The 57,671-nt window shown below is 36.8% G+C and carries 63 protein-coding genes and 1 pseudogene (1 of these 64 running past the window's edge); 53 read left to right on the top strand and 11 right to left on the bottom strand.

The annotated features are described in order from the left end of the window. Positions 1-113, top strand: the 3' end of a protein-coding gene (locus tag AN957_RS17275; protein ID WP_053476683.1) for a DUF2535 family protein. The gene continues 139 nt to the left of window position 1, outside the view; only the last 113 of its 252 coding nucleotides appear in the window; its start codon lies off the left edge, out of view; its stop codon occupies positions 111-113. A gap of 80 nt (positions 114-193) precedes the next feature. Here AN957_RS17275 and AN957_RS17270 read toward each other — a convergent pair whose 3' ends face one another. Beyond that, positions 194-697 carry a PCYCGC motif-containing (lipo)protein gene (locus AN957_RS17270; RefSeq protein ID WP_056685323.1) on the bottom strand — a complete coding sequence of 168 codons (504 nt, stop codon included), beginning with the start codon at positions 695-697 and terminating at the stop codon, positions 194-196. A 206-nt stretch (positions 698-903) separates the two neighbouring features. Here AN957_RS17270 and AN957_RS17265 point away from each other — a divergent pair, with 206 nt between their 5' ends. The 5 genes from AN957_RS17265 (at position 904) to AN957_RS17245 (ending at position 5,828) form a co-directional block, all read left to right on the top strand. Next, positions 904-2,520, top strand: coding sequence for a sensor histidine kinase (locus tag AN957_RS17265; RefSeq protein ID WP_053476681.1), 1,617 nt, complete (start codon positions 904-906; stop codon positions 2,518-2,520). 66 nt (positions 2,521-2,586) lie between these two features. Then, complete coding sequence (locus AN957_RS17260; RefSeq protein WP_053476680.1) at positions 2,587-3,567, top strand: nucleoside hydrolase; 981 nt, start codon at positions 2,587-2,589, stop codon at positions 3,565-3,567. 108 nt (positions 3,568-3,675) lie between these two features. Continuing rightward, positions 3,676-4,251, top strand: a complete 576-nt coding sequence (locus AN957_RS17255) for an SCO family protein (RefSeq protein ID WP_053476679.1) — start codon at positions 3,676-3,678, stop codon at positions 4,249-4,251. A gap of 174 nt (positions 4,252-4,425) precedes the next feature. Further along, the gene (locus tag AN957_RS17250; protein WP_053476678.1) at positions 4,426-5,247 is read left to right on the top strand and encodes an SGNH/GDSL hydrolase family protein; all 822 of its coding nucleotides are present in this window, start codon (positions 4,426-4,428) and stop codon (positions 5,245-5,247) included. Then, positions 5,244-5,828 (top strand): YpmS family protein, encoded by a 585-nt coding sequence (locus AN957_RS17245; protein ID WP_053476677.1) that lies wholly within the window; start codon positions 5,244-5,246, stop codon positions 5,826-5,828. Before AN957_RS17250 ends, AN957_RS17245 begins: the two co-directional genes overlap by 4 nt. 26 nt (positions 5,829-5,854) lie before the next feature. On the opposite strand, the gene AN957_RS17240 is transcribed toward AN957_RS17245, so the two are convergent. Then, entirely contained in the window at positions 5,855-6,619 is a 765-nt protein-coding gene (locus AN957_RS17240) for a DUF4397 domain-containing protein (RefSeq protein ID WP_053476676.1), read from the bottom strand. Between the two features lie 353 nt (positions 6,620-6,972). Between AN957_RS17240 and rsgA the strand changes: the two genes are divergently transcribed. The 8 genes from rsgA to AN957_RS17200 all read left to right on the top strand — a co-directional run bounded on the left by rsgA (position 6,973) and on the right by AN957_RS17200 (position 14,894). Further along, positions 6,973-8,052, top strand: coding sequence for a ribosome small subunit-dependent GTPase A (rsgA, locus tag AN957_RS17235; protein ID WP_172797714.1), 1,080 nt, complete (start codon positions 6,973-6,975; stop codon positions 8,050-8,052). Between the two features lie 172 nt (positions 8,053-8,224). After that, a complete protein-coding gene (locus AN957_RS17230) occupies positions 8,225-8,395 on the top strand; it encodes a YjcZ family sporulation protein (RefSeq protein WP_053476674.1) in 171 nt (56 codons plus the stop codon). A 174-nt stretch (positions 8,396-8,569) separates the two neighbouring features. Further along, positions 8,570-9,922 carry an aspartate aminotransferase family protein gene (locus AN957_RS17225; protein ID WP_053476673.1) on the top strand — a complete coding sequence of 451 codons (1,353 nt, stop codon included), beginning with the start codon at positions 8,570-8,572 and terminating at the stop codon, positions 9,920-9,922. Next, positions 9,922-10,614, top strand: coding sequence for a 3-oxoacid CoA-transferase subunit A (locus AN957_RS17220; RefSeq protein WP_053476672.1), 693 nt, complete (start codon positions 9,922-9,924; stop codon positions 10,612-10,614). The genes AN957_RS17225 and AN957_RS17220 overlap by 1 nt, the downstream gene beginning before the upstream one ends. Further along, positions 10,599-11,237, top strand: coding sequence for a CoA transferase subunit B (locus AN957_RS17215; protein ID WP_053476671.1), 639 nt, complete (start codon positions 10,599-10,601; stop codon positions 11,235-11,237). The genes AN957_RS17220 and AN957_RS17215 overlap by 16 nt, the downstream gene beginning before the upstream one ends. Positions 11,238-11,272: 35 nt before the next feature. Next, the gene (locus AN957_RS17210; RefSeq protein WP_053476670.1) at positions 11,273-12,538 is read left to right on the top strand and encodes a peptidase; all 1,266 of its coding nucleotides are present in this window, start codon (positions 11,273-11,275) and stop codon (positions 12,536-12,538) included. Between the two features lie 97 nt (positions 12,539-12,635). Beyond that, the gene (ablB, locus tag AN957_RS17205) at positions 12,636-13,481 is read left to right on the top strand and encodes a putative beta-lysine N-acetyltransferase (protein ID WP_053476669.1); all 846 of its coding nucleotides are present in this window, start codon (positions 12,636-12,638) and stop codon (positions 13,479-13,481) included. Between the two features lie 12 nt (positions 13,482-13,493). Then, entirely contained in the window at positions 13,494-14,894 is a 1,401-nt protein-coding gene (locus AN957_RS17200) for a sigma-54 interaction domain-containing protein (protein ID WP_075209171.1), read from the top strand. A 58-nt stretch (positions 14,895-14,952) separates the two neighbouring features. Here AN957_RS17200 and AN957_RS17195 read toward each other — a convergent pair whose 3' ends face one another. Beyond that, positions 14,953-15,660 (bottom strand): Crp/Fnr family transcriptional regulator, encoded by a 708-nt coding sequence (locus AN957_RS17195; protein WP_056685320.1) that lies wholly within the window; start codon positions 15,658-15,660, stop codon positions 14,953-14,955. Positions 15,661-15,856: 196 nt separating this feature from the next. On the opposite strand from AN957_RS17195, the gene AN957_RS17190 reads away from it, so the two are divergent. The 22 genes and pseudogenes from AN957_RS17190 (at position 15,857) to AN957_RS17090 (ending at position 38,172) form a co-directional block, all read left to right on the top strand. Continuing rightward, positions 15,857-16,888, top strand: coding sequence for a FecCD family ABC transporter permease (locus AN957_RS17190; RefSeq protein ID WP_056685318.1), 1,032 nt, complete (start codon positions 15,857-15,859; stop codon positions 16,886-16,888). A 35-nt stretch (positions 16,889-16,923) separates the two neighbouring features. Then, positions 16,924-17,940, top strand: a complete 1,017-nt coding sequence (locus AN957_RS17185) for an ABC transporter substrate-binding protein (protein WP_053476665.1) — start codon at positions 16,924-16,926, stop codon at positions 17,938-17,940. A gap of 12 nt (positions 17,941-17,952) precedes the next feature. Then, positions 17,953-18,741, top strand: coding sequence for an ABC transporter ATP-binding protein (locus tag AN957_RS17180; protein WP_056685317.1), 789 nt, complete (start codon positions 17,953-17,955; stop codon positions 18,739-18,741). Positions 18,742-18,773: 32 nt separating this feature from the next. Next, complete coding sequence (locus AN957_RS17175; protein ID WP_056685316.1) at positions 18,774-19,730, top strand: magnesium chelatase ATPase subunit I; 957 nt, start codon at positions 18,774-18,776, stop codon at positions 19,728-19,730. A gap of 105 nt (positions 19,731-19,835) precedes the next feature. Further along, positions 19,836-20,669: pseudogene (locus tag AN957_RS29020) on the top strand (magnesium chelatase ATPase subunit I); the annotation flags it as partial. A 45-nt stretch (positions 20,670-20,714) separates the two neighbouring features. After that, complete coding sequence (locus AN957_RS29015) at positions 20,715-21,632, top strand: vWA domain-containing protein (RefSeq protein WP_342668516.1); 918 nt, start codon at positions 20,715-20,717, stop codon at positions 21,630-21,632. A 16-nt stretch (positions 21,633-21,648) separates the two neighbouring features. Continuing rightward, positions 21,649-25,404: a cobaltochelatase subunit CobN gene (locus AN957_RS17165; RefSeq protein ID WP_056685314.1), complete on the top strand. Its 3,756-nt coding sequence runs from the start codon at positions 21,649-21,651 to the stop codon at positions 25,402-25,404. Positions 25,405-25,679: 275 nt separating this feature from the next. Beyond that, the gene (kamA, locus tag AN957_RS17160; protein WP_053476661.1) at positions 25,680-27,104 is read left to right on the top strand and encodes a lysine 2,3-aminomutase; all 1,425 of its coding nucleotides are present in this window, start codon (positions 25,680-25,682) and stop codon (positions 27,102-27,104) included. Positions 27,105-27,116: 12 nt separating this feature from the next. Beyond that, a complete protein-coding gene (locus tag AN957_RS17155) occupies positions 27,117-27,401 on the top strand; it encodes a YokU family protein (protein WP_056685313.1) in 285 nt (94 codons plus the stop codon). Positions 27,402-27,549: 148 nt separating this feature from the next. After that, positions 27,550-27,741, top strand: a complete 192-nt coding sequence (locus AN957_RS17150; protein WP_053476659.1) for a hypothetical protein — start codon at positions 27,550-27,552, stop codon at positions 27,739-27,741. A 307-nt stretch (positions 27,742-28,048) separates the two neighbouring features. Further along, complete coding sequence (locus tag AN957_RS17145; protein WP_056685312.1) at positions 28,049-28,882, top strand: class II fructose-bisphosphate aldolase; 834 nt, start codon at positions 28,049-28,051, stop codon at positions 28,880-28,882. 25 nt (positions 28,883-28,907) lie between these two features. Beyond that, entirely contained in the window at positions 28,908-29,606 is a 699-nt protein-coding gene (locus tag AN957_RS17140; protein WP_053476657.1) for a triose-phosphate isomerase, read from the top strand. A gap of 2 nt (positions 29,607-29,608) precedes the next feature. Further along, positions 29,609-30,118 (top strand): YjbQ family protein, encoded by a 510-nt coding sequence (locus tag AN957_RS17135; RefSeq protein WP_053476656.1) that lies wholly within the window; start codon positions 29,609-29,611, stop codon positions 30,116-30,118. 102 nt (positions 30,119-30,220) lie between these two features. After that, entirely contained in the window at positions 30,221-32,200 is a 1,980-nt protein-coding gene (locus tag AN957_RS17130; RefSeq protein ID WP_056685311.1) for a BglG family transcription antiterminator, read from the top strand. 28 nt (positions 32,201-32,228) lie between these two features. Further along, positions 32,229-32,696, top strand: coding sequence for a PTS sugar transporter subunit IIA (locus tag AN957_RS17125; RefSeq protein ID WP_053476654.1), 468 nt, complete (start codon positions 32,229-32,231; stop codon positions 32,694-32,696). Continuing rightward, on the top strand, positions 32,693-32,977 hold the full coding sequence (locus AN957_RS17120; protein ID WP_053476653.1) for a PTS sugar transporter subunit IIB: 285 nt from the start codon (positions 32,693-32,695) through the stop codon (positions 32,975-32,977). Before AN957_RS17125 ends, AN957_RS17120 begins: the two co-directional genes overlap by 4 nt. A 17-nt stretch (positions 32,978-32,994) precedes the next feature. Then, the gene (locus AN957_RS17115) at positions 32,995-34,311 is read left to right on the top strand and encodes a PTS galactitol transporter subunit IIC (RefSeq protein ID WP_053477571.1); all 1,317 of its coding nucleotides are present in this window, start codon (positions 32,995-32,997) and stop codon (positions 34,309-34,311) included. 21 nt (positions 34,312-34,332) lie between these two features. After that, the gene (rpe, locus tag AN957_RS17110; RefSeq protein WP_053477570.1) at positions 34,333-34,974 is read left to right on the top strand and encodes a ribulose-phosphate 3-epimerase; all 642 of its coding nucleotides are present in this window, start codon (positions 34,333-34,335) and stop codon (positions 34,972-34,974) included. Between the two features lie 100 nt (positions 34,975-35,074). Further along, positions 35,075-36,553 (top strand): aldehyde dehydrogenase family protein, encoded by a 1,479-nt coding sequence (locus tag AN957_RS17105; RefSeq protein ID WP_053476652.1) that lies wholly within the window; start codon positions 35,075-35,077, stop codon positions 36,551-36,553. A gap of 42 nt (positions 36,554-36,595) precedes the next feature. Beyond that, on the top strand, positions 36,596-36,862 hold the full coding sequence (locus tag AN957_RS17100; protein ID WP_053476651.1) for an HPr family phosphocarrier protein: 267 nt from the start codon (positions 36,596-36,598) through the stop codon (positions 36,860-36,862). A gap of 236 nt (positions 36,863-37,098) precedes the next feature. Then, positions 37,099-37,320: a YozE family protein gene (locus AN957_RS17095; RefSeq protein ID WP_053476650.1), complete on the top strand. Its 222-nt coding sequence runs from the start codon at positions 37,099-37,101 to the stop codon at positions 37,318-37,320. A gap of 153 nt (positions 37,321-37,473) precedes the next feature. Next, positions 37,474-38,172, top strand: a complete 699-nt coding sequence (locus AN957_RS17090) for a hypothetical protein (protein ID WP_053476649.1) — start codon at positions 37,474-37,476, stop codon at positions 38,170-38,172. Here the strand turns inward: AN957_RS17090 and AN957_RS27815 are convergent. After that, a complete protein-coding gene (locus AN957_RS27815) occupies positions 38,169-38,339 on the bottom strand; it encodes a hypothetical protein (RefSeq protein WP_156319132.1) in 171 nt (56 codons plus the stop codon). The genes AN957_RS17090 and AN957_RS27815 overlap by 4 nt on opposite strands. 174 nt (positions 38,340-38,513) lie before the next feature. On the opposite strand from AN957_RS27815, the gene AN957_RS26990 reads away from it, so the two are divergent. Both AN957_RS26990 and AN957_RS17085 read left to right on the top strand, forming a co-directional pair. Then, the gene (locus tag AN957_RS26990; RefSeq protein ID WP_075209169.1) at positions 38,514-38,687 is read left to right on the top strand and encodes a YozD family protein; all 174 of its coding nucleotides are present in this window, start codon (positions 38,514-38,516) and stop codon (positions 38,685-38,687) included. A 135-nt stretch (positions 38,688-38,822) separates the two neighbouring features. Next, entirely contained in the window at positions 38,823-39,593 is a 771-nt protein-coding gene (locus AN957_RS17085; protein ID WP_053476648.1) for a sporulation protein, read from the top strand. 41 nt (positions 39,594-39,634) lie between these two features. Here the strand turns inward: AN957_RS17085 and AN957_RS17080 are convergent, their stop codons facing one another. Beyond that, positions 39,635-40,474, bottom strand: a complete 840-nt coding sequence (locus AN957_RS17080; RefSeq protein ID WP_231690095.1) for a glycerophosphodiester phosphodiesterase — start codon at positions 40,472-40,474, stop codon at positions 39,635-39,637. 351 nt (positions 40,475-40,825) lie between these two features. Here AN957_RS17080 and AN957_RS17075 point away from each other — a divergent pair, with 351 nt between their 5' ends. Further along, positions 40,826-41,134 (top strand): YodL domain-containing protein, encoded by a 309-nt coding sequence (locus tag AN957_RS17075; RefSeq protein WP_056685310.1) that lies wholly within the window; start codon positions 40,826-40,828, stop codon positions 41,132-41,134. A 19-nt stretch (positions 41,135-41,153) separates the two neighbouring features. On the opposite strand, the gene AN957_RS28135 is transcribed toward AN957_RS17075, so the two are convergent. Then, positions 41,154-41,303, bottom strand: a complete 150-nt coding sequence (locus tag AN957_RS28135; RefSeq protein WP_165571569.1) for a hypothetical protein — start codon at positions 41,301-41,303, stop codon at positions 41,154-41,156. A 16-nt stretch (positions 41,304-41,319) separates the two neighbouring features. Then, complete coding sequence (locus AN957_RS28890; protein WP_256376268.1) at positions 41,320-41,448, bottom strand: hypothetical protein; 129 nt, start codon at positions 41,446-41,448, stop codon at positions 41,320-41,322. Positions 41,449-41,639: 191 nt separating this feature from the next. On the opposite strand from AN957_RS28890, the gene deoD reads away from it, so the two are divergent. From deoD to AN957_RS17045, 6 genes are all read left to right on the top strand, one after another. Further along, positions 41,640-42,344, top strand: coding sequence for a purine-nucleoside phosphorylase (gene deoD / locus AN957_RS17070; protein ID WP_056685309.1), 705 nt, complete (start codon positions 41,640-41,642; stop codon positions 42,342-42,344). 281 nt (positions 42,345-42,625) lie between these two features. After that, positions 42,626-43,477, top strand: coding sequence for a M15 family metallopeptidase (locus AN957_RS17065; protein WP_053476644.1), 852 nt, complete (start codon positions 42,626-42,628; stop codon positions 43,475-43,477). Positions 43,478-43,586: 109 nt separating this feature from the next. After that, positions 43,587-45,053, top strand: a complete 1,467-nt coding sequence (locus AN957_RS17060) for a lmo1851 family serine protease (RefSeq protein ID WP_053476643.1) — start codon at positions 43,587-43,589, stop codon at positions 45,051-45,053. A gap of 99 nt (positions 45,054-45,152) precedes the next feature. Beyond that, the gene (locus tag AN957_RS17055; RefSeq protein WP_053476642.1) at positions 45,153-45,551 is read left to right on the top strand and encodes a hypothetical protein; all 399 of its coding nucleotides are present in this window, start codon (positions 45,153-45,155) and stop codon (positions 45,549-45,551) included. Further along, a complete protein-coding gene (locus tag AN957_RS17050; protein ID WP_056685308.1) occupies positions 45,551-46,468 on the top strand; it encodes a CobW family GTP-binding protein in 918 nt (305 codons plus the stop codon). Before AN957_RS17055 ends, AN957_RS17050 begins: the two co-directional genes overlap by 1 nt. A gap of 198 nt (positions 46,469-46,666) precedes the next feature. Continuing rightward, positions 46,667-47,512 (top strand): hypothetical protein, encoded by an 846-nt coding sequence (locus AN957_RS17045; RefSeq protein WP_056685307.1) that lies wholly within the window; start codon positions 46,667-46,669, stop codon positions 47,510-47,512. Between the two features lie 19 nt (positions 47,513-47,531). Here AN957_RS17045 and AN957_RS17040 read toward each other — a convergent pair whose 3' ends face one another. Further along, positions 47,532-47,774: a hypothetical protein gene (locus tag AN957_RS17040; RefSeq protein WP_053476639.1), complete on the bottom strand. Its 243-nt coding sequence runs from the start codon at positions 47,772-47,774 to the stop codon at positions 47,532-47,534. 105 nt (positions 47,775-47,879) lie between these two features. Between AN957_RS17040 and AN957_RS17035 the strand changes: the two genes are divergently transcribed. The 6 genes from AN957_RS17035 (at position 47,880) to AN957_RS17010 (ending at position 53,078) form a co-directional block, all read left to right on the top strand. Beyond that, positions 47,880-48,152, top strand: coding sequence for a hypothetical protein (locus AN957_RS17035; RefSeq protein ID WP_075209168.1), 273 nt, complete (start codon positions 47,880-47,882; stop codon positions 48,150-48,152). 83 nt (positions 48,153-48,235) lie between these two features. Continuing rightward, positions 48,236-49,213, top strand: coding sequence for a YncE family protein (locus AN957_RS17030; RefSeq protein WP_053476638.1), 978 nt, complete (start codon positions 48,236-48,238; stop codon positions 49,211-49,213). A 2-nt stretch (positions 49,214-49,215) separates the two neighbouring features. Then, on the top strand, positions 49,216-49,899 hold the full coding sequence (locus AN957_RS17025; RefSeq protein WP_053476637.1) for a response regulator transcription factor: 684 nt from the start codon (positions 49,216-49,218) through the stop codon (positions 49,897-49,899). After that, positions 49,896-51,293, top strand: coding sequence for a sensor histidine kinase (locus tag AN957_RS17020; RefSeq protein WP_053476636.1), 1,398 nt, complete (start codon positions 49,896-49,898; stop codon positions 51,291-51,293). The genes AN957_RS17025 and AN957_RS17020 overlap by 4 nt, the downstream gene beginning before the upstream one ends. Before the next feature lie 77 nt (positions 51,294-51,370). Then, a complete protein-coding gene (locus tag AN957_RS17015; protein WP_053476635.1) occupies positions 51,371-51,835 on the top strand; it encodes a FixH family protein in 465 nt (154 codons plus the stop codon). Between the two features lie 430 nt (positions 51,836-52,265). Next, complete coding sequence (locus AN957_RS17010; RefSeq protein WP_053476634.1) at positions 52,266-53,078, top strand: CAP domain-containing protein; 813 nt, start codon at positions 52,266-52,268, stop codon at positions 53,076-53,078. Between the two features lie 283 nt (positions 53,079-53,361). On the opposite strand, the gene AN957_RS17005 is transcribed toward AN957_RS17010, so the two are convergent. Further along, complete coding sequence (locus AN957_RS17005; RefSeq protein ID WP_053476633.1) at positions 53,362-53,835, bottom strand: Hsp20/alpha crystallin family protein; 474 nt, start codon at positions 53,833-53,835, stop codon at positions 53,362-53,364. A gap of 186 nt (positions 53,836-54,021) precedes the next feature. On the opposite strand from AN957_RS17005, the gene AN957_RS17000 reads away from it, so the two are divergent. Continuing rightward, a complete protein-coding gene (locus AN957_RS17000; protein ID WP_053476632.1) occupies positions 54,022-54,795 on the top strand; it encodes an SDR family oxidoreductase in 774 nt (257 codons plus the stop codon). A 50-nt stretch (positions 54,796-54,845) separates the two neighbouring features. Here AN957_RS17000 and AN957_RS16995 read toward each other — a convergent pair whose 3' ends face one another. Beyond that, positions 54,846-56,207: an MATE family efflux transporter gene (locus tag AN957_RS16995; protein WP_053476631.1), complete on the bottom strand. Its 1,362-nt coding sequence runs from the start codon at positions 56,205-56,207 to the stop codon at positions 54,846-54,848. A gap of 239 nt (positions 56,208-56,446) precedes the next feature. Between AN957_RS16995 and AN957_RS28130 the strand changes: the two genes are divergently transcribed. After that, positions 56,447-56,605, top strand: coding sequence for a hypothetical protein (locus AN957_RS28130; protein ID WP_172797651.1), 159 nt, complete (start codon positions 56,447-56,449; stop codon positions 56,603-56,605). An 81-nt stretch (positions 56,606-56,686) separates the two neighbouring features. On the opposite strand, the gene AN957_RS16985 is transcribed toward AN957_RS28130, so the two are convergent. Next, positions 56,687-57,250 (bottom strand): GNAT family N-acetyltransferase, encoded by a 564-nt coding sequence (locus tag AN957_RS16985; protein ID WP_053476629.1) that lies wholly within the window; start codon positions 57,248-57,250, stop codon positions 56,687-56,689. Positions 57,251-57,671: the final 421 nt, after the last annotated feature.

Genomic DNA, 57,671 nt, shown 5'->3' with positions numbered 1-57,671 from the left:
GGGTTCAGAAAAAGGATGCCATATACTCTTATCGAGAGTATTTGAAGAGAGTCTTAAAATGGCCTGATTACCAGAAATTATTTAAGACTCCAGAACTAAAAAATAATGCATAATATTTTCGAGTACCGGCAGATTTTGCCGGTGCTTTTTTTGATCATGCATAAAAAAAGCCTGAGCATATTGCTCAGACTCTTTAACCTGGAAATGGAGTTGGTGTAGGTTCTGCGTAGCCTTCTTTGTAAGTATCATCTATGTATTGGCGAATCTCTTTAATTGATTTTCCTTCATTTAACATATTAATGCTCTTTGCTGCTGTATCTAGACAGGTTCCACACCGAGTTCCATGATCATCCCATACAACTGCGCCATTTTCTTTGTTCTCATTGATAAAACAATCATAATTATCTTTATGGGCTGCTGAATCGCCGCATCCGCAATAACATGGAATATCTTCTAAAAGATCCTGGTATTCTCCGACAGCACTATAAACCATTTGGATTTGTTCATGTTGATCTTCGAGAAATATAGGGGCCACAGAAAGGGAGGCCGTCGTTTCTCGTAAATCACCATTTTCTGCATGATAAGAATGCTTGTCTTGATTCTTATCTGCTTTTGATTCTTCTGTCGATGAACAGGCTGATAACAAAATGATTATCGTTGTAAAGAATAGGAAATATGCAAATATATTTCTTTTCATAAAATTATCACCTATTTTCTCCTTATTATTCACTTCAATCCCATCATAGCATAATCGCAAACACGAATTATAAAAAAACAGCCCTATACTTTTATGAAAAACTCAATTGTGCTTAAATCGTAAAATTTTGTGTTTTTAGAGGATTTATGTAAACCTCTGTCGAATGGAAGATTTATAAAGTGGAAAAAGGACTCGGTGAATGAATAATGAAGGAACAAATAAACAACTTGCCTTTATTCAGAAAAATTTTGTTATTCTCCTTTTTTGTAAGCTTAACTTTAGTTATTGCAACAGCTGGAATTAGTTTATTGCTTCAAACGAAGCAAATGGAAAAGCAGCTCCGGTTTCGCGTTGTTGAAATGTCAACATTATGGGGAACAATTATTGATATCGATGACATTGCAAAAGTAAAAGCGGAAAGAAACCGGGAGTATTCCTCTTTTCAATCCTTAAAGCATAGCTTAACAATTGTGAATGAAAATGCTCCTTATTCAAACGCTGTTTTACTTTCACCGGAAGTTTCTGCTAATGGAGAGGTATTTGTTCTTGTTAGCTCAGAAGACTACGAAAAAAAAGGTGTAAAGTCACTCTCATCCTTGGAGGTTGATGAAACATATTTAGAATCATTCAATGAAGCCATTCGAAAAGAGATGGTTGTATCTAGTCCATTGTATCGGGATGAATTAGGTTATTGGATTACTTCATTTGTTCCAATTTTAGATCATAATGGTAAACTTGCTGCTATTTTAGCAATGGATATTAATGCTGCCATCCTAAGTGAATACCAAAAGAATATTACCTTTTACCTAATCGGAATCTTTGTTCTTATATTAATATTATATTATTACATATTGAAAAGAGGGCTAAGGAAATTCCTAAACCCTGTGAATGAAATTATTTCTGGATTTAATGAAGTTAGTAAAGGAAACTTTGAGGTGAAATTAAAAACGTCTGATGAGTCAGATTTAGGGATATTGGTCGAACGATTTAATGCAATGACAAATCAGCTATCCCAACTTTTTGAGCGTTTATCGGCAACAACTGAACAATTTGGAACGATTAATAAAAATATTGCTCCATTGCATCGATTTGAAGAGGCTATTGATGAAATGGAACAAATTCTGCAAAGAACAAAAATTCAGCGTGAGCTCCAACGTGCAGAAAAAATGAATGCCATTGGTCAGCTGGCAGCTTCAGTTGCTCATGAAATCAGGAATCCAATGACCGTTGTGAAAGGCTTTCTGCAAATCTTCTTGGCAAAAGAGCAGATGAGTGAAGAAGAACGAATGTATATCAGATTGATGATTGAAGAAATGCATAGGGCAGAAACGATTATCAATGATTATTTATCTTTAGCTAAGCCTGATATTGAACATATGGAACTGGTAGATGCTGGTGAATTTGCTTCGAGGGTAATGGATTTAATGAACTCATATGCGATGATGTCTAAGAATATTTCAATTGAGATAAGTTTAAACCATGGGGTATACATAAAGAGCAATCCAAGTGAGTTAAGGCAAGTCCTCATAAATATTTTAAAAAATGGCATTGAAGCGATGAAAGATGGAGGAAATCTGACTCTTTCTGTTTTTAAAGAAAATGGATATGGGGTATTTAAAATTAGTGACACAGGTATAGGTATGTCAAAAATAGAATTGGATAGATTAGGCACTCCCTTTTACTCATTAAAGGAAAAGGGCACGGGAATTGGCATGATGGTATGCTACCAGATTATTGACAGAATGAAAGGGAAGATAGAGGTAGAAAGTGAAGTTGGCATAGGAACGACATTTAACATATTTATCCCATTAGCTGATGAATAAAGCAATGAAAATATTGCCATTTATTCCATCCTCCAGAATATGTTAATGAAGAGGAGGTGGGTAAGGATGAAAAAGAAAAATGTCCTTTTATTCAGTGATTTTGGGATTGATGATGTTGTTGCAGCTATATTTGCTCTCTTTTCTAAAGAAATAAATGTAGTCGGTATAGTTGCAGATTATGGAAATGTTTCGAGGAAGGATGCATTAAGAAATGCTGCCTTTCTACAAAATGTAACAGGAATTACGACTATTCCAATATTTGGCGGAGCTGTGCTTCCATTAACAGGTGAAAGACCAGTCTACTATCCTGAGGTGCATGGTTTTGAAGGCCTTGGCCCCTTAGATCCACAATTGGAAGTAGATCCAGATTTACTGGAAAACTTTAACGAAATTGTTCCATTAATCGAACAACATGAAAATAACTTGTTAATTGTTAACATCGGCAGATTGTCTTCATTAGCCACTGCATTTATTTTGTACCCAAATCTAATGAAGAAAATTACTGATTTCTATATTATGGGGGGAGCATTTAACTTTCCAGGAAATGTAACTCCGGTCGCAGAGGCAAACTTTTATGGGGATCCTTATGCTGCGAAAATCCTGATTAATGAGGCGCCAAAAAAACTTCATATCATTCCATTAAATGTAACGATGTCTGCCATTATTACACCATCTATTATAAATACGCTTCATCAGCATTATCAAAAAACGCAGAACAAAACGGGTTTGATTGTCAAACCGATGGTTGATTATTATTATTCATTTTATCAAAAAACGAATCCAGGTATAAGCGGGAGCCCCTTGCATGACGTATTTACTTTATGGGCGTTATTTAACGAATCAGAAGTTGTCTATCAGGAAGCCCCTGTTCAAGTCGTTGTGGATCAAGGAATTGCTTTCGGTCAAAGTATTGGCGATTTCAGAAAAGCTCCTGATTTAGAATCGAAAGACTTTAAAATTCATAATGTTGCTGTACAGTTTAATTATCGTTCTTTTATTAAGTCTTTTTTTGATATTATGAAAAATCATAATGGGAATTTTGCATAAAAACAGAAGATTAAAAGTTAGTTCACAAGTTTGTCACCGAATTTTCTTCCTTCTTTCTTATACGTCTGCTAAAATAAGTTCGTATATGGATAGGAGCGGATATTAAAAATGAAAATACGATTACTGACAATTATAAGCATACTAACAGTCATTCTTCTTTCGGCATGTGGCAAAGGTGAGTTAAAGGATGCTAAGAACTGGCCAGTTCCAGATTTTACTTACACAGATCAAAATAATAAATCTTTTGGATTAGCAGATCTAGAAGGCAAGGTTTGGGTTGCAGATTTTATTTATACAGCCTGCCCAGATATTTGTCAGCCAATGACTTTTAATATGAGTAAACTACAAGAAATGGCAAAAAAGGAAGAAGTTGAAAATATTGAATTTGTTTCCTTTAGTATAGATCCTTCAGTTGATAAACCAGAGGTGTTAACTGAATATAGCAAGCAATTTAATGCAGATTTAAAGAATTGGCATTTTCTCACTGGTTATGAACAGAAAGATATCGAAGCATTTGCAAAAGGTTTCAAAACAATCGCACAAAAGCCGGAAAATAGTGATATCGTTATTCATCAATCATACTTCTATTTAATTAATCAAGAAGGGAAAATTCAACAGTTGTATAAAGGGGATAAAGAAGTCCCATATGAAGAAATTATTGATGATATAAAAACATTGCAATAGACCTAGTCGATAGGTCTATTTTTTCTTGAAACTTTTCGTAGTCAATATTTACTTACAGATCTATCAGGTTTGAAACGTTATGTATTCCATTTTACGTGTTATAATATCAATACGAAAGTGTCAAACAGCCCTACAGCTAGATGCTTCACTTTTCTATATAAGCCGGGTGATAATATGAGAAAGATCTTGCCATTCATTCTATTTAGTTTACTGTTTTTGGCTTCATGCAATTCTAATACGTTCATAAATGAAAAACTAGAACAGCATAAAGAAGTTACGTTAATGATCAAGGAAAAGGTGCCAGAAGAATTTTTTCCTCAGGATGTTAAAATTGTTTCTGTAGGTGATTCATTAACACAAGGTGTTGGAGATAGTACGAATCGTGGCGGCTATGTCCCATATCTGGAGGAGCTGCTTGAAAAAGACAAATCGATTAATGATGCTTTATTTGATAATTTTGGCATAAGAGGAAATCGATCGGATCAGCTCTTAAAAAGGATTGCATCAAGCGAGGTAAGGGATGCTGTGAAAGAAGCTGATTACGTCATTGTAACTATTGGGGGCAATGATGTAATGAAGGTTGTACGAGAGAATTTCTCAAACTTGAACCTCAAAGCATTTAGTCAGCAAAGAAAAGTATATGAAAAGAATTTGAAGGAAGTATTGACTACCGTTCGCAACGACAATCCAAATAGCAAAATCATCTTAGTTGGCCTGTACAATCCGTTCTTTAAATGGTTTGCAGATATACGTGAAATTAATGAAATTATTGGGGAGTGGAATCAAGTAAGTCAAGATGTATTAATGAAATATCCCAATACTTATTTTGTAGGGATTGCAGATCTTTTCTATGATGAAGGAGAAAATCTTCTGCACACAGATTATTTCCATCCGAATGATCAAGGATATGAATTAATTGCGAATCGAATTTTTGAAAAAATAAATGAAGAAGTACTAGAAAAGGCTTCAACTGAAAACAAGGAGAATGGAAATTGAAGGATCAGAAATGGAAAAAGCTATTTTTTCTTTTGCTAAGCCTCATTGTTATATTTATACTGGTCATTTTCATCTTATTGAAAACACCAGCAACTGAGGAGAATTATATTGCAGAAAATTTAAATACAGACGATTATGTCCCTTTTAAAATACAGACAGATAAACAAGATCTAAATAAAGTAATCAATCATTATCTCAAAAAAGAAGGATTGACAGGGGCAATTGATTATAAAGTGTTATTAAATGATGAAGTTGAGTTATATGGGCTGATTCCGGTATTTAGTCAAGATATCCAGCTAAAGCTTACGTTTGAACCACAGGTTTTAGATAATGGAGACATCGTTCTGCAGCAGAAGTCTATATCTGTAGGGAAGCTTCAATTACCTGTATCGTATGTATTAAAATTTATTGGCGACAAATACAAGCTTCCAAAAGGGGTAACCATTCATCCGAACGAAGAAAAAATATATGTTTCATTGCAAAAAATGAAATTAAAGAGTGATGTCAAAGTAAAGGTTGATGAATTCAACTTAAAGAATGATGATATTCGGTTTACTTTATTAGTTCCGGTAAAAGAGTAAAAAGGCGTGACAACAGTCATGCCTTTTTATCCTTCAAGCATTATGGCTTCAAGATCAGGTCCGTCAGTAACTGAACCTATTAACAAGATTGAATATACTTTATTCGGTTCTAAACGAACGTGTGGGATGGATAATACCACATTTTTGGACCCTGCAATTCGTGTCTCAAGATCAACGGTCATTGGTGAAAGTCCGAGATAGCTTGTGAATTTTCGGTAGGCAATATTAGAAAAAATCACATCTCTGTTTTTTACTGCTATATCGAATGCAGGTGCATCATGTGCTAGATGAATGAACCTTACTTTTGTTTCCCCGTATGGCACGTGATGCTCGTCTTCCAATGCAAGCCATTTTAAATTTTTCCCGGTCCCGCTGAATAGAAAAGAGTAGTTTTTTCCTTGTCCCACAATAATCTTTCTGCTTAATACGGTTGATACCATATTTCCTGCAGGATAAATATCGACTTGGTATTTTCCTGCAGGAAGAGATAAGTAGGTACTTGCTTCTTTAAATGGAAAGTCATTTAATACCCTTAAACCATTTACATAAATATCAACATTTGATGCATCATTGGAGGCATGAACGAACCGAATCTTTGCAGGGAATGCCGTCCCGCTTTGAGGTGGGTTCATTTGCGTGCGCAAGGAATGAGCAGCTAATGTCATATATTTTAAATGCTTCTGATAATAAGCAATATGCTTAGCTGGGTCTATATATTTATAATAATTGGCTAATAAATCGTATTGTCCCGCTTTTTGAAAGTGACTATCCTGATTTCTATTTAGAGACATACTCCTCGCTCCTATCTAGATCGTATACTTTAGTAACATATGCAAATCGAACTAGGTTGGTGTCACGAGTTAGGACTTCAAAGTAAAAATATAGTTTTATGAAATTTTTACGAAATGACAAAATTTCAGCTTTACTTATGGCTGAAAATTCCATATAATAAATTTATATCAACGGAAGGCGGGTGAAGTGTAATGGAAAACTTATTAATTGTTCGTACATTAATTGTTGTTGACACTTGCACAGCCCAAATCCATTCTGTTTGATAGTTGTAGAATTTCGTATGTCTTTCTATGCTTATTAAACCATGGGCTGTGCTGCCTATGGTTTTTTTGTTGTACTTAATTTAAATAGCATGGAGGAACAAACATTGAATTTACAAACATTTGGTTTTAACGATTATTTTGAAAAAGAATTTGAACAATATCAAGATGCGGGCTATGCTGTTGGACGGGTAGCTCTTGAACATAAAAGAATGTATCGGGTTTGGACAGAAGAGGAAGAGCTTTTATGTGAAGTATCAGGTAAATTCTCCTTTTTAGCAGAATCAAGGGATGATTTTCCGGCAGTTGGAGATTGGGTTGTTTTGAAAACGCGAGCTGGAGAGAATCGCGGAACGATTCATGCAGTTTTACCTAGAAAAAGTAAGTTTTCAAGAAAGGCAGCAGGAACAAATACAGAAGAGCAAATAGTTGCCGCGAATGTTGATACTATCTTTTTAGTTAATTCACTGAATGATGATTTAAACCTAAGACGCATAGAAAGGTATTTACTGCTTTCTTGGGAGAGTGGGGCAAATCCTGTAATTGTCTTAACAAAAGCAGATTTATGCAAGGATCTAGAAGAAAAGCTTGCTGAAGTTGAATCGATTTCGATGGGCGTTCCTGTCGTATCTGTCAGTGTGGTTGAAGAGAGTGGCCTTGCTGGGTTACAGCCCTATTTATTACCGGGAAAAACGGTCGCACTCCTTGGGTCGTCTGGTGTAGGAAAGTCTACTTTAACGAACTACCTTTTAGGCGATGATAAACAAAAAGTACAAACGATTCGTGAAGGGGATGATAAGGGCAGACATACAACCACCCATCGGGAATTGATTCTGCTTCCACAGGGAACTGTATTGATTGATACGCCGGGTATGAGAGAGCTACAGTTATGGGATAGTGAGAATGGTCTGGCTGAAAGCTTTACAGATATTGAGAACATGGCAGACGAATGTAAATTTCGTGATTGCACACATGTGAATGAACCAGGCTGTGCGGTCATTCAAGCAATTGAAAATGGCTCGTTGGATCAAAATCGCTTAACTAGTTATAAAAAACTTCAAAAAGAACTAGCTTATCTTGAAAGAAAGCAAGATAAGCGGGCACAGTCTGAAGAGAAAAAACGCTGGAAAAGCATCAGTACCGGTCTGAAGCAAAAATATAAAAAAGTTTGAGTTCGAACACAATGCCTCTTCGTGATGAAGAGGTTATTTTTATATTAATTTGGGTCTGTGAACAGGTAATTGCACTTTTCCATTTTAAATGGGCAAATACCCGTACAGGTCAAGCACCTACAACATAACTTAATATAGAAAATGCCCTAAAACTTATGAGGAGTGAATGAAGATGCAATATGGATATGATTGCGGTTTTGATCCATGCTTTTCAGGTTACGGTTATCCGGTAGCCGGAGCTAATACAGGAAATTGTTGCGGATTCTCAGGTGGCTTTGCATTGATCGTTGTATTGTTTATTCTGCTAATTATCATTGGTGCCAGCTGCTACGGTGCTTGGTAAATAAAAAACTTAGTTGCTGTCTCCTTATGGGAGGCAGCTTTTTATATTTTTATTAAAAAGAAGTAGAATAATAGAATTTCATATTCTCTAAGAAAGAATCAGACAATCCTTTCATATACTTAATTAGTTGAAATTTAAAGCCTAGCAGTGCTTCAAATTGGATGGAGGGAGCTTATGACGCAAACGAATTTAATTAAGCCAATGCTCGAAACGCTTTATCCCGTCATTGACTATGGAAAGGGAGTCTACTTGTACGACAAAACTGGAAAGGAATATTTGGATGCGTCATCGGGTGCGATTACAGCGAACATTGGTCATGGTGTAGAGGAAATTATTGAGGCCATGCATGAACAAGCGAAGCGGGTTTCCTTTGTCTACCGTTCACAGTTTACAAGTGAAGCTGCAGAGAATCTCGCAAAAAAGATTGCTGAATTGTCAATTGGTGATTTAAATTGGAGTTTTTTTGTGAATAGCGGTTCAGAAGCTACAGAGACGGCAATGAAAATCGCAATCCAATATTGGCAGGAAAAGGGAATATACACAAAAAACAAGGTTCTTTCGCGCTGGATGAGTTATCACGGCATCACACTTGGAGCTCTCTCCATGTCTGGGCATACTGGCAGAAGAGCTAGATTCATCCCGCTTCTTGAAGACTTCCCTGTCATTCATCCACCATATTGCTACAGATGCCCTTATAATCGTGAGGCACCAGAATGCGGATATGTTTGTGCACAGGAGCTTGATACCGTCATTAAACGGATAGGTGCAGAACAAATCGCGGCATTTATTGCGGAACCAATTATTGGTGCTTCGGGCGGAGCAATCACGCCTCCGAAAGATTACTATAAGGTGATCAAAGAGATATGCGATAAAAACAACATTCTTTTCATCGCTGATGAAGTGATGACAGGGTTCGGTCGGACTGGTCCGATGCTGGCATGTGAGCACTGGGACATTGAACCAGATATCGTCGCACTTGGAAAAGGAATGGGTGCTGGGTACGCACCGATTGCTGCTGCATTAGTTAGTGACCGAATTATGGAGCCCATTCTACAAGGATCAAAAGTTGTTATGAGCGGGCATACATTAAGTGCAAATCCGCAAAGCTGCGCTGTTTCCCTGGCAGTCTTGGAATATTTGGATAAAAACGAAATTATGAAAGAGATCGATGAGAAAAGCACATATATATTTCAAAGACTAAAGGTGCTTCAGAAGATGTTTCCATTCATAGGAGATATTCGTGGAAAAGGACTGATGATTGGTCTGGAATTTGTGGAAAATCAAGCTAATAAAACTCCATTTCCACGCTCATTTCTTTTCACACAAAAGCTCATTGGGCAAGCGGAAAAATGCGGATTAATCCTATATCCGGCAGGAGCAGGGATAGATGGGGTGAACGGAGATGCTATCTTAATTGCTCCTCCTCTAACGATAACGATTCCGGAAATAGATGAATTAGTGAAGCGTCTACATGAAACATTCCAACTATTCACAGCAAACAATTTAATTAAAGAGGATGATGCTTAATGGAAAACGCCTTTAATAAAATCATCACAATTGAACAAGCAATGGAGAACTTTCATGATGGAATGACTATTATTTTTGGCGGATTCGGGGGAATTGGATCACCACCAACGATCATTGATGGCCTCCTTGAAAAAGGAGTAAAAGAATTAACGCTAATTGGAAATGATACAGGATTCCCTCACATCGGGATCGGCAAAATTGTAAGTGAAGGAAGAGCGGTAAAAATTATTGCCTCACACATCGGTTCAAACCCTGTCGCAGGGCAGTTAATGACCGATGGCAAGCTGGAAGTTGAATTTTCACCACAAGGAATTTTAGCCGAAAGAATTCGTGCCGGTGGAGTAGGATTGGGGGCGATTCTATCAGATATCGGGATGGACAATGAAATGGTTGCAGGCGGAAAACAAAGAATGTTAGTGGAAGGAAAGGAATACTTAGTTGAAACCGCTTTAACGGGTGACGTCTCTATTATTTTTGCAAAAAAAGCGGACCCGTATGGAAACTTAATTTATGACAAAAGTGCGCGAAATACGAATCCTTTAGTTGCAATGGCTGGGAATATCACCATTGCCGAGGTAGAGGAGATTGTTTCGCTAGGAAACTTGAAACCTGATGAGATTACAACCCCAGGTGTGTTTGTTGATTATATAGTTCCTTCAAAAGGGGTGAATTGGACATGGGCTTGGGAATAGATGTTAGAAATCGGATCGCTAAAAGAGCAGCTGAGGAAATAAAAAACGGAATGGTTGTGAATTTAGGGATTGGCATTCCATCTCTTGTACCCAATCATTTACCGGATGATATCAATGTCATGTTTCATGCGGAAAATGGAATCACGGGGATGGGGCCGAGCCCGAAAAAGGGAGAAGAGGATGAAAATCTATGCAATGCAGGCGGTTTTCCTGTAACAGTAGTATCGGGAGCTTCTTATTGTGATAGTGCAATTTCCTTTGGGATGATCCGGAGAGGAAGAGTAGACATGACGATCCTTGGTTCTTTAGAAGTTAGTGAAAATGGTGACCTTGCCAATTGGATCGTTCCAGGAAAAAAAGTGCCGGGAATGGGTGGTGCCATGGAGCTTGCTCAAAAAGCCAAAAAAGTTATTGTGTTAATGAATCATGTCGATAAGCAGGGGAAGCCAAAAATTGTGAAAGAATGCTCTCTCCCTCTAACATCAGCGAGATGTGTGGATTTAATCATTACGGAAATGGGTGTATTTGAGGTTACGAATAATGGCTTACACTTAAAAGAAATTTTCCCACCATATTCATTTGAAGAAATTAAAACAAATACAGGCTGTGATTTTCATTGGTAAGCACGTTTCCATAGGATGAAAAAGGGAGTGTTGTCATGCAGGCAGAAAAGAAAATAAAAGAGTGGCTCGGTGAAAATCGTCCAAAAGGAATACGCTTTCTTCAGCGGCTTGTACAAGAAGGAAGTACAAGAGGAAATGAAAGCAAAGCACAGGCAATTATCATAGAAAAATGCCGAAAGCTTGGCCTTTCATTAGATATTTGGGAAATTGGGGAGGATGTGCTGCTAAAGCATCCTGTTTTTTGTTCGGATCGAACGGATTTTACGGGAAATCCAAATGTTGTCGGAATATTAAAGGGAACTGGCGGAGGACGTTCCATTCTATTAAATGGGCATATCGATGTTGTTCCTGAAGGAGATCGGAAAGATTGGCAGTGTGATCCTTTTAGCGGCTTATTGGAAGACGGGAAATTATATGGCAGAGGCTCAACAGATATGAAGGGTGGGACCGTATCTCTTATTCTTGCAATGGAAGCGATCATTCAATCCGGGATTCAATTAAAAGGTGATATTATTTTTCAAAGTGTCATAGAGGAAGAGAGCGGAGGTGCAGGGACCTTAGCAGCCGTATTAAGAGGCTATACAGCGGATGGAGCGATTATCCCAGAGCCGACTAATATGAAGCTCTTTCCAAAGCAGCAAGGCTCGATGTGGTTTCGAATCACAGTGAAAGGGCGCTCAGCACATGGCGGGACTCGTTACGAAGGAATCAATGCCATTGAAAAAGCGATGCTCGTGATAACGAAGCTGCAAGAGCTGGAAGAGAAGCGAAATGAGAAGATCACCGAACCTCTGTATCAAAACACGCCAATTCCGGTTCCCATTAACATAGGAAAAATTTATAGCGGGGAATGGCCTTCATCGGTTCCTGATCTAGCAATTATTGAAGGAAGGATCGGTGTTGCACCGAACGAGGAAATGAAGGCTGTTGAAAAAGAATTGGAAAACTGCCTGCTAGAACTAACACAAACAGATGAATGGCTAAGTAAGAATCTACCGACAGTCGAATGGTTTGGAGGAAGATGGCTGCCTGGAAATCTAGATGCAAATCATCCGCTGATGGAAACAATAACGAATAGCTTTGAAAAAGTAAAAGATTCAAGCCCCATCATTGAAGCATCGCCATGGGGAACAGATGGCGGGATACTATCACGGGTTGGCGATACCCCAGTTGTCGTATTCGGACCTGGTGTGACAGAGGTTGCACATGATGCAAATGAATATATTTCAATTAATGATGTGTTTGCAGCAGCCGAAATCATTGCCTTAGCTATTCTAGATTGGTGTGAAATAGATTCCTAGTTTATATTAGTAATAAGCTGACTAGCATGACAATATTTGAATAATAAAGCCCGGCCATATTCAGCCGGGTATTTTGTGAAAAAGGGAGTGAGAATGAATGGTTGCTGATACCCATCGGATAAGGACAGAAAACTGCACGGCAGAAATATATATAGATGTTTTTAATAAACGTCTCCGTGTCGACGATATAAGGGGAAACATGGTCGAAGCAATTGAAAAAGCTGAAGAATTAATACAAGTTTTTCAAGCAGAAAAACTAATTATTAAGGGAAGACAAGAGCAATATGTAATGTTAGTCGAATATGGATTTAAATGTGAGGCAGTGATTGAGGGCTATTTTCTCGGTTCCAATCTATTTTTCTTTTGTAAATATTACACGAATGAAAGAAGGACAAACCATCAGTGGCTACAAGAAGACCAAATTGTCAAACAGGTTCTTGCACTTGAAGGCCAGAAACAAACAATGCCTCCAGCAGATTACCAAATGAAAAAATGCAGTTATGAAGATGTCGATGCTCTCGCATCCCTCTATGGAAAAGTGTTTCAAATCTATCCAACTCCACTTAATGATCCGCAATATATTAGAAGAACGCTTGATGAAGGAACGATCTATTATGGATTCCAAACCAATGGAGTAATAGTGAGTGCTGCCTCCGCTGAAGTAAACTCCTTTTACAAAAATGCAGAACTAACCGATTGTGCTACATTACCTGAACATAGAAAACATGGATTAATGAAAATTTTATTAGAAAAGCTAGAAGAAGAGCTAAAGTTGGCTGACATCTATTGTGCATATTCAATCGCAAGGTCTCTTTCCTTCGGGATGAATGCAGCACTACATCAGCTAAGTTATTCCTATAGAGGTCGATTAATGAATAATTGCTACATTTTTGACAAGCTAGAGGATATGAATGTATGGGTGAAAAACCTTTCGAAAGGATAGGGGGAGATTGGAATCACTGAAATGAAAGTGAATTCAAGTGAGGTGCTTTCGGCAATATTAAATGCAATTGATGAAGGAATTCATGTTGTAGATCTGCATGGGAAAACTATTTATTATAATGAGATTGCTGCAAAACATGATGGAATGACTGTAAAAGAAGTATTGGGAAGGCCATTATTATCCGTATTTCCATCCTTATCTGAACAAACAAGTACATTGTTAAAGGTCATGAGGACAAGTAAACCGATTTACAATCAGACCCAAGGCTATGTCAATGTTCATGGGGAACAAATTGAGACAATAAATACCACCCTGCCCATTTGGGTAGAAGGAGAAATTGCAGGAGCAGTTGAGATTGCCAAAGATTACTCAAGAATAAAAAAACTTTCTGAGAGTTTACTGGATTTACAGAAAAAAATGAATGGACAAACAAAGAAGAGAAGGAAAAATCCAAGCGGCACACAGTATACACTTGATAGTTTGTTAACAGTAAATCCTGAACTAATAGAAGTAAAAAAGGAAGCAAAGAAGCTGGCAAAGTCTAATTCTCCGATTATGGTTTTTGGGGAAAGCGGCTGTGGGAAGGAACTATTTGTTCAAGGAATCCATCATGCCTCTTTACGGCCGAATGGACCATTTATTGCACAAAATTGTGCAGCTATACCAGAGACCTTATTAGAAAGTATATTATTTGGTACATCGAAAGGCAGCTACACAGGGGCTGTTGAGCGGCCAGGCTTATTTGAATTAGCGGATGGAGGGACACTTTTTCTAGATGAGATTCATATGATGCCGATTGAATTGCAGGCCAAGCTGCTTAGGGTGCTTGAAGATGGGCATGTCAGAAGGATCGGCAGCACAGAAAGTAGTTTCGTGAATGTCCGTATTATTGCAGCAATGAATATTCATCCGAAAAAGGCACTTGAAATAAAGCAAATTCGTGCAGATCTTTTCTATCGTCTGAATGTTCTCACCTTCAAACTTCCTCCATTACGAGAAAGAAAGGAGGATTTAAGTTACTTAACTAATCATTTTGTCCTATTATTTAACGAGATATTTAAGAAAAGTGTAAAGGGTGCAAGTGAGAAACTAATGTCCCTTTTTCATACTTACAGCTGGCCTGGGAATGTTAGAGAGCTCAAACATACGATTGAATATATGATGAATGTATGTGAACAAGAGCTTCTGAGTGAAAATGATCTTCCGGTTATGCTGAAGCAGCATTTTCAGTCATCAGCCAGGAAAACAAATCAAAAAAGTTTATCCCTGAGAACAAATTTGCTGCAGCTAGAAAAGGATCTTATTTCTAATGCCTTGAGGCAAACGGACGGAAATATCAAGCAAGCAGCTAAAATCCTCGATATTCCAAGGCAAACATTACAATATAAAATTCAGAAACTGCAAATTGAATAAAACAAAAAGGGTGAGCCTTTTCTGAAATTAAAAAAGAAAGGGTTCATCCTTTTTGTCCTTATCGCTCATGAAATTCAATCAATCTACTTAACTTCTTTTTATGTATTAGAATATTTTCTTCAACTGTAAATTTAATTACACCTTGTTTCCTTAAATCATTTAAATACCGATTAATCGTTTCTCTAGTTGAACCAATTAGGCTTGCTAATTCACGATTAGAAAAATGATTCTGAATCAAAATCCATTCATTATTAAGTTCGTGCCCGTATTGGTCACGAAGCCTTATTAATAATAATATGACTTGTTCACAGAGTGGATAGAGCATTTTTTCTTCTAATCGCGATTGTAAATCAATCATTTTATCCTCCATTATATTGATTAATTTTTCGCAAATAATAGGATTTTTGTTAATGAATCGGTTAAATGGCTGTAAAGAAATGGCTAGAGCAGCTGTAGTTTTCATCGTTTCTGCATAGGCGGGATAAGATTGCGGCCGGAAAAATCCAATATGCGGAAACATCTCCCCTTCACAAGCGATATTTACAATTTGTTCATTTCCTCTATGATCCATCCGATAAAGCTTTACCTGACCCTCCAACAAAAAATAAATATGTTCTATTGGTTCAAATTGTGCAAATAATTGTGTTTTTCTTGTGAACGTTTTGCTTTGTGTATCAATTGAAATTTCTTCGAGCTGATAGTTATGTAAGTCTTTGAAAATTTGAAATGTCTTTAAATGATTCAAGATATCTGTTGCGGCTGCCAACAAAATCACTCCTGTTTGAATTGATGAAATATTAAAAGTATGTGATTGCAATCACATGTAATGAGAAGTATTATCAATTACAATTATACACATATTAGCTAATATTGATAATCATTTTCAATTAAAAAGGTGATGATAAAAAAACATAAATTAATAGATTTTAAGAAATTAAGGAATTGTATGAAGGGATCATGCTATGAATCAGATAAATGAACAAGTAGAAACAAACAGACAACATGTTCTGCAAAAGAGAAGAATGCTCTACATTATTTGTTTTTTACTAGTCATTGCTTCCATTTTGTACGGACTGGCAACAGGATCGGTTCAGCTTTCGATTAATGAGATATGGGCTGGATTAACAGAGAAGAATCAAACGTTAGAACACCAAATCGTATGGAATTTACGGCTTCCAAGGATATTAACGGGGATGCTAGTAGGTATGTGCCTAGCTGTTGCTGGAGGCTTGCTGCAAGGAATTATGAGAAATCCCCTTGCAGATCCAGGAATTATCGGAATCTCTTCAGGTGCAGGGCTAGTTGCTATCATTACCATGCTTATTTTTCCCCAGTATACAAGCTTATTGCCTTTTGGGGCATTTCTGGGAGCTTTCATTGCAGCAGCATTTGTATATTTGCTTGCTTGGGACGGGGGAGTTTCACCATTAAAGCTTATATTAGCGGGGGTTGCAATCAATACACTATTGGGAGCGATTACATCTGCAATTATGATTATTTACAGTGATAAAGTTCAAGCTGTTCTCCCGTGGCTAATGGGTGGGTTAAGCGAAAGAAGCTGGCCACATTTTTGGATGATATTCCCCTATGCTTCAATCGGATTAATTCTCTCATTATTTGCAGCAAGAACAGCAAATATTTTACGGCTTGGAGACGATACAGCCAAGCTATTAGGTCATCATGTTGAAAAAAGCCGCTTCTTATTAATCCTGCTGAGTACTTTTCTTGCGGGTGCAGCTGTTAGTGTTGCTGGCTTGCTCGGCTTTGTAGGGCTTGTTGTACCGCATATCATCCGAATCCTTATTGGCGATGATTATCGTTACCTACTGCCAATATCCGCATTATTTGGAGGGATGCTCGTTGTTTTTGCAGACACAGCTGCACGAAGCTGGTTTGATCCCATTGAATTGCCTGTAGGTATTTTATTAGCTAGTGTAGGCGGACCATTCTTTTTATTTTTATTAAAAAAAGGAAGCATTATTGGAAAAAGATAAATGAGACTATGGAGAAAAGATGAGGGATATAGAAGATGTTAAATAGAAAAAGTTTTATTTCATTCGCAATATTGATAATTTTATTACTAACTGTTTCTGGATGCGGAAAGAACGAAGCATCATCAAAGGAAAAGACAAATGAGGAACACGTCTCTGAAGAGAATCAGGAGGTTTCAAAAGAGGAGAAAGCAGAACAATCAACACCTATTACTGTTACAGATCTTGCAGACAATAAAGTGAAATTTGAAGAAGCTCCGAAGCGAATCATTGCATTTAGTTCAGGGGATATGGAAACCATTTATGCCTTGGGAGGAGAGGTTGTTGGCCGGCCAACTATTGAAGGAGAACTCCAAGTTGAGGAAGCAAAGGATGTGTCGGAAATCGGTTCGACAAACAGCATTAATATTGAAAAGGTCGCTGAGCTTAGCCCTGATTTAGTTATTGCACATAAACAACTAAATGCAAAGGATATTCCTGCATTAAAGCAACTTGGAATTAATGTCTTATTAACTGGTGCACAATCCATTGATGAAATTAATCAATCCATTGAAATGCTAGGAACAGTGATGGATAAAGAGGAAGAAGCAACGAAATTAATGACTGAAATCAATACGAAAATAGCGGAATTTAAAGATTTAAATGACGAACAGCTTCGCTCAATGATCATATTTGGTGTTCCAGGCAACTGGATGGTGGCATTGCCAAATTCATTGTCAGGCAATTTCCTAGAAGCCATTGGCGGCTATAACATTGCAAAGGATTATCCGAAATTAGAAAAATTCCCTCAATATGCACAGTTAAATATTGAACGGATCATTGAAGCGGATCCAGAAGCCATTTTCTTAATTACACCAGGCTCTGCTGAAGCGGCAAAGGTTAGCTTTATGAAGGAAATGGAAAAAAATCCATCATGGAAAAATGTGTATGCTGTTAAGAATGAACATTTTGTATCATTGCCAAATCACTTATTTGGATCGAATCCAGGGCCGCGTGTCATTGAATCATTAGATTACTTAAACAAAGAACTTCAGAAGATTTTGCAGGGAAAGTAAAGGAGGATTTTGATGCCAATTTCATTAGCAGCAGAGCATGTCAGCTATAAGCAGTCATCAACTTTTTCCATACATAATTTATCTTTACACGTTCAATCAGAAAAAATTACGAGCATTATCGGTCCGAATGGGTCAGGAAAATCAACATTGCTGCGAATAATGACGAATTTGATTCATCCAAACGAAGGCATTGTTTCAATTGATGGAAAAAAAGTTTCTATCATTCATTCACGTGAATTGGCGAAAACGATTACGATGCTTTCCCAAACTCAGAATTATGAACTTGAATTAACCGTTAGGGATCTTGTTTCACACGGCAGGCTCCCACATCGTAAATGGTATGAAAATTTATCACAAAAAGATGAGGAAATGATTAATTGGGCCATTTCTATTACAAATCTTACTCATTTACAGCATCAATCGCTTAAAAGACTTTCTGGCGGTGAGCGGCAGCGTGCCTGGATTGCGATGGCTGTCGTTCAATCTCCAAAAATTCTTTTGCTCGATGAGCCAACAACCTATTTAGATATTGCTCACCAGCTAGAAATTATGGAGCTAGTAAAGTATTTAAATAAAGAATTACAAATGACGATTATGATGGTGCTTCATGATATTAATCAAGCTTCTAAATATAGTGATCACATCGTTGTCATGAAAAATGGGGAAATTTATACATCAGGAAAACCAATGGATGTTATTAATCAAAACCTATTTAGAACCGTTTTTTCAATAGATGCAAAAATAAGTGAGGAAGACGGTGCCCCTTTTTTTACACCAAAAAGCCTAATAGCTAGAAACTAGTACGTGGTTTAGCAACTACAAGGAGGATAAAAATGGTTCAACATAAATTGTATCCTTTAACAGAAATTGTTGGTCAGGAAAATATGAAGCTAGCATTAATCTTAAATGTAATTAATCCATTTCTTGGCGGAGTGTTAATTCGCGGGGAAAAAGGAACAGCGAAATCTACCGCGGTCAGGGCACTAGCAGAAATTATTCCTTCCTGGGCAACGAAAGAAGAGTATTCATCTGTATCATTAAAAGTCATTGATTTGCCAATTAGTGCAACTGAGGATCGGGTAGTGGGAACAATCGATGTGGAATATGCCATTAAAACAGGTGAAAAGAAATTCGAACCTGGCATTCTAGCTGAAGCACATAACCAGATTTTGTACGTCGATGAAGTTAATCTTCTTGAGGATCACATTGTTGATGTCCTTTTAGATGCCGCGGCTATGGGAGTAAACATGATTGAACGTGAAGGAATTTCACATTCCTACCCAGCTAAATTTATTTTGGTAGGAACAATGAATCCAGAAGAGGGTGATTTAAGACCACAGCTCCTTGACCGATTTGCTTTATCAATAGAGGTTTATGGGGAGAAGGAACTGAGTAAGCGAATGGAGGTTATTCAGCGAAGATTACAATTTGAAGATAACCCCGATGCATTTATTGAACGGTTTAATTACGATCAGCAGCACTTAAGAAATTCGATTTTATCAGCAAGAGACATACTTAAAGATGTAGTTGTTCCTGATCAGCTGATTGAAATGGCTGTGAAGATCGCAATCATGAATGAAGTGGAAGGGCATCGATGTGATATAACGATGATAAAGACGGCGATCACCATTGCTGCATTTGAAAATCGAACAGAGGTTATTGTTGAGGATATTTCAAGAGCAGCAGCCCTTGTTGTGCCCCATCGCTTAAAAAGAAAGCCTTTTGAAAAACGCACATTTGATACAGCTATTATTGAATCGGTAATTAATAGTTATCAAGTGCTGCAATAGAGGTGTCAAAAATGAATGGGAAATGGTCGTACCCCTTTACAGCGATATATGGACAGGAGAAAGCCAAAAAGGCGATTCTCCTTGCCTTAATAATATGGACAGGAGAAAGCCAAAAAGGCGATTCTCCTTGCCTTAATAAACCCAAAAATTGGCGGTGTATTACTTGCAGGTGATAAAGGAACTGCTAAATCTACTTTAGTCAGAGGAATCTTGCCGTTGCTAGAAGAGTCAGCCTCATTAATTGAGCTTCCGCTAAATGCAACGGAAGAGCAGATTCTCGGAGGAATAAATTTTGAACATGTATTAAAGACTGGAAAAAGAAAATTCCAGCACGGGTTATTGGCTAGAGCCCATGGGAAAATCTTATACATAGATGAAGTCAACCTTTTATCTAATGGTGTGGCAAATATACTAATGAATGTGAAAGAAACGAAAGAAATTAAGATCGAAAGGGAAGGGATCTCATCTGATTATTATTCTGATTTCTTGTTAATTGGAACGATGAATCCAGACGAAGGGGTGCTTTCATCTAAATTCTTGGATCGGTTTGGTTTGTATGTACATGTTAAGGGAGAAACAGATATTCAGCTAAGAAAGCAAATTATTGAGAGCAGATTGGCATATGAACGTGATAAAGAAGGCTTTTGTAAGCAGCAACAGTGGCAGCTTGCTGATCTGCAAAACCACATCCAGCTGGCTAAGAGATTACTCGCGAAACTCTCCGTGCAAGAAGAAATAGAGAGGTTTGCAGCTGAAATTACCTTACAAGCATGCTGTGAAGGGCATCGTGCCGACTTGCTTCTTATTGAAACCGCTAAGGCAATGGCCGCTCTCAATCAAGAAAACACACTATCTATAAAGCATATACAGGAGGCAGCCGAATTTGTGCTTCCACACCGTATGCGTGATGTGATTAATCAGCAGCAAAAAGAATCAAGTAAAGATGAGTCTGTTCAAACTGATATAGAGAATAATCAGACAGAGATGGAGAGTATAAAGGAACCGTTTCAAGCAGAACAGACAAATAAGGATGGGGAATTTGAACAAGAAAGCATTATAAAGGAAAGTGTGGAAGCGCCACAAGAATTAATTGATTTGTCTCTTATCGAGCCTTTTGTGCAAAAAAGCTCAATAAGAAAAGAAGGCAATGGAAAAAGGACACGAACAAAAACGTCAAAAAAAGTCGGCCGCTATATTAAAAGCAAGCTTCCAATAGGGAAGCCATCCGATATCGCTTTTGATGCCACAATAAGAGTAGCAGCAAGATATCAAAAAGTAAGGAAATCGAATGGCAATTTTATTGTCATTCATTCTTCAGATCTTCGGCAAAAGGTGAGGGAAAAGCGGACAGGAAATTTGATTTTATTTTTAGTTGATGCAAGCGGTTCGATGGGTGTAAAAAAACGGATGAGCATCGTTAAATCGGCGATATTATCTTTACTGCAAGAGGCGTATCAAAAAAGAGACAAAGTTGGGTTAATTACCTTTTCAAATGATGAAAGCAAGGTTCTGCTTGAACCGACTAGAAGTATTGAGCTTGCAATTAAAGAATTAGCTGAAATTCCGACGGGCGGAAATACCCCTTTAGCATTAGGACTTGAAACTGCCTTGAATAAAATAAGGTTGATCAACTATAAAGATCCTGATTATGCACCGTTTCTAGTTTTAATCACTGATGGTCGTGCTAATTCAATGAAATCAGCTGGTAATCAATGGAAGGAAGCAATAACAATATGTGATGAGATTCAGTCTCAAAAGATAAAAAGCATGGTTATTGATACAGAAACAGGATTTATCCAACTGGGACTTGCGAAAGAATTAGCAAAGGAATTCGGCGCATCGTATTGCAAAATGGAAGATATTCGTTCAGACAGTATTGTGAAAGCAATTAACTCTAGTTGAAAAAAGTGGAGGAAGAATGACGCATATTACATTCATCACATCGGCAACTGCTATATTAGCAGATTCTGCAACAGCCTATCGAAAATTTAATACGAACTATCCGAGCATTTTAACAATGAGTTTATTCGATGCAAAAGGCTCTGTTGAAAATAATGAGAAGAGTCGTATATTAATAGAGGCAATTAGGAAATCTGACTTGATTATTGTTGATTTACGACTCTGTCCAGAAGAATGGGTAGCGGTTATTGCTGAATATCTGCAATATGCACGTCCTGATGCAGAAAAGGTATACTTCTCGATTCAGGATGAACTGATGAAAAGTCAATTTAAATTAGGATATTTAACTGGTGAGGACGTGTTCCAGGTTCTTGTCAGCAATGGAAAGCCCGCATCTTTATTTGTCTTAGATAACGAGGATAAGATAAATGAATACACTTCAAAGTTGCCTGAAGAAAAGAGGGACAATTTTCTTCAGCTTGCGACGATTGTAGAATATTGGATGTATGCAAATGAGGAATATGTAAATCAGCTGCTTATATTTCTTGCTAGAGAGTATGGAGAAGGAGATAAACATTATTTACCAGTGCCGTATAAGCCACTTATTAAAGATGAGCTTTATATTTATGATGATAAACGAAAAAAGGTATATGATTCATTAATTGAATATGAGAAAGAATTTCCTTTTGATCAAGAAAAACCGGTTATAGGTGTTTTGTTTTTAGGCTATCATTTTCGTGCCAGCAATGTGAAATGTGTCCAGCAAATTATTGAGAGACTTAAGCCGATGGCCAATATCATCCCGATTCTAGCACCTGGTGTAGCTAGTATTGATGTTAATCGTTTTCGAAATTTGCTAGTCAATGAAAGCATTAAGGTGAATGTACTGCTGAATTTTGTGCCATTTCGTATTGGTGCTGGTCCTATAGGAGGGAATTCGAATGAGGTTGTCCCTTTTTTAGAGGAGTTAGATGTGCCGATTTTTCACCCATTTTTTATCACAAGAAGAACAGTTGAAAAATGGAAGGAATCCATTCAAGGAATAGATTCATCTGAATATTTAACATCTGTCATGCTGCCTGAATTAGATGGCTCTATTGGAACATTTCCGGTTGGGGCACTTGAGGATGTGAATGATGATCAAACCTTTGAATTTAATCATCAAGAACTTGTCTTAATAGAAGAGCGAGTCCAGAGTCTTTTAAATCGGGTGGAGAAAACTTTAGCGTTACAGAAGAAAGAAAATCGGGACAAAAAGGTTGCGATTATTTGCTATAACTATCCTCCAGGTGAGGACAGTCTATTTTCTGCTTCCTATATTGATACATTTCCTTCTGTCATAAATATCCTAAAATTATTGCGAACAGAAGGATATTCAGTACCAGAAGTAACGAAAGAACAGCTGATGGATCAATTCACTGCTGGAAAGCTAGTCAATTCAGGGAAATGGGGAACAGAGAAAACCTTCAGTGGTTTCCTGCGATATCAATCAGCTGCATATGAAAGCTATATTGAAGAGAAGAAAATTTTTAAAGAGCTGACCCATGACTGGGGACATACTCCGGGGACGATCATGGCAGACGGATCAGATTTTCTTATACCTGGCATGATACTAGGCAATGTATTTATAGGATTACAACCTGCTAGAAGTTCTGATGACAAACTAGCAAATACGTATCATGACAAGTCATTAAATCCCCACCATCAATATGCTGCTTTCTATTGCTGGTTAAAGGATGCCTTTCAGGCAGATGCCATGGTCCATGTTGGAACGCACGGTACACTTGAATTCTTAAAGGGAAAGGAAGTTGCCGTATCAGGTGATTGTGTTCCTGATGAGTTAATTGGGGATGTCCCTCATGTATACATCTATTATATTGGAAACCCATCAGAGGCTATGATTGCTAAACGGCGTACACATGCTGTCTTAGTAAGCTATCAAACTCCTCCCTTTGTGACTAGTGATTTATATGGGGAATATGTAGAGCTTGAGGAGCTTCTAGCTAACTATTCTGAAGCAGAAAAGCTGGACCTGAATCGATGTGCCAGCTTAAATACGGAAATTATGAAGAAAATTCATGCTCTTCATTTCACAGCAACTACTATTCATGATATTGAAATCGAATTATATCACATGAAACGATCGCTCATCCCTAAAGGGCTGCATATCTTTGGCAAAGGCTATAATGATGAAGAGGCAAGAAATTATATGAAGCATGTTCTTCGGTATGACCGTGGATCGTTAAAATCAATCAAAAGAATTATTTCAGAGGATAATGGAAAGGATTACAGCAAGATACTAGAGGATTGTTTGCAAGAAGAAATGGAACAGCTAGATGAAGTGGAGAACCAAATTGTTAATCAATTTATTGAAACATGCTATTTTGATAATTGTTTACTTGCATCGGAGGAATCCCGCAAAAACTGCTATGAATCACTGAAATTTGGTTATCATGCCTTTATGAATAGTATGAAAACATATGAGGAGCAAGGCTTGCTTCAAGCATTGTCAGGGAAATACCTTCCAGTAAAATTAGCCGGGGATATCGTGAAAAATCCAGAGATTCTTCCATCTGGGCATAATCTATACCAATTCGATCCACGTCTAATCCCTGAAAAAACAGCTGCTGAAAGAGGGAAGATCATTGCAGAAAATACAATCGCTCAATATTACGAGGAATTTGGCAACTATCCAGCTTCAACAGGGATTGTTCTTTGGGGATTTGAAACCTCCCGCACTCAAGGTGAAACCATTGGGCAAATTTTGCACTATTTAGGTGTCCGTGTGCAAGCCTCAAAGGGAAGCTTTAAACCAAACTATGAAATTATTCCAATTAAGGAGCTTGGAAGACCTAGAATAGATGTTGTCATTTATATGACTGGCTTTTTCCGAGACATTTTCCCAAATGTAATAGAGGACTTAAGCGACCTATTTTTAAAGAGAGCTAGATTAGATGAATCTGACAATAATAATTGTTTGAAAGCAAATACAAAGAGGATATTCGAACAATTAATCAGTCAAGGATATGAAGTGGAGGAAGCTAACCAGCTTGCCGCAGCAAGGATATTTGGTCCTTCAGAAGGTGCGTATAGTACAAGGGTTACAAGCCTTGTCGGGGAAAGAAATTGGCAAGAGGAAGCGGATTTGGCAAAAGGCTATGTAAATGACATTCAATATGTATATGGAATTGGCTCTCGGGGCAAACCGAGCTCACAACTGTTAAAGCTTCATCTGCAAGCAGTTGATCTAGTATCACAAATTAGAAGTAATTTAGAGCTTGAAGTGATCGATCTTGACCATTACTATGAATATTTTGGCGGTTTTTCAAAGGCGGTTGAGGTTGAAAGAGGAAGGAAGACACCAGTCTATATTTCTGATACAACAGGAGAATTGGTCCAAACTGAAGATGTGAAAAAATCCATTGAGCGGGGTGTACGTACAAGAGTATTAAATCCGAAATGGATTGATGGTTTACTTGCCCATGAACAGCATGGTACTCAACAAATCCTCGAAAGGTTTGAAAACCTGATTGGATTAGCTGCAACAACAAATAAGGTGGATAGTTGGATTTTTAGTGAGTTGAATTCTACGTATATAGCCGATGAGAAACGTAGAGAAGAGCTAATGAAGAATAATCGCTTTGCACTCCATAGTATGATGGAAAGATTGCTTGAAAGTCAGACACGAGGCTATTGGGAAGCAACTGAAGATGAGTTTCACCAGCTTAAAGAAGCCTATTTACAACTGGAGGGTTCAATAGAAGAAAAGGTGTAAATATAGTTGTGCTAAATAATCGGCATGTGAATGACAGTTTTCTGGCAGCTTATATAAGCTGAAAAAGTATATAAATGACATTTTAAGAAGGAAAGAGTGCCGATAAATCGGCACTCTTTCCTATTTTTTCCTTGAATATCAAATAAATAAATAAGGTGTGAAAATATTTATAACTGTCACATAGAACGGCTGGGGCATATTCTATAGTGATTATTCTGAATATTGGCACGGAAGTTGCATGGTAGGTATAAAGAGAATTTATAGGAGGAATTTGAATGAAATCATTCTTATACAAGCCTAGCCGTTATTGGAAAGACATTGAACTATGGAAAGATGTGACAGAAGAACAATGGAATGATTGGCTATGGCAGCTGACGAATACCATTCGTACTGTTGATGATTTAAAGAAAGTGATTAATCTTACACCTGAAGAAGAGGAAGGTGTACGCATATCCACGAAAACGATTCCATTAAATATTACTCCTTATTATGCTTCACTTATGAACCCAGATGATCCGCGATGTCCGATCAGAATGCAGTCAGTCCCTATTTCTAAAGAAATATATAAGACTAAATACGATCTCGAAGATCCGCTTCATGAAGATGAAGATTCGCCTGTTCCTGGACTTACTCATCGATATCCTGACCGCGTGTTATTTCTTGTTACTAACCAATGCTCTATGTACTGCCGTTATTGTACGAGGCGAAGATTTTCTGGCCAGATTGGCATGGGAGTTCCGAAGAAGCAGCTCGATGGAGCAATAGACTATATTAGAAATACCCCAGAAGTTAGAGATGTACTCATTTCTGGCGGAGACGGTCTATTAATTAATGACAATATATTAGAATACATCCTAAAAAATCTAAGGGAAATTGATCATGTCGAAATTATTCGCATTGGAACGAGAGCACCAGTTGTTTTCCCGCAAAGAATCACGGAAAACCTTTGCAGCATATTAAAAAAATATCATCCCATTTGGCTGAACACTCATTTCAACACCTCGATTGAAATTACCGAGGAATCGAAAAAGGCATGTGAGATGCTGGCAAATGCGGGTGTACCTGTCGGAAACCAGTCAGTCATCCTCGCGGGCATTAATGACAGCGTTCCAATTATGAAAAGACTTATGCATGACCTAGTAAAAATTAGAGTGCGTCCATATTATATTTACCAATGTGATCTATCTGAAGGGATTGGCCATTTCCGTGCACCTGTGTCAAAAGGGCTTGAAATTATTGAAGGACTCCGTGGACATACTTCAGGATATGCAGTGCCGACATTTGTTGTAGATGCTCCTGGTGGCGGAGGGAAAATTTCACTTCAGCCTAATTATTTAATCTCCCAAAGTGCTGATAAAGTGGTTTTGCGGAACTTTGAAGGGGTCATCACTACCTATCCAGAACCAGAAAACTATATTCCAGGAAGAGCGGAAGGGTATTTCAAGGAAGTATACCCTGATATGGATGAGAAGAGGTCTAATGTTGGAATTGCTGCTTTAATGAATGATGAAAAATTTAATCTTGTACCTGAAGACTTGGTAAGACTAAATCGAAGAGAGCAATATGAGCATGACCCAACACATGCATCATTAAAAAATAAACGTGAGAAGCGTGATGAACTAAAAGAAAAGAAATTTATTGCACAGCAGCAAAAAGATAAAAAATACGATCAAGAAGAAAAAGCTGTTACGAGCGAGTAGGGGGCAATATGCATGAGTGAACAATGTGAATGGTGTGAGAGTAATAATATTACAAAGGGAACAGATCATGTTTATTGGGAGCTTCCTGACGGTACGAGAGCGATTAAAATCAGTGATGTCCCATCAACCATTTGTCATGATTGTCAAATGATTTATCAATCGGATTTACTAATTAGAGAAATTGAGGATCAATTGTTTTTAATTAATACGAAGGAAATCGGTCCGGAAACAAGCTTTACTAACCTGATGGCTCAGCCTAGGCTGTTGAAAAGAAACTATTTTGATTTCACTTCTTAAATAAGTCAAGGATATATTTCACAAATTATTCAACATTTAACGTAAAATCCTAACCTTCTCCCTATATAATAAATTTTAGTACCTATTCCATTCAGTGTTAGCATGTAAGGAATATTCTTTTAAAGAATTTGAATTTGGGGGATATGGAATGAAAATTGTTTTAATGATTATGCTTGCGGCTGGGATGTTTGTATTGTTTTTCTGCGGTTATTTTACAGGTGTAATAAAAGAAAAACTCGGGAAAAATTGGCTACTTGCTGTTCCTATTTCCATTTCATTATTAATGTTTAATATCATTTGGGCGATTACGGAATTAGCAAAAGCAGATCGTTGGCAATAGAACTTAAATAAAAGATATCAATGAAAAGCAATCCAAAGCTGGGTTGCTTTTTTCTATGATTATAAAATTACAAAACATTTTAACTATGAATGTTCGTATATGTGTATTCATTGTGGCAGGACAAATGATAGAAGTGTAGCGGAGAATGCTAGCAGCATTTGTTTCGTAATGTCAGATAATAAGGAAAATACAGAAATCATTTCTTTTTTCATTAATAATGTTGAATTAGAACAGAATGCAAGGAAAACGCTTACATAGTATGTTATTTATAAGCGTTATAACATGAAAAGGAGGTGAATAAATAACGATGCTTGTTACTTCAAAAAAGTTATTTGAAATTGCTTTAAATAAACGTTTTGCCATTCCTGCAACAAATTTTGTTGATCAGAACACATTGCGTGCATATATCTCGGTTGCAGAAAATAAACGGTTTCCACTTATCATTTCATTTGCTCAAGCACATCATGAGGTTATGTGTTTAGAAGAAGCTGCTTTACTCGGAAAATTTTATGCAGAAAAAGCAAAAGTTCCAATTGTTCTTCATTTAGATCATGGGCAGGAAATCGAATTTGTAAAACAAGCGGTAGATCTGGGCTTTACTTCAGTCATGATCGATGCATCAAAAGATACGCTCGAAGACAATATTGCGAAGACAAAAGAGGTTATTGCTTATGCACGGCAAAAAGGAGTTGTTGTGGAAGCGGAGATTGGTCACGTTGGTTCAGGAGAAAACTATGAAGATTTGGAGCAGACGGAGTCACTATTAACAACTGTAAATGATGCAAAGGAGTTTTATGAAAAAACGTTAGTAGATTCATTAGCGATTTCTATTGGGACGGCTCATGGTAATTATACTGGAACACCAAAAATTAATTTTGAAAGACTCCATGAAATTTCTCAAATAGTCCCTATTCCGCTTGTATTACACGGTGGATCTTCATCTGGAGATTCGAATCTTCGTCGATGCGCTTTAAGCAACATTGTAAAAATAAATGTGTTTACTGATTTAATGAATGCTGCTGTTCGTGATTTAAAGGGTGAACTAAACTACTTTGATATTCAACATCAGTTACGCGCTGGAATGGAAGAATGTCTTGTACACTACTATTCAGTATTTAATACGCAAACAATCCGTATCTAATTAAAAAAGGGGGTAGTTCCAGACGGTGAATAATGAGAAATTACAAGCACCTTTTTTTGTTATTAATCCGAAGACTTTCTTAATTGGAGAGAAGTTACTAGATTTAGCAAGACATGCGAACCGTTTAGCAAAACAATATCATGTAACTCTCTTATTTACTGCTCCGCATACCGAATTAGGAAACATCGTAAAGGAGTGTCCGAGTCTTATTGTTACTGCTCAACATATGGACAGTATCGCACCTGGTGATTCAATGGGACATATTTCAGCGCATTCATTAGTATATGTAGGAGTACAAGCTGTAGTATTAAATCACGCTGACCATCCTATGACCTTAACGGCGATTGCAAAAGCAATTGAGCGAGCAAAAGAAGTAGGAATACTAACAATTGTTTGTGCAGATTCGGTTCTTGAAGCGCAAGCAATCGCTATGCTTGGCCCGAATGTAATCTTGGCAGAACCAACAGAACTCATTGGTCAAAATCAAAAAAGTGATCGGTTCTATGTAACATCAACAATTGCAAAAATAAAAAAAGTGAATCCGGATATATTAGTCGAACAAGGAGCTGGAATCCGTTCTGAAAAAGATGTAACGGAACTGCTGGAACTAGGGGCTGATGGGGTAGGTGTGACAAGTGGAATCGTGAAAGCAAATAATCCGAAAGAAATGATGGAAAAAATGATTCAAGCAGTTGCCAGCTATCAAGAAAAAGGAAGTGTTTGAATGTGGTTTATTCAGGAAAACTGACGCTTTCTTCACATGGAGGGCGCGTAACTTATCATGAAATAACACAACAAGTACGAGATATTGTTGGAAAAAGTAACATTAAAGATGGAATTTGTGTTGTTGCATCTCCTCACACAACCTGTTCCGTTATATTTGAAGAATTCTCATATGATCAAAACTCTTATGGTTATGAATATTTACAAGTAGATTTAAACATTCTTTTAGAAAAGCTCATTCCAAGATGCACAACTGAAGGGCAATATTATCATCCAGGTCCGAAACACATAAAAGTCGGATTAGAAGACTTTAAAGGAAAGATTAGTCCAGAAGCTTATACGATGTTAAATACAGATGCACATCTAAAAAGCACATTATTAGGAACAAGTGAAACCTTTATTATTGAGAATGGAGATTTACAATTAGGTCTAGTAGGCTACATCTATTTTATCGATTGGGATCAAATTCGACCTAGAGATCGAACTTGCCATATAAAAATCATAGGAGAGTAAATTTATATTCGGATTGGTCGAAAAATGGACTTCATATCACATGGCAATTCGGAAAGTTGAAACAGAAATCGAAGACTTTTATGATACAAGGATGTGTCAATATTGTTTGATATTACATCGCGTCAAGCAAAATTACTCGATTTTCTTTCAAAAACAGAAGAGTATTTACCGGCGAAACAGTATGCAGATTATTTAAATGTTTCGGAGAGAACCATTTTTAATGATTTGGATAAATTAGAGAAAATCTGTAAGAGTTTTAATCTAGTTATAGATAAAAAGCAGAATCAAGGAATTAAGCTGATTGGAGATACCTCCACTTCTAACGGATTTATTCAAAAAGTAATCACGAATCATAAAGCGAAGGATCGGGATGCATTATCATCTTTGGAACGTCAAATCCTAATTACTAAGTGGTTGTTGATTAATAGTCAAACTGTAACTTACCAATCTCTCTCATTGGATCTGTATATTAGTACGAGTTCATTAATTAAAGACATCAACCGCATTCGCAGTTTTATGGATGAGGAGTTGCAGCTTGTTTCTAATGGAAACGGTACTAGGGTAAATGGAAATGAGATTGCCATCCAAAGGACAATTAAACGATTTGCTTACTATTTGATTGAGAAAGAGCTGAATAATAATTCCCTATCAACTTATGCGCATATTCTTGAACCTCTGTTTGATAAAAAAATCATAGAAGCTGTATATGACACGGTTTTCGAATTCCTATCTGTTATGGAGCATAGTATTTCAGAACAATATATCAAGTCACTCTTTATTTCTATATTGATTTTAACCGAGCGCTCTTACCGTGGATTTCATTTAACCAAACTTCCTGAAATACAGTTAGAGGGAGCAGAGTATTTAACAACCTATCCATTAGCATTTGAAATGTGCCGTAAAATCTCTTCTGAACTACAATTTGATTTTACTGAACTGGAGCATCACTTTGTTAGTAATCAATTATTTGCCCATCGTATTCAAGTCAAAATAAATAATAAGCAAATTGAAAAGTTAATTTCAGAAGATATCAAGGACATGATTACAGGTGTAAGCAGAGCAATTGATATTGACTTAAAAGAGGATGATCGATTATTTGATTCACTCATCTATCATGTTTTCCCAATGATCTACCGACTAAAATCAGATATTAACGTCTATAATCCGTTATTGAATGAAATAAAGAATAATTATGGCGTACTTTTTCGTATTATTTGGTATTCAATAGAAAGTTTTGAAAAGAAATATGATATCAAATTAACAGATGATGACGTCGCTTTTATTACGATACATTTTCAAGTCGCCATTGAACGGAAAAATCAAATGTCACAAATATTAGTTGTTTGTCAATCTGGTCTAGTAACATCGGACTTAATTATTCACCGTATAAAAAATTTATTACCATCTAATATTCAATTTAAACTAATCGCAAAACCTCTTTTGAAAAGCGAAGACTTATCAAAGGTTGATTTTATTATTTCATCTGTTCAACTGAAAGAACAATCATGTCCGATTGTTTATGTGTCTCCTTTAGTGAGGGATTCTGATTTGAAAAAGATTTATGATTATTATTTAAAGTATTCCTCAAAAAATAGAAAACAAGAAGATGTTGTATTAACCCCCCATCTAATCTCCAAATATATTAATAGTCGCTATATGTTCATTAATGAAGAGGTAGAGACGAAGGAAGACTGTTTAAATAAAATGATTCAAAGGCTTGAAGAAGATCAAATTGTGAAATCCTCATTTAAAAAGTCGGTGTATGAACGAGAAAAATTAGGAAATACGATTGTGCAAGGATGGGCTGCCATTCCTCATGCAATGTCAACTATGGCGAATGAGACAAAGATTTCCATAATGAAGACGAAACAGCCGATTAAATGGAACCACGAAACTTACGTGTCATTTATTATTTTACTAGCAGTAGCTGAGGAAGATCTTAATCAAGTTCGTAGTTTACTAGCCCATCTATATAAAATAATTATTAATTCAGATCGACTTGGGAGTGGTCATTCGTTTAAGTCGATGACTACACCTGATGATTTAATAGCATTTTTACTATGTAAAGATACAATTCAATAAATCTCTCTCGAATATTGGAGGAAGCAACATGTATGTGGAAGAAAACTTAATTTTCTATAATCAACGATTCGAATCTCAGAGCCAGCTCTTTGATTTTATAGCTGATGAATTAGAGGAGAAAAATTATGTCACAGAACAGTTCAGGGAAGCAATTAAAATCCGCGAACAAAACTTTCCTACTGGTTTACAATTGCAGAATTTGAATGTAGCGATTGTGCATACAGAAGTCGAATATTCAAGAACAGAAAAGCTTGTCATTATTAAGCTTGAAAAACCGATAACGTTTAAAAACATCGAAACATTAAAACCATTGGAAGTGGATTTTATTATTGGTCTTATATTACAAGATAGTTATAAGCACTTAGAGGTTTTACAAAAGGTTAGTCGTTTATTACAAAATGAAGAAGTTATTCAAGAAATTCGACAAGCATCTTCTCATGCTGAATTAACAATCCTTATGCAAGATTATTTTAATAAAAAGGAGAATGAAATATGAAAAAGAGAATTGTTGTTGCGTGCGGAGCTGGGCTTGCTACTTCCACAATGATTTTACAGAAAGTTGAAGAGTTTGTAAAAGAACTTGGAGTTAGCTATTCAATCTCCCAATCGCAAATTTATGAGTTAGATTTTTATGATGGGGAAGCAGATTTATTTATTACTTCGATGAAATTAGACCAATCAAAATATAAGACACCAATCGTTGTCGGCACTCCATTTTTAATAGGGTTAAATGAAGATGTGCTGAAAGAACAAATAAAACAAATTCTATTAAATTAAGGGGGATTCATGTGGGAATGATCGATTATTTTTTATCTCTTGGTTCAACCGTTTTTGTACCTATCGTATTGATAATTATAGGCTTGATTTTAGGGCAAGGGATATTACGCTCAATTAGAAGCGGGATTATGGTTGGAATTGGCTTTATTGGTTTAGGTTTGGCGATTTCATTAATCTCTGATCGATTAGAACCAGCAGTAAATCAAATTGTTGAACGATTCTCCTTTAATCTTACAGTAATTGATATTGGATCTGGTGCTGCAGCAGGAGTTGCGTTTTCCACATTAGTTGGTGCTCTAATAATTCCAGCGGTATTCCTGCTTAATATTCTTTTGTTAATAGTTGGTTTTACAAAAACGATGAACATTGATATTTTTAATTATTCTCATTATGCGTTTACAGGAGCGGTTGTTCATTTAATAACAGGGAGCATCGTACTTGGAATTGGAGCCAGCTTAATCCAAGCGACCTGGTCATTATTATCTGCTGATTATTCGGCAAAAAAAGTACAAGAATCTCTAGGAGTCGAAGGGATATCCATACCACAAGGATACGCTGCTAGTACTGTCCCTCTTTTTACAATACTAGAAAAAATATATAATCGTATCCCATTTTTACGTAATTCCCAACTTGATATTTCTTATTTACAAGGAAAAATCGGTATGTTTGGAGATCCAGTCATAATTGGTGCAGTTCTTGGGGTAATTTTAGCTCTGTTAGCAGGTTACAATTTTGTAGAAGGTACAAATCTGTTAATGAGTGTAGTGGCTATAATGGTGCTTTTTCCAAGAATGGTAAAAATAATAGTAGAAGGCTTGCTTCCGATTTCTGAATCAGCAAAAAGCTTCTTTAATAAGCGATTCAAAGGAAAAGAAGTGTTTATTGGGTTGGACTCTGCGATAACGTTAGGTTTGCCAACTACACAAATCGTTGGAACTATGTTAATTCCAATTACGCTAGTACTAGCTGTTATTTTACCAGGAAATCAGGTCTTACCTTTAGGTGATTTAGCATTTGTAGCTTTCTTTACATGCATGGCGACGATTATTCACAATGGGAATATTTTGAAGACTATCATAAGCGGGATTATAAACATGATTGGAGTTCTTTATATAGCTAGTTGGTTCGCACCTTATTTTAGTAAACTTTCTGCAAATAGTGGAGGTACCTCAATAAAAGGTCAAACGACGGCACTTTGGAACGGAAATGTATTTGATTATATTATTGCTCAAATCGGTGGATTTGGAATGATTGGCTTAATTGTGTTGATTGTCATAACGATTCCAATCGGACTATATGTCAAGAAAGTGACAAATCCAAAATCTGCCAGGTGATAGAGGAAGTGAGTGGATTACATGCTAGTTTCAACTTCGATTTTAAGTGCTGATTTTCTAAATCTAGAAAGAGATATTTTGCAATTAGAAGCAGCTGGTGCGGACTTTATCCATATTGATATTATGGACGGTGTATTTGTATCCAATGTAACTTGGGGTTCGTCTACTGTGAAAGCCATTCGTAAACTAACATCATTGCCATTAGATGTTCATTTGATGATAGATAAACCTGAACGTTTACTTGACAGTTATTTAGAAACGAAGGCAGACATCATTATCATTCATCCAGAAAGTACGAAGGTATTGAGAAAAACTTTACTCAAAATTAAAAGTTTTGGTGTGAAGGCGGGGGTGGCATTAAAGCTTGAAACTTCAGTTGATTCAATTCAACATTGTTTAGATTTACTCGATGTTGTTCTTTTTCTCACTTGCGATGAAGGATTCGGGGGGCAAACATTTCATCCTCCTACCTTAGAGAAAATTGCACAAGTAGCAAAATGGCGGAATGAAAAAGAGTTGAGCTATCTTATTGAAGTTGATGGCGGTATCAATCCAAAAACATGCCGGGATTGTAAAGAAGCGGGAGCTGATATTGCAGTTGCTGGATCTTATGTGTTTAACAATAGAATGAAATCAGCAATACAGGAATTACAAAGTATTTAATATCTTTGTGTTATCGAATAAAGAATCTGTTGAATAGACAGAATATTATATCTATTAAAAGTATTAATTGATAATGTAATAGAAATGGAGGGAGACGATCATGAATCAAACATATCAACTTTCAAAAAAAGTGTCAGATTTTTTAAAAGGGACAAAGAAATTATTCATTAATGGAAGTTTTGTAGAATCTGACATGGGGAGAACATTTAAAACGTTTAATCCTTCGAATGGAGAAGTTTTGGCGGATGTGAGTGAGGCTCAAACGGGAGATATCGATAAAGCTGTTAAGGCAGCTAAAACAGCTTTTGAAGAAGGACCTTGGTCTCGGATGAGCTCAGCTGAACGAGGAAAACTAATGTATAGACTTGCAGATTTAATAGAAAAAAACAAACAGGAATTAGCTGAAATCGACTCGCTTGATAATGGAAAGCCTTTACGTGATTTGCTGGATAATGATATTCCAAATGCAATAGGTCAATTTGAATATTATGCAGGATGGACTACGAAAATTGTTGGGCAAACAATTCCGGTTTCAGGGCCTTATTTTAACTATACTCACCATGAACCCGTAGGTGTAGTTGGGCAAATAATCCCTTGGAACTTTCCATTGATGATGGCGGCTTGGAAAATAGCGCCGGCACTAGCTACAGGCTGTACAGTTATACTAAAGCCTGCAGAACAGACTCCATTATCCGCACTGTATCTTGCAGAACTAATAACTGAAGCAGGTTTTCCAGATGGTGTAATCAATATTGTCCCTGGTTTTGGAGAGATTGCAGGAGATGCTCTTGTCAAACATCCACATGTGAATAAAATCGCTTTTACAGGCTCGACGATAGTCGGCAAGCAAATTATGCAAGAAGCTGCAAACACTTTGAAACGTGTTACGCTGGAGTTAGGAGGTAAATCTCCAAACATTATTTTACAAGATGCTGATTTAACGAAAGCAACTTCAGGAGTCTTTACTGGGATTATGGCGAATCAAGGGGAAGTTTGCAGTGCTGGTTCGAGAGTGTATATTCAAAAAAGTCATTTCGATAATGTTGTTGCTGATTTGGTGTCTTACGCTAAAAATGTCAAGCTTGGAAGTGGATTATCTCCAGACACAGAGATGGGACCACTGGTTTCAAAAGAGCAGCAAAACCGTGTTCTCAATTATATTAATAAAGGTAAAAACGAAGGTGCAGAAATGTTATGTGGTGGTGGACACACTTCAAAAGGATATTTTGTAGAGCCAACAGTATTTGTAAGCGTAAATGAGAAGATGTCGATTGCAAGAGAAGAAATCTTTGGACCTGTAGTGGTGGCGATGCCTTTTGACAGCCTAGATGAAATGATTAATCGTGCAAATAATTCATCATTTGGTCTTGCTGCTGGTCTATGGACGGAAAATTTAAAAAATGCGCATTACGTAGCTAATCGATTAAAAGCCGGTTCGGTGTGGGTGAATTGCTATAACGTGACAGACCCGGCATCCCCTTTTGGCGGGTTTAAAGAATCTGGTTTTGGTCGTGAGATGGGATCCTATGCATTAGACAATTACACCGAAGTGAAAAGTGTGTGGATAAATTTGGATTAAAAATTCTTGATTGATATATAAAAGGAAGGAAGGCTAGTTTATATGGTAGAAAAAGATTACAAAGTGATTGATTATGCTGGTATTCATGCGCGCCCAGCATCTTTATTAGTACAGGTTGCGAACCAATATAATTGTGATATAGATATTATGTTCAATAATAGGAAGGCAAACTTAAAATCGATTATTGGGGTAATGTCTTTAGCAATACCGCTGAATTCCGTAATAAAAATCTGTGCATCTGGTTCAGATGAAAATGAAGCAATTGACGCACTTAGCGATATAATTTTACAGCAAGAACTAGGTGTTTAAGATGGAAAGAAACGGAATTAGTGAATTGGCAGGTAATGCAATCGTCACTATCTATAGTTTGAAAACTAGGAGTTAGCAATAGAAAAAAGAGAAATAAAAGAAATCGATGAAAAAGCAATCCAAATTTGGGTTGCTTTTTCATATAGACGGAAGGGCACTTTTTCGTATATAGTAATCGATAGAATATGTATACAATAGAATAAATACCCGTACTTTAATAAAGGCTGGTGATAAAGATGGCAAAAACCTTCTATCATTATTTAATGAAGTATCGACATCCCAATCCAAAAGACTCTATTAGTAAATTTGCTAATCATGCATATAAGGATCATAGTTTTCCGAAGACTTCATCAGATTATCATGAGTTAAGTTTGTACTTGGAATTAAATGGATCTTATATTGAGAATATGACGATATTTGATGAGGCGTGGGATTTATATTTGAATAGTGAAGCTTAAGACAGGCGATCACAAAAACACTCCATTTCATGAATGGGGTGTTTTCATTTCTTATCGGTCCAAACTTCTCCTATTCCGGAGCGATTTTTCCCTTCCATGCATATACTAAAGCAAAGAATTACTCACGACTGAATACTTGAGAGGATGGAGGACATGAGCGATCGAAAAAAACCAAAATACAATATCGGTGATACAGTCGTGATCACTATGTATGGAACCGTAGGGAAAATCACGGATGTAAAGTGGCTAGATGGAATGCATGTTTACGAAGTAAACAAAAGTGAAGGGCTCTATATGGAATCCAGTCTTCAATTATTATCGGATTATGAAGGAGAAGTACTGGAAAAGGAACATATTGATATAGAATATAAATATTTCTTTGGTGATTTAGTTCAAGTGAAAGGATACGGTTCTGATTTATTCAAAATAATGGGGTTTCGAACTGAAATTTGGCGATATAAAGAGGATGCATGGGAAGATATCATTTATGAGCTTTCGAGAATTAGTGATGGGGAATGGCTAGAAGCGGGGGAAGATGAATTGACTCTTGTTGCCGATGCGGAAAGTGCCGATGTTTTTATAGAAAAGTTAGGTCTCCTATATTTTATGAACAAAAAAGAAAAACTTCCTGAAATAAAAAAACTGCAAGGAAACACTTTTCGTAAAGCTGAAAGGGAGTTGCTGGCAAATATTAAAGAAAAAAGAATGTTAATTGATGGATTGCTAGATATTTATAATGATTACCGAATTTTATATGAACTGTTTCAAGATGAAGAGTATTTGCATATCATGCGTGTGATTGTTAGAAAGCTGAAACTAATTGTTAATAATGATGGAAAAAGCACAGTTTAGCGGAGGTTACTTAGCTGCAGTACGAGATAAACTAGCAAAGGTATACCAACCCCTAATGATACCTTAAATAAGCCATTTAAAAACCGGCTAAACACCACAAGAATCATACTCTCTTCTTTATTCAAATCTTCCTTTACTTCTGCTATTGCTCTAGAAATACTAGTCATTTTCTTCCTCCATTTTCTAAATATTTTCTTATGTTCATATGTATGCTTGACCTTTTATAAAATGTCAGATTATCAGATTTATTTGTGTTGAAAGTTAAAGAATTCCTTTTTCAAAAGAAGATTTGCATGAAACCGGAAAGGACATCATACATTCTCTACAAAGGGGGCGATGCTGTGAGGGAAATTGAAGTATTTATTGACACGGAAGAAATTGCAGAATTTTTCTTTCATGAGCTGACAAAACGAGGATTTGTGCCTGCTGAAGGAGAAATAGAGGAGCTTGCTGATATTACCTTTGACTACTTATTACAAAAATGCATTATTGATGAAGAAATTGAAGAGGAATAAAAGAACGAAATGGCGAGGGTGATCTCGTCATTTTTTGCTTTTATGAAAAAATAAACTAATTTTTGAAACCATAAAGTGAAAACACTCGTATAATTTGTATAAGGAAAAAAAGTGATCACTAGGAGGAGTTTGAAAATGTCATTTTTCAATAAGATGTTAGCGAGTGTTGGGATCGGTTCGGCAAAGGTAGATACGAAGCTTGATAGCGATACAGCTATACCAGGCGGAGAAATTCGGGGAGTCGTTGAAATTCAAGGGGGAAATGTAGAACAAAGAATTGATGATATCTATTTAACTTTAAATACGACGTATATAAAGGAAGCCGATGATAAAAAATATACAGTTCCAGCTCAAATTGATAGATTCCGATTAACAGAATCGTTCATGCTTATGGCAAACGAGAGAAAAGTTATTCCATTCTCATTCATTCTTCCTCCAGACACACCTGTATCAATTGGAAGAACGAAGGTATGGATTGCGACAGGCTTAGATATAAAAAATGCGGTGGATCCAACAGATAAAGATTATCTTCGAGTTGTACCTAATCAGTTAATGGATTCCGTGCTTCAAGCAATTAATGGTTTAGGTTTCAGATTAAGGGAAGCTGATTGTGAACAAGCACCCCATCGTTTACGCCGAAGACTTCCGTTTATCCAAGAATTCGAATTCGTACCAGTTTCAGGTCCATTTCATGGAAGATTAGATGAATTAGAAATAACTTTTTTCCCTGCTTCTGCCAATGACATTGAAATTTTGATGCAGGTAGATCGAAAAGTGCGAGGTTTAAGCAGTCTATTCTCAGAGGCGCTAAATATGGATGAATCAAATCTTCGTTTTACAGTGAACCAGGGAGATATACCACATATGCAGCAAAAAATTCAATCAATCATTCAAAGCTATTCTTGATCTAAAAAAATAAGCCTTAACAGGGCTTATTTTTTTGTCTATCATTGAAAGATTAATGTAAGGAGGTTACTGTTTGATTCTTTACATTCCTCATCTGAAATAATGCCATTTACACCCAATCTTTGCATTATTTGAAATTGATACTGTTTTTTTATTGTCCACGAAAAAATATCAAACCCGTATTGTTTTGCCTGATGAATAATGGACTTAGAGAGGAGGTGATGATTGACGGATAGGAATGAGGCAAACTTTCTATAGGTTTCAAAATGAAGGATATTAAGCGGTTTTTCTAATAGAATTCCTGAGGAAATAGTTGGAGTTAATTCATGGAATTTTTTTATCTCGTTTATATTGAAGGATTGAACTTTTAATGTGGAAGGTTTTACGCCGTTATCTATATATCTCATCAATATATCTGATAATACCTTTGTCAATTGAGGCTGATTTTCTGAAGATTTCATATCAATAAGTAATCCAATCTTCCCGCCAAATTGCTTCAAAACATCCTCGAGTAATGGAATTCTTTCATTGGAGAATTCAGGGGAATACCAGGATCCTGCATCAAGCATTTTAATTTCCTGAACAGTTAAATCCCCGATATAACCGACTCCATCCGTTGTCCTTTGTACATCAGCATCATGGATAACAACAAGATGGCCATCCTTGCTTAACCGAACATCAAACTCAATAAAATCAAAGCCAAGATCAACAGCTTTTTGAAAAGCAGCCATTGTATTTTCAGGTGCATAGAACGATGCACCACGATGAGCAATAGATTGAAAAGGCTGTAGAGGGTGAAGAATAAAAGAAAATATAGAAATGATTAACCATATGATGAGTGATAAGAAAAAAGGTTTTTTGGCTGCTGTGGAAACCCACAATTTACATCCCCCCATAAGAAGTAGGTTATTAATTACTCTGTTTATCTCCAGCTCCTAGCTTGACGTCCATGATGTACTTGTGTCGACCTCGAGGATTTGGCTAGTAGGTTAAAAAACAATCTTCCATCCAGCTCGTCTAATGCATGTCGGAGGCTGAACAGTCGTCTCCTTTTTCTATAGTATATGAGAAAAAACCCAAAATGTAAGCGCTGTCATACCGATAAATTGTACTATCGACAAAAATCGTATTTTTTCTTTGAAGGAAACGACAGGAGTAAAGGCGAAAACGATATTTAAATAAAGACAGTTATTTTGATTATTAGAATGAAGGGATGCAGGAGGGGAGACACATTGCTAAAAGAGCTTACTAGGGTGAAAACAAAGCTATTTGATGTGACCATTTTTCAAACGCCTAAATTTCGGCAAACAAAGGGATATAGACAAGTGTACAGGCTGTCAATGGAGGGGGTCGATCATGAGGAATGCTTATATTCCGTATTTGCGACATTTAATGTCCCAGATCTCATTCCTAAAGATTTTTCAGGCCGCTTTATTGCGACAGGTGATATTTTATTTATTGATGAAGGGCGTAAAGGGCAATATTATTATCAATTGCAGCCTGGTGGATGGAAGATAATTAATCGTATACAAATTAGATAGGGAGAGCATTATGCTCTCCTTATTCCGTGTTGGAACCGGGGTTCCCCTTTCTTCCTCCGCTTGCGGAAAATTCCTTCCCATGTGCTTCCTGCTCAGCGATGATGGCTTCTTTAGGAATATGGTTATTTTTCTTCGGTGAATTGATTCGGTTTCGATGTTTTTTTCCCATAATGATGCTCCTTTATTTATTTATTGCTTTTTGTTTTCACTGTTTTAGAAGTATGAGGTTCCGTATTTGCTCTTGATGTTGGGTTTGTCTCATTGGCATGTTGAACAGCCTGTCTTAATTTCTTTCTCATTTTTTCCTGTGACATGAATGCAACCTCCTTTGGAAAAGCTATTGATAGCTTTCCCGTATCCAATAAATTAATGCTTAAACTTAAAGTGAATCTTCAATCAGTGGGGGGCTTACAGCCCGTTATTCTGCGATAAACGCTTATCGGAAAGTGTTATATATGGTATAGTGGGAAAGACAGGTAAGTTTTTGATAAATGGAGGTTACATAATGAGTGTTCATATCGGTGCAAAAGAAAATGAGATTGCAGAAACGGTTCTTTTACCAGGAGATCCGCTTCGCGCCAAATATATTGCTGAAACATTTTTAGAAAATACTACTTGCTATAATGAAGTTCGTAATATGTTTGGATATACGGGTACATATAAAGGAAAGCGCATCTCTGTACAAGGGACAGGAATGGGTGTCCCTTCGATATCAATTTATATAAATGAATTAATGAATAGCTACAATGTGCAAAATCTAATTCGGGTAGGTACTTGTGGTGCTATTCAAAAAGATGTAAAAGTAAGAGATGTTATTCTTGCGATGACAGCTTCTACAGATTCACAAATGAATCGCCTTACTTTTGGCGGTGTTGACTTTGCTCCGACTGCTAATTTTGAGCTATTAAAGAATGCATATGATGCAGGCACGAAGAAAGGCTTAAACTTGAAAGTCGGAAATGTATTTACAGCTGATATGTTTTATAATGACAACGCAGAATTAGAAAAATGGGCAAAGTATCAAATTTTAGCGATTGAAATGGAAACTGCTGCTCTTTATACACTTGCTGCAAAATTTAATCGAAAAGCATTATCCGTTTTAACAGTCAGTGATCATATTTTAACGGGTGAGGAAACAACAGCTGAAGAAAGACAAACAACATTCAACGAAATGATTGAGGTAGCACTCGAAGCAGCAATTAAAGAATAATGAATGGTTTATTGAACTGGTTCATACATTGAGCCAGTTTTAATTTTTTATAGGCGATATTAAAGCTATTGCTGATTTTTATACTAGTTGATAGTAGCTGAAAGCGAGTCTGGTAGTGGAAATCAACAGCAAAGATTAATATAGTCATTTATAATTAAATTCAGGTAGTCGTACCTATATAGCATGTTCCAATTTTGGGATATTATTTAACTCTGAAAATGTTATTTTTTCATGTTAAAATAAATAATGCTTACTAGTTTTATAGGGAATAGGTGGAAAAAATGAAAAAAATCATTGCTTTAACAGTTATTTTAAGCTTGCTGCTCGCTGGATGCAGTCAATTAGATCCCATTTTGGAAAAGATTCCGTTTTTGAAAAAAAATAATGAATCTGAAAGTACGGCAGATGTAATTGATGAAGAAGCAGAAAAGAATAAGGAAGAAGAGAAAAATCAAACAGAGGAACAAAGTCAGCCAGAAGATGATGTACTAACGCTTGAAGCTGCTTTTTTTAATGATGTGAAAGTTGTTAATGGAAGAAATGTCATTCAAAATCCGACAAACTTTATGGTTTTAGTAAATAAGGAATTCAGCCTCCCTGACGGTTATACCCCAGAGGATTTAGTGCGCCCAAATGTATTGTACTCATTTGGGGATCAGGATATTGAAAAAGCCTATATGCGAAAAGATGCAGCTGCAGCACTTGAAACGATGTTTGCCGAAGCAAAAAAACAAGGGATTCACTTGTTTGCTGTTTCAGGCTACCGGTCCTTTAACAGGCAAACGCAAGTATATAATGCAGAGGTAAGTAAATTTGGGGAAGAGAAAGCAGCCTTAGCAGTAGCTGTTCCAGGGACAAGTGAACACCAAACAGGCTTGACTATGGATTTATCTAGTCAAAGTGCTAAATTTGAACTCTCTGAACAATTTGGGGAGACGCCTGAAGGGAAATGGATTGCAGCCAATGCCCATCTTTATGGATTCATCCTGCGCTATCCAAAAGGAAAAGAAGCCATTACAGGTTATAAATATGAACCATGGCATTTTAGATATGTAGGAAAAGAAGCAGCAACAACAATTTATAATAAGGGTTGGACCTTAGAGGAATATTTCGGAACAGTTAAGAAAATATAAATGATCAACTGTAATTGATTGCTTAACTTTGTTATTTCTATCAAAAAAATGGTATTCTATTCAATAAGGATTAGAGGAATTTTTATGTAATACGAAAGTGGTGAAGGTTTTGCAAACGGAGGATTTAAACCAGGATCAACCAGAAAAGCCAACTGGCTTTATCCGAATGAAGAAGTTTCCATTTGTCATGATGCTTTTATTAGTTGTAATTATTTCTGCGGGGATTACAGCTGTTGCATTTTTGATTGGTACACAAAAGGCAGTGAATAGCAGTGGAGGAGATCGTAATGAGTTTCAAAAGCTATATGCTGCCTTTGATTCGCTAAAAACCTCCTATTTTCAGGAACTAGATGAGGATAAGTTAATTAATGGAGCGATTAACGGGATGGTAGATGCCCTAGAGGATCCATATTCTGATTATATGAGTGTAGATGAGGCAAAAAACTTTCATCAAAGCATCTCCTCTTCATTTGAAGGCATTGGAGCTGAAATTCAAGAAAAGGAAGGATCGATTGTCATTGTTTCTCCTATAAAAGGTTCACCGGCTGAAAAAGCTGGACTAAAGCCAAATGACAAGGTAGTATCTGTAGATGGAAAAAGCCTGCAGGGCATGAGTTCATCTGAGGCTGTACTTTTAATTAGAGGAGAAAAAGGAACAAAGGTGGAGCTTTCGATATTGCGTCCAGGAGTAGATGATGCAATGACCGTTCCGATTGTCCGCGATACGATTCCTATAGAAACGGTATATGGAGAAATGCTTGAAGATGGCATCGCAAAGGTGCAAATTACTTCTTTTTCTGAGAATACTTCCAATGAGCTTGTAACCAAGTTAAATGAATTGCAGGATCAAGGGATGAAAGGCCTCATTCTTGACTTAAGACAAAACCCTGGTGGATTATTAGATCAAGCGGTTAAAATTTCAAGTTTATTTGTACCAAAGGGAGAAATTATTTTCCAAGTAGAAGATCGGAGTGGCAAGCGAGAGGAATATAAATCAGCTGGCACTAAAAATCCAAAGATTCCGCTCGTAGTCGTCATTGATAAAGGAAGTGCAAGTGCATCAGAGATTCTTGCTGGAGCGGTAAAGGAAGCGGCTAATATCCCACTTGTAGGAGAAAAATCATTCGGAAAGGGTACTGTCCAAAGAGCACAAGATTTTTCTGACGGTTCTAATATGAAGTTTACAACAGAAAAATGGCTAACTCCGAAAGGAAACTGGATTCATAAGAAAGGAATTACACCTGATTATGAAGTAGCATTGCCTGAATATGCGACATTGCCTTTCATTAATCCAGATTTGGAATTAAAGCTTTCTATGTCTTCAAAAGAAGTGAAGGCAGCTCAGCAGATGCTTATTGCTATTGGTTATAACCCTGGCAGGGAAGACGGCTTCTTCGATGAGCATACAAAATCGGCTATTGAAAAGTTCCAATCGGCAGAAAAGTTAAAGGCGGATGGAGTGCTAACGGGTCAATCTACCCTCGTTCTCATGGAGAAGTTACGAGAAAAGCTTGATAAAGACGACACACAAATCAAAAAAGCCGAAGAAATTCTAAAGCAGGAAATGGGTTCATAGTCTTTATAAAGAAAAGCGCTCTCCTAATTTTTGGTGGGTGCTTTCTTTATGCACAGATATAAAAGGTCTAACAAAGAGCAAACGCAAAGAGGTGTTACTTTGAAACAAATTCCTCATCTTAATGAACAGATAAGACAGGAAATTATGAATATTGAATTGCAATGTGAACGTTTAGGTCAAAAGCTGGAAACTATTTTTACCGATGATTTTCATGAATTAAAAGAACAAATTGTCATTGAACTGATTCGTGAGGTAAAAGGGCGACCAGCGAAAAGCGAGGATATCTTTAATGAAAACTATGAGTCCTATCTTGAGGTGGGTGTCGAAAAGAAAGACGTGTATTTTCCGAATGCATATATCCCTGTCTGGAAATGTAAAAGAGAGATGTTTCATTCGATTGGATTATTAATGAACGATAATTTAAACTTACTTGAAAAGAAATTATGCAAAATTATTACTGAAATGCACGAAGATCATATGAAGGAAAGGGATTCTTAATGAATAAAACGGAAATATATATTTTATCTGGTTTTTTGGGGAGCGGAAAAACTACTTTACTTAAACAGCTTTTAACGGAGGAGAAGAAACAAAATCGAAAAGTTGCTGTGATGATGAATGAGCTTGGAAAAGTGTCAATTGATTCGGATGCAGTCGATGAGGACATTCCGCTTAAAGAATTGCTTGATGGCTGTATTTGCTGCACGATTCAGGATAAGCTTGAGTCGCAATTACAAGGGCTGCTAGTGATAGATAAACCTGATGCAATATATATTGAGGCAACAGGAGCTGCTCATCCGGTCGAGGTTTTAGATGCAGTTATGTCCCCGTTATTTGCAGATCGAATTGAAGTTAAGGGGATCATCTCTGTTGTTGACGGAAAACGCTGGCTAAATCGACACTCACTCAGTCCTCAAGTACAGCAGCTTCTCATTGAACAAATACGTCATGCTGATTTAATTTTACTAAATAAAACGGATGAGTTAACGGATGGGGAGCAATCGAAACTAACGATGGAAATCCAAGCCCTTAATTCTCATGCATTTTCTATTTTGACGACTTTTGCGAAAGTACCGATGCAGCAGATAAAAAGATTATCTTCAAGTATAAAAACAGATAGAGCACAAGCACATGTAAGTACAGACTTAAAGTTAAGTACATATGTGTATCAGTTTAAACAAGCCATTGGCCAAATGGAATTTGAATCCTTTTTAAGAAAGCTTCCAGATACGATATATCGAATAAAAGGATATGTAAAATTTCATTCTGCGGAGTTTCCAAGTCTGTTTCAATATTCCTACGGCATGCCTTTATATATGAAGGAAAATATGAATATGCCGCTTAATATGGTTTTTATCGGTGAAAATATTGACTGGAAGCAAGTAGAAGAAGAACTACATGCACTAGAGGCCAGATAAATCTTCATTTTAGAAAAACGTGTTCAGTTTAAGATGAACACGTTTTTTTATTGGAGAATTTCAAACTTCAGTCTCCTTTTGTTTGTATGAAGATGATTATGGAGCTTGTGCATTTATTATGAATACAAACTCTTCCATTATGGAAAACTTTTTAAATATAGGGTTTTTGAAAATAAATAATGAAATTGAGTGGGAAATATGAAGTTCCGTATTGCAGTTATATTAGTGATTGCTGTGCTATTAAATAGTTCACCTATACTTGCAGACAAGAGCAATGTAAGTATCCAGATTGAGATGCTTCCATGGGATAAGGTAAATAAAATTCTTCCAAAATATAGTAAATTTATTGTTATGGATGTTGAGACTGGAGAGAAATTTCATGTGCAAAGACGTGCAGGTAGTAATCATGCAGATGTTCAGCCGTTAACCTCGAAAGATACGAAGATCATGAAGAAAGTATATGACGGAAAATGGAGCTGGAAGCGAAGAGCGATTATTGTTATTAATGGGAATCAATGGATAGCAGCCTCCATGCACGGAATGCCGCATGGTGCAGGGGCACTAAAAAATAATTTTCCTGGGCATTTTTGTATCCATTTTTATGGGAGTGCAACCCATCGAACAAATTTTATGGATCTATCACATAAATTAATGATCTTAAAATCTGCTGGTAAGCTACAAGAGTATATAAACCAAGCTGACCCTTATGAAGTCATTCGTGCATTTTTTGCCGGAATGAAACAGCAGGATATTCGAATTGTTTCTGCAGTCTCCTTGCAGAAAATTGAATGGAAAAATCATCTTAAATATGTAGAAAACATAAATTTATCGCGTATGCTCGTTATGCCGATAGAAGATCTTACAGAAGACTTAAGTCTTGAAATTCCTGTTGAGGTTGATATGGTCATAAAAAATTCCGGGAGAAGGTCTTTCAAAGGCAAAGTGTATTTAGTTAGATTTTCTCCTTATGATGCTTGGGAAATTGACAGCATCCAATTTTTAGAGGACAGCAAATTATTATTTATAAGCAATAAAAAAGCTTGAGAGGATGGTCTCTCAAGCTTTAATTTTTTTCTCCGAACTTGATAAAGGTTCTTTCATCCTCTACTAAACCGCAGGCGCCGCATTGAACCCGATAATCTGGACCTCTATATCCCATATGGAAAGGGCTTAAATTTTCACTCGTGTATTCTTCAAGGATCACACCGGAATGGGGATCCATTTTAACCGATTGTGGAACTTGTTTTATAATGTTAAAGCGGCTCTTATTTGTTTTACAATTGGGACAGCAATATGGCGAACTCATGTAAAATATTCTCCTTTCGTAATTATTTACATCTATTTTTTGCACAATTGTTTTTATTTATGTAAAAATGGGAGTGATGCTAACGGTGAATAGGAGGAAGCCCCATTGAATAAGGAAATAAATTTTAATCAATTATTAATAGAATATCGTACATTATGGAATAACCGTCTGCTTTCTACAGATGAAGAAGCCGAATATATTCTTAAAACTGCAATAACAAGAGAATTAAAGGATGAAAATTCTCATCCAAGAGTAAGGAAATCGCCACATGAGAAATTTTATTTTGCTGTGAAAAGAGTGATGGAATCTCACTTAACTGAGAATGATAAACAGCTGCTTATTCAAGTTCATCTTGAAATGATGGAGAATATAAAATAACAATATCCACAAACCCATTTCACATTTTTATCACAAACTTTGTGTATGATGAGGGATAGTATATGTGAAGGAGATTCCTGAAAATGATGCGGAGTTTACTTAAAGTTGTGATTTTCCTGGTTGCTGTTTTTTTTCTATCATCCTGTTCGAATAAAGGATATCCGCCAATCCAAGAGGATCGTTCGATCGCAGCAACTGTGAATATTAAAGATAAATCCCTTTCATTTATAGACCTGGACAAAATGGAAAAAATGCTTGATTGGGAAATGGACAAGCCATATACCGGAGCTATTATTTTTCCTGATGGAGACACGATTCTTCTGTATGGCAAGCAGGTGGAAACGGTTGATCTTTATTCACTGAAAAGAGGACAGAAGATTGATAGCTGGAAAACAGGCAAAGGGATTGTTAATGGCAAATTGCTGCAAGTGGGTTCAGAGATTGCCTTAGTTGATCAGGATTTAAACAAAATTAGGTTCTTTAATCTTGAAGGGGAAGAACTATGGAAAGTGAGCACAGAATTAAATCCCCTTACTATACTAGAGGCAGAGAAGGAGAAAAAGCTTTTTGTTCTTAGTTTTAATAAAGAACAGTTAACAGTTATTGACCTAGTGAAAAAGGAAAAAATGGCTGGCTATCCCATTCACCCATCGGCAGCAGGGGCGTGGTTAAATGAAGAGAAGGGTGAAATTTGGATTGGCGGACATGGAACGGGAGCAGAAATTGAAAGAGATATTCATGTGTACGACTCCATTTCAGGGAACTTTAAACGTAAGATCCCAGCCCCATCTATGCCAATAAACTTTATTGGCAATCACAATCATGTATTTGTCCTAAGCCATGGAACAAGTAAGCTATATCAATTAGATGAAGATGGAAATGTGCTCGGTTCAATTGTTGTTGGGGCGAATCCATTTGAAATGCTGCTTGTTGACAATCAATTGATCATAGCAGGATATGATAGCAATGATCTTCATATTGTTGATTCAGAGAATCTAAAAATAATCAAAACGATTTCCGTCGGAAATGGGCCATTTCAAATTGTAGTGAGGGAGAGATAATAATGGGGCAAACAAATATCTTAATAATCGATGATGAAGAAGATATGCGTCATCTTGCGGAAATGTATCTCGAAAACTCTGGCTTCCATTGCTTTCTTGCTGCTAGTGGACTGGAAGGGTACGAAGTATTAAAAAATAAAACGATCGATTTGATTATTCTTGATATCATGATGCCTGATGAAAATGGTTATCAAGTTTGTGCACGAATAAGGGAGAAGTATAATATTCCGATCATTTTTTTATCAGCAAAAGGTGAGGAATGGGACAAGGTGAAAGGATTACAGCTTGGTGGGGATGATTATATCGTAAAGCCATTTAGTCCTGGAGAAATGATTGCAAGGATACAGGCTGTTTTAAGAAGAACAGGAATGACCGCTACAGAGGCACAGTCACGCATACAATTAGGAGAAATAGTTATTGAGCGAATGGCAAGAACAGTGATGGTAGCTGACACGATGGTTGCTCTTACATTGAAGGAGTACGAGCTATTGCTTTTTTTTGCTGATCATTATGCGCAAGCTTTAAGCAGAGAGCAGCTATTGGAGCATATTTGGGGGATCGATTACATAGGGAGTTTACGTACTGTAGATACACATATAAAGACACTCCGAATGAAGCTTGGGGTAGCGGATTATATTCAAACAGTGTGGGGAATTGGCTACAAATTTGAGGTACAGACGAAATGACATTCAACATGGATAGCATTGCAAAAAAGCTTTGGCTGACGATCACGGCTGCCATTGTCGTTACGATTATTTACTCTTATTTTTTGTCCTATCTTTTTTATGAAAAGCTTTATGTTGAAAATGTAGAAGAAAATTTACTCGAAGAAGGGCACCGTCTTGCTGCTGAGTATGAAGGTGGCCCGTTAACGGACGAATTGAAGGATAGGATTGATTGGTATAGTTCAAAATCCGAAACAGAAATATTTATTGTTAGTAATCCAAGAGAATTAAGCGCATGTCTCCCTTTTGATATTGATTATGAAACATTAATTAGCGGAACGGAAAGAGAAAAACTGCTTAAAGGGAAACCAGTCCAGAAAATAGGCTACGAAGAGCGGTTTGATAGAAAAATAATGGCAGTTGTCATTCCTTTATTGGACGAAAATCGATTGGAAGGCATTATTTATCTCTATATTCCTTTAGCAAAAATATCAGAGGTAATGACAGATTTTGCTTATTTGTGGATGATTGCAGGGATTTTATTTCTCGTCATTGCCATTTTTACAGGTACGATGCTCGTTAGAAAACTGACAAAACCGTTAATTGATATGAAGGATGCTGCAGAAAAAGTGTCACTAGGAGACTACTCAGTAAAAATTACGAATGATTCCATGGATGAAATTGGACAGCTTGCTCAAGCATTTAATCATATGGCTTCTTCTATTCAAAAAGAGGATGAACGCAAGAAAGAGTTTCTTGCAAATGTATCACATGAATTAAGAACCCCAATTAGCTACATTAAAGGGTATAGTGATGCTTTACATACTGGAATTATCAAAGAAGAAGATCAGAGCAAATATTTAAGCCTAATTCATCGGGAAGCAGGCAGAATGGAGAGGCTTGTTGGAGATCTTCTTGATCTGTCAAAGCTTGATTCAAATGAATTTAAGATTGAAAAAACCCCTCTTCCACTCGGGCAATTAATTGAGGATTCCGTTCAGAAATACATATTAAAGATGAGAGAAAAAGAGATCGAATTTAATTATGAAGTAGATCCTGACATTATCATTAATGGAGATGCTGGAAGAATAGAACAAGTGCTTCAAAATATTCTCGATAATTCGATTCGTTATACAGATAAGGGTAGGATTACATTGAAGATGTTTAAAACTTATAGTGGGTGTTCGATTGAAATTACTGATACTGGTGTTGGGATACCTGCTGAGGATATGGATAAAATCAAACAGCGTTTCTTTCGGGTGAATAGAGCGCGAACAAGAAAAGATGGTGGCACAGGCTTAGGGCTCGCAATTGCTGAAAAACTCATTTCACTTCATGGTGGTACATTAAACATTGATAGTCAGCTTGGAAAAGGGACAATGGTACAAATCAATCTACCTGTTCTAGATATTTAAAATTTTTTTCACATATACCACACAACTTAGAGTTAATATGACTGCAAAGCAAGACTAAGATAAAGGGGATCATACAAATGAGAAAATTATTATTACTGCTCGTTTTATTAGTAATCGCAGTTTTTACTGCAGCATGTTCATCAGAGAGTAAAGAAGAAGAGCTTGCCATTCTTGATGTGAAATTAACAATTAATCCGGAAAAAGCTGAAATAAATGAACCAGTTGTTTTTGAGGCAAACGTTACGTATGGAGAGGAAGAAGTGACAGACGCGGAGGAAGTCAAATTTGAAATTTGGCGGGCAAATGACGAAAACCATGAAAAAGTGGCAGTTGAGCACGCAGAAAATGGCATCTATCGATTAGAAAAAAGCTTTACTGAAGAAGGCACCTATTATATCTATTCACATGTTACGGCAAAGAATATGCATAGTATGCCAAAAAAAGAGTTCGTCATCGGTCAGCCAAGTGAGCCTGAGCAAGATAACTCCGAAATGAAGATGGATATGGATGGGGAAGAAGGAGAACACAGTGGTAATCATTAAAGAAAGCAGCCAAGAGGCTGCTTTTTAGGTTTTAAGATGGCTATTCCTCCTATTCCTTCCATTCTATCCATCATGGTACATTCACAAATGTAACATCCGCGTAATATAAGTAAAAGAAGTACACCGTCAAAAAACCTGTCAATACTAATTTTCTAGTATTAAACTGGAAGTTTCTTAATTGGAGCACCATATATGTAAATCTTACCCACGGAAAAATTAGCCAGAGATTTAATACTAAAAACTAGTTAAATAAAGGTTAATCTCTAATTCTAGTATTTTCACAAACTTTCAATTTTCTAATAATTGCTAGTAAACTAGTTAAATGTAAATTCCTTCCTAAAATATTACTAGAAACTGTGTGTTATGATGATTGTGCAAGTTACACAGCACTACAAAAAATAAACCAAACACATCAGGGAGGAATTATATAATGAATAAAAAAGTAATTTTTTCAGTAGCAGCTGCAGCAGCATTATTAGTATCTAATCCAGTAGTGAACAAGGCGGACGCAGCATCAAATTGTCCAACTCCACAACAGGTGAAAGTTGTTAACTTACAACAATCTACTATTATTAATAAGGATCAAATCAATAACGAGATTCAAAAATTAATGAAAGAATACAATATTACTTGGAATCAAGCAAATAACCAAATAGTAGTAAATCAGCCAGTGCAAAAGCAACCAGTACAAAATCAGGCTCAAAAGCCAGCACAAACTCAGACTCAAAAGCCAGCACAAACTCAGACTCAAAAGCCAGCACAAACTCAGACTCAAAAGCCAGCACAAACACAAACTCAAAAGCCAGCACAAACACAAACTCAAAAGCCAGCACAAACACAGCCATCAACACCTGCATCCTCATCAGTAAGCGCTTATGAGCAAAAGGTGTTAGATTTAACAAACCAAGAACGTGCAAAAAATGGCGTACCTGCTTTGAAGCTTGATGTAGAATTAAGCAAGGTTGCACGTGCAAAATCAGCTGATATGAAGGCAAAAGGATATTTTGATCATAATAGCCCAACTTACGGATCACCGTTCGATATGATGAAGCAATTCGGTATCACATATAAGTCAGCTGGTGAAAATATTGCCATGGGTCAACGTACACCTGAAGAAGTAGTGAACGCATGGATGAACAGTGAAGGCCACCGTAAAAACATTTTAAATGCAAGCTATACACATCTTGGAGTAGGCTATGTTGCAGATGGAAACTATTGGACACAAATGTTTATTGGAAAATAAGTAAATAAAAACAAATGAGCAGTTCCATGAGGGACTGTTCTTTTTGTATTCCGGGAATTTATATAATCAGATATTGTGTATAATTATGTGATGAATTGATTTCCGTTCAGCTCCATTAGAAATGCTTCAGCAGCATTTACTTCGCACGAGTGTTAGAGATAGATTATAGGAGGAGCCTCCCTCTTTGGGGCTAAATAAATCCTCCCAGAAAGGTACAGAACATCTTCTTGTGAGGCTCGTTTTATGCTTGTCGGGGGTGATTAAGGCGAATCCGCATTTATTTTTATAAAATATCAGTAACATCAACTTCAGAAAACTGCATATCTACATTTTTGGGAATTTTCACTTCTAGTATGTCATCCTTGATATGGGCAGTCGTTCCTTTTTTTTTGACAAGGGCTGGGAGTGTAATGATATGTTTATCTTCATATTCCGGGATATGCTCAATAATCATTTGGTTTGAGGTATGAAAGAGCCTCAAATTTTTCCGCCATGACTCTTCTTTTAGCGGGATTCTTACAAATACAAAATCATGTGTTTCAAATACTGAAGAGGACAATGTAGAAGAACTGGAGGGCTGTTGCTTCTGCTTTCCAAAACCTTGCATGAAATCTTGAGCATTCATCATCCCCTGCATTTGTTCGGGGATCATTTGTCCCATCATGTTTTGGATATATTTATTGATATCTTCAGGGTTCATTTGCTGCATCGCTTTTTTAGCATCTTTATGAAATGGGAAGAGATTCCAAGGAAACATGGGGCATCATCCTTTCAAATACAGGAAAAGTCATTTAAGAATTATGGATTCTTTTCATAATATGCTGAGAAGGACTTAATCGTTAAGGAAAGTTTTGAGATAATAGGTAAATACATTTCATTTGCATATCCTTATGGTTACGAATAATATATTAGATAAAAAGCTATATTACTGTGGGGTATGCTTGTGAGAGAAAAAGCCGCATTAATAACTGGAGGGGCTACTGGAATCGGAAGACAAACAGCTTTTATCCTTGCCAAAAACGGGATTCATTTAGTTATTAATTACCGAAACAGCAAGGAAAGAGCTGAATCGCTCGCCTATGAGTTGTCTGAAAGGTTTGGAACAAGGAATATTGCTGTAAGCGGTGATATATGTGATGTAGCGGATTGCCAAAAGATTGCAGCGGCAGCACTTTCAGCTTTTTCAACGATTAATATTCTGGTACATAATGCTGGCCCTTACATACATGAAAGAAAAACGATGACGGAGTACTCATTTGAAAACTGGCATTATATTATTAATGGGAACTTAAACGCTGTTTTTTATTTATCCAAATTATTACTTCCTAGAATGAGAGAAGAACGGTGGGGCCGCATTATAACAATTGGCTTTGATCGTGTAGAGTCAGCTCCAGGATGGATATACCGTTCAGCCTTTGCTGCGGCAAAAAGTGGAGCTGTTTCATTAACAAAAACAATGGCTCTTGAGGAAGCGGATAACGGAATTACTGCTAATATGGTTTGTCCTGGTGATATTACAGGTGAATGGAAGGAAACGGGAATTCTTAAGGCGCTTGAAGGAATGGATGGAAATTCTCCTGTTGGCAGGCCAGGAACAGGGGAGGACATTGCAAGGGTTATTCAATTTCTAATCGATGAAAAATCTGATTTCATAACCGGCAGCGTGATTTCTGTAACTGGTGGAAAAGATGTATTAGGAAAGGTATTCAGGGACTAGGATAAAAAAAGACTAGGGAAGTAAGAATTTTCTTTCTTCCCTAGTCTTTTTTATATAGCAGATTTAGCGTTCAATCTTTTTCTCTGTATAAAAATGAGTCTGCTTGATAAGCAGACTGCACCTGCTGCAAGCCCAATAATTAATCCAATCCAGTAGCCGAACGCTCCCCAGTTTGTATGGTTTGCTAGGTAATACCCGACAGGCAAGCCGATTATCCAATACGAGATCAGTGACATAATAAATGTGATGTTGACATCCTTATAGCCACGTAAAGCCCCTTGTACAGAAGCTTGAATCGCATCTGATAGCTGGAAAAAGATTGCAAATATTAAAAATTGTGCTGTTAGTTTAATGACCATTGGATCCTTCGTATAAATGCCTGCAACTTCTGGGCGAAAGAAGAGGAGAATTACTCCGCAGACAAAAGCCATGAGGACGGCGATAGACACACCTATCCAGCTATATTCTTTTGCATCTTTTAATCTATTCGCGCCTACCTCAAATCCAACGACTATTGTCAATGCCATGGAGATGCTCAAAGGAATCATGTAGAGAAAAGATGAAAAGTTTAATGCTGCTTGATGTGCAGCAATCGTAGCTGTGTCAAATTCACTCATAAACAGTGTAACCGCTGCAAAAATACTTGTTTCAAAAAAGATAGAAAACCCAATAGGTACACCAATGACCAAAATTTCCTTCCATTTGCCTAAGGAAATTCGATAGAATGTCTGGAATATCCCAAATCCAGAAAAGGGCATTTGCTTATGAATGATAACAATCGAAATAACTGTAATTACCCAATACGTAATTGCCGTTGCATAGCCTGCTCCGACTCCACCTAGTTCAGGAAACCCTAACTTACCGTAAATGAGGAGATAGTTAAAGATCACATTTATCGGCAGGGTAAGCAGGGTGATCATCATAGTTACACGTGTTTTGCCTAGTGCATCAATAAATGAACGAAGAACACTATAAATAAATAAAGGAATCATTCCGAAGCTTAAAGCAATTAAATAATCACGTGCTGTTGCGTAAACCTCGGCTTCAAGACTCATTCCATTTAAGACTGGAGTAAGCGCAAAACTGCCGGAAATGATAACGATGATAGCCATAGCAACCGCAAGATAAATGCCTTGGATAACCGAACTTGCAACCTGATCCCGTTTTTTGCCGCCGATTAACTGAGCAACAATGGGAGTGATGGAAAGGAGTATCCCGCTAAGACCAGTGAATACTGGCATCCAAAGTGAAGAACCAATTGCAACTCCTGCTAAATCCTTTGAACTGTAGTGACCAGACATAGTCGTGTCAAAGAAACTCATTGAATACATAGCAAGCTGAGTGATGAGAATGGGAATCAAAATAATCAGCAGCTGCTTAATCTTCCCTTTTTTGCTAAATGTTTGATTCATATCAATTATCCTCTTTCTATTTCAGTACAAAATAAAATTATAGCATATTTTATTCATGACTGTTCAGTTCTTAGGAAATTAGCATTTTGGGTTATTTTTGTCAGAAAGAAGACATAACAATTTTGCAATTATGTGAACTTTTAAAAATTGTGAATGAAATGATATTCAAATGTGAAATATATTTAGTAAATGAAACAGTCTATTGTATTGAAGGAATTGTTAATGAAGGAGAGATGGTCATGAACTTCAATTTAAACAGAATTAATCCAAATCAGACCCAGGTGTTATTTCACGATGGCCGCTTTGAAACACTAACAAACGAAGAACTAGAAGATCTAATGGCACAGATGGGGATCAGTGAGAGGGCAGATGAATTGGAATCGAATGTAACAGATTAGGAGCTGCTTAAATGTATGGGCAGCTTTGTAAAAATAAAAAAGCCAATTTTAATTAAAAAATTGGCTTCGTTTATGCTAATATTAAGCTTCCAGCAGATGTGAGGACTCTTGAAAATCGGCTGCGCCGTTTCGTAAAACATCCAACGTGTATAAATCCTTTGGAATCTCATATAAATTATATATCGGTCCATTTGCATTAAGCTGTTCATAAATAGCTTTTCTAGTTTCATTGGCAGAAATTACATATGGCAGCTTCTCTGCTGCTTTTTGGGAACGAATATTTTCTTTTCTAATTCGCATGAAAATTGTATCAATTCCCATTTCATAGAATAGTTCATTAAAAAAGGCATCTTTCGCTAATTTATTATAGCCTTTTCCATGGTATGGTTTTCCAAGCCAAGTGCCTAAAAATCCAGCATTCTCTTGAATATCAAATAAATTTATTGTCCCAATCGGAGCTCCCCATTCATCAAGAATCGTGCGTGAAATTAGTTCTCCACGTTCTTCTGCTTCGATTGTTTGTTTTGTCATAAAAACAAATTCATCATAGGAATAGGCTTTTTGGCGCACAAAAGGAAAGACATCAGGATGCGTCATTAAATCATATAGTTCATGGCATTCTTGGAAATCACGTTTCTTGAGCATAGGTTATCCCTCCATTATGAGGACGTTCCTACTCCATGCCAAATAGAGCATACGGTCCACCCTCGAAATTTTTTGTATGTTGCTAAAAAATTTCGGGGTGGGAATCGAACCCACTAGAACCAGTATGACTGGTGGCGCACCATTTGCCTTCCCTATTCTATCGTTACCGATATTATGATTTTCTAAAAGATAAGCAGATATAACTTTGAAGTTAGAGTTGTCTAGCTCCAGCGCCTATCGCCTATCAAACTTCAGGTCCCCTCCCTACGATAAGACGACATCAATTCGCTATCGCTCATTGTGTCTCCTATATCTCAGTCTTAGCCCTTCCAGTTTGTACGACGATGATCAAGACGCTTCCGCTTTTCTAATTTTGCTAAAAAACGATTTCACTATCGTATAATACTAAAAAAAAATAAAA

Origin of the sequence: Cytobacillus solani, assembly GCF_001420595.1 — a bacterium.
Lineage (GTDB): Bacteria > Bacillota > Bacilli > Bacillales > Cytobacillaceae > Cytobacillus > Cytobacillus solani.
The sequence above is the reverse complement of the archived record's forward strand: the minus strand, read 5'-3'. Positions and strand labels throughout refer to the sequence as shown.

Bases quoted from the DNA above. Each gene is read 5' to 3' on its own strand.
- AN957_RS17230 (WP_053476674.1), top strand. From the start codon at position 8,225: ATGCAATATGGATATGATTGCGGTTTTGATCCATGCTTTTCAGGTTAC.
- AN957_RS17065 (WP_053476644.1), top strand. From the start codon at position 42,626: ATGAAAAAAATCATTGCTTTAACAGTTATTTTAAGCTTGCTGCTCGCT.
- AN957_RS17040 (WP_053476639.1), bottom strand. From the start codon at position 47,774: ATGAGTTCGCCATATTGCTGTCCCAATTGTAAAACAAATAAGAGCCGC.
- AN957_RS17145 (WP_056685312.1), top strand. From the start codon at position 28,049: ATGCTTGTTACTTCAAAAAAGTTATTTGAAATTGCTTTAAATAAACGT.
- AN957_RS17185 (WP_053476665.1), top strand. From the start codon at position 16,924: ATGTTAAATAGAAAAAGTTTTATTTCATTCGCAATATTGATAATTTTA.
- AN957_RS17240 (WP_053476676.1), bottom strand. From the start codon at position 6,619: ATGTCTCTAAATAGAAATCAGGATAGTCACTTTCAAAAAGCGGGACAA.
- AN957_RS17175 (WP_056685316.1), top strand. From the start codon at position 18,774: ATGGTTCAACATAAATTGTATCCTTTAACAGAAATTGTTGGTCAGGAA.
- AN957_RS17190 (WP_056685318.1), top strand. From the start codon at position 15,857: ATGAATCAGATAAATGAACAAGTAGAAACAAACAGACAACATGTTCTG.
- AN957_RS17105 (WP_053476652.1), top strand. From the start codon at position 35,075: ATGAATCAAACATATCAACTTTCAAAAAAAGTGTCAGATTTTTTAAAA.
- AN957_RS17255 (WP_053476679.1), top strand. From the start codon at position 3,676: ATGAAAATACGATTACTGACAATTATAAGCATACTAACAGTCATTCTT.
- AN957_RS17165 (WP_056685314.1), top strand. From the start codon at position 21,649: ATGACGCATATTACATTCATCACATCGGCAACTGCTATATTAGCAGAT.
- AN957_RS17270 (WP_056685323.1), bottom strand. From the start codon at position 697: ATGAAAAGAAATATATTTGCATATTTCCTATTCTTTACAACGATAATC.
- AN957_RS17250 (WP_053476678.1), top strand. From the start codon at position 4,426: ATGAGAAAGATCTTGCCATTCATTCTATTTAGTTTACTGTTTTTGGCT.
- AN957_RS17090 (WP_053476649.1), top strand. From the start codon at position 37,474: ATGAGCGATCGAAAAAAACCAAAATACAATATCGGTGATACAGTCGTG.
- AN957_RS17215 (WP_053476671.1), top strand. From the start codon at position 10,599: ATGGGCTTGGGAATAGATGTTAGAAATCGGATCGCTAAAAGAGCAGCT.
- AN957_RS17005 (WP_053476633.1), bottom strand. From the start codon at position 53,835: ATGTTTCCTTGGAATCTCTTCCCATTTCATAAAGATGCTAAAAAAGCG.
- AN957_RS17015 (WP_053476635.1), top strand. From the start codon at position 51,371: ATGAGAAAATTATTATTACTGCTCGTTTTATTAGTAATCGCAGTTTTT.
- rpe (WP_053477570.1), top strand. From the start codon at position 34,333: ATGCTAGTTTCAACTTCGATTTTAAGTGCTGATTTTCTAAATCTAGAA.
- AN957_RS17180 (WP_056685317.1), top strand. From the start codon at position 17,953: ATGCCAATTTCATTAGCAGCAGAGCATGTCAGCTATAAGCAGTCATCA.
- AN957_RS17155 (WP_056685313.1), top strand. From the start codon at position 27,117: ATGAGTGAACAATGTGAATGGTGTGAGAGTAATAATATTACAAAGGGA.
- AN957_RS17010 (WP_053476634.1), top strand. From the start codon at position 52,266: ATGAATAAAAAAGTAATTTTTTCAGTAGCAGCTGCAGCAGCATTATTA.
- AN957_RS17220 (WP_053476672.1), top strand. From the start codon at position 9,922: ATGGAAAACGCCTTTAATAAAATCATCACAATTGAACAAGCAATGGAG.
- AN957_RS17150 (WP_053476659.1), top strand. From the start codon at position 27,550: ATGAAAATTGTTTTAATGATTATGCTTGCGGCTGGGATGTTTGTATTG.
- kamA (WP_053476661.1), top strand. From the start codon at position 25,680: ATGAAATCATTCTTATACAAGCCTAGCCGTTATTGGAAAGACATTGAA.
- AN957_RS16985 (WP_053476629.1), bottom strand. From the start codon at position 57,250: ATGCTCAAGAAACGTGATTTCCAAGAATGCCATGAACTATATGATTTA.
- rsgA (WP_172797714.1), top strand. From the start codon at position 6,973: ATGGAGGAACAAACATTGAATTTACAAACATTTGGTTTTAACGATTAT.
- AN957_RS17265 (WP_053476681.1), top strand. From the start codon at position 904: ATGAAGGAACAAATAAACAACTTGCCTTTATTCAGAAAAATTTTGTTA.
- AN957_RS28135 (WP_165571569.1), bottom strand. From the start codon at position 41,303: ATGGGAAAAAAACATCGAAACCGAATCAATTCACCGAAGAAAAATAAC.
- AN957_RS16995 (WP_053476631.1), bottom strand. From the start codon at position 56,207: ATGAATCAAACATTTAGCAAAAAAGGGAAGATTAAGCAGCTGCTGATT.
- AN957_RS29015 (WP_342668516.1), top strand. From the start codon at position 20,715: ATGGAGAGTATAAAGGAACCGTTTCAAGCAGAACAGACAAATAAGGAT.
- AN957_RS17260 (WP_053476680.1), top strand. From the start codon at position 2,587: ATGAAAAAGAAAAATGTCCTTTTATTCAGTGATTTTGGGATTGATGAT.
- AN957_RS17045 (WP_056685307.1), top strand. From the start codon at position 46,667: ATGAAGTTCCGTATTGCAGTTATATTAGTGATTGCTGTGCTATTAAAT.
- AN957_RS28890 (WP_256376268.1), bottom strand. From the start codon at position 41,448: ATGTCACAGGAAAAAATGAGAAAGAAATTAAGACAGGCTGTTCAACAT.
- AN957_RS17225 (WP_053476673.1), top strand. From the start codon at position 8,570: ATGACGCAAACGAATTTAATTAAGCCAATGCTCGAAACGCTTTATCCC.
- AN957_RS17085 (WP_053476648.1), top strand. From the start codon at position 38,823: ATGTCATTTTTCAATAAGATGTTAGCGAGTGTTGGGATCGGTTCGGCA.
- AN957_RS17115 (WP_053477571.1), top strand. From the start codon at position 32,995: ATGATCGATTATTTTTTATCTCTTGGTTCAACCGTTTTTGTACCTATC.
- AN957_RS17210 (WP_053476670.1), top strand. From the start codon at position 11,273: ATGCAGGCAGAAAAGAAAATAAAAGAGTGGCTCGGTGAAAATCGTCCA.
- AN957_RS17125 (WP_053476654.1), top strand. From the start codon at position 32,229: ATGTATGTGGAAGAAAACTTAATTTTCTATAATCAACGATTCGAATCT.
- AN957_RS17100 (WP_053476651.1), top strand. From the start codon at position 36,596: ATGGTAGAAAAAGATTACAAAGTGATTGATTATGCTGGTATTCATGCG.
- AN957_RS17030 (WP_053476638.1), top strand. From the start codon at position 48,236: ATGATGCGGAGTTTACTTAAAGTTGTGATTTTCCTGGTTGCTGTTTTT.
- deoD (WP_056685309.1), top strand. From the start codon at position 41,640: ATGAGTGTTCATATCGGTGCAAAAGAAAATGAGATTGCAGAAACGGTT.
- AN957_RS17020 (WP_053476636.1), top strand. From the start codon at position 49,896: ATGACATTCAACATGGATAGCATTGCAAAAAAGCTTTGGCTGACGATC.
- AN957_RS28130 (WP_172797651.1), top strand. From the start codon at position 56,447: ATGAACTTCAATTTAAACAGAATTAATCCAAATCAGACCCAGGTGTTA.
- AN957_RS17050 (WP_056685308.1), top strand. From the start codon at position 45,551: ATGAATAAAACGGAAATATATATTTTATCTGGTTTTTTGGGGAGCGGA.
- AN957_RS17120 (WP_053476653.1), top strand. From the start codon at position 32,693: ATGAAAAAGAGAATTGTTGTTGCGTGCGGAGCTGGGCTTGCTACTTCC.
- AN957_RS17095 (WP_053476650.1), top strand. From the start codon at position 37,099: ATGGCAAAAACCTTCTATCATTATTTAATGAAGTATCGACATCCCAAT.
- AN957_RS27815 (WP_156319132.1), bottom strand. From the start codon at position 38,339: ATGACTAGTATTTCTAGAGCAATAGCAGAAGTAAAGGAAGATTTGAAT.
- AN957_RS17025 (WP_053476637.1), top strand. From the start codon at position 49,216: ATGGGGCAAACAAATATCTTAATAATCGATGATGAAGAAGATATGCGT.
- ablB (WP_053476669.1), top strand. From the start codon at position 12,636: ATGGTTGCTGATACCCATCGGATAAGGACAGAAAACTGCACGGCAGAA.